The sequence below is a fragment of the Hymenobacter crusticola genome, from assembly GCF_002154225.1.
Classification (GTDB): Bacteria; Bacteroidota; Bacteroidia; order Cytophagales; family Hymenobacteraceae; genus Hymenobacter; species Hymenobacter crusticola.
This window is the reverse complement of record NZ_MTSE01000005.1, coordinates 346,029-393,633: the sequence shown is the minus strand read 5'-3', so window position 1 is coordinate 393,633 and position 47,605 is coordinate 346,029. Positions and strand designations below refer to the sequence as shown.

At 52.4% G+C, this 47,605-nt stretch carries 39 protein-coding genes (1 of these 39 running past the window's edge); 23 read left to right on the top strand and 16 right to left on the bottom strand.

The window, feature by feature from the left end; translation table 11 throughout:
* The first annotated feature begins 857 nt into the window (after window positions 1-857).
* From BXP70_RS12970 to rodA, 16 genes are all read left to right on the top strand, one after another.
* Window positions 858-1,661, top strand: a complete 804-nt coding sequence (locus BXP70_RS12970) for a polysaccharide biosynthesis/export family protein (RefSeq protein ID WP_086594498.1) — start codon at window positions 858-860, stop codon at window positions 1,659-1,661.
* A 9-nt stretch (window positions 1,662-1,670) separates the two neighbouring features.
* Window positions 1,671-4,022, top strand: coding sequence for a GumC family protein (locus BXP70_RS12965; RefSeq protein WP_086594497.1), 2,352 nt, complete (start codon window positions 1,671-1,673; stop codon window positions 4,020-4,022).
* Window positions 4,023-4,588: 566 nt separating this feature from the next.
* Window positions 4,589-5,812 carry a lipopolysaccharide biosynthesis protein gene (locus BXP70_RS12960; protein WP_143436482.1) on the top strand — a complete coding sequence of 408 codons (1,224 nt, stop codon included), beginning with the start codon at window positions 4,589-4,591 and terminating at the stop codon, window positions 5,810-5,812.
* Window positions 5,813-5,882: 70 nt separating this feature from the next.
* Window positions 5,883-7,589 (top strand): hypothetical protein, encoded by a 1,707-nt coding sequence (locus BXP70_RS12955; protein ID WP_086594495.1) that lies wholly within the window; start codon window positions 5,883-5,885, stop codon window positions 7,587-7,589.
* 147 nt (window positions 7,590-7,736) lie between these two features.
* The gene (locus BXP70_RS12950; protein ID WP_086594494.1) at window positions 7,737-8,780 is read left to right on the top strand and encodes a CgeB family protein; all 1,044 of its coding nucleotides are present in this window, start codon (window positions 7,737-7,739) and stop codon (window positions 8,778-8,780) included.
* A gap of 45 nt (window positions 8,781-8,825) precedes the next feature.
* On the top strand, window positions 8,826-10,001 hold the full coding sequence (locus tag BXP70_RS12945) for a glycosyltransferase (protein ID WP_086594493.1): 1,176 nt from the start codon (window positions 8,826-8,828) through the stop codon (window positions 9,999-10,001).
* A 285-nt stretch (window positions 10,002-10,286) separates the two neighbouring features.
* The gene (locus tag BXP70_RS12940; protein ID WP_086594492.1) at window positions 10,287-11,264 is read left to right on the top strand and encodes a glycosyltransferase family 2 protein; all 978 of its coding nucleotides are present in this window, start codon (window positions 10,287-10,289) and stop codon (window positions 11,262-11,264) included.
* 269 nt (window positions 11,265-11,533) lie between these two features.
* Complete coding sequence (locus tag BXP70_RS12935; protein WP_086594491.1) at window positions 11,534-12,781, top strand: glycosyltransferase; 1,248 nt, start codon at window positions 11,534-11,536, stop codon at window positions 12,779-12,781.
* Between the two features lie 71 nt (window positions 12,782-12,852).
* Window positions 12,853-13,308: a VanZ family protein gene (locus tag BXP70_RS31045; RefSeq protein ID WP_086594490.1), complete on the top strand. Its 456-nt coding sequence runs from the start codon at window positions 12,853-12,855 to the stop codon at window positions 13,306-13,308.
* The gene (locus BXP70_RS12925) at window positions 13,309-13,857 is read left to right on the top strand and encodes a WcaF family extracellular polysaccharide biosynthesis acetyltransferase (RefSeq protein ID WP_086594489.1); all 549 of its coding nucleotides are present in this window, start codon (window positions 13,309-13,311) and stop codon (window positions 13,855-13,857) included.
* 71 nt (window positions 13,858-13,928) lie between these two features.
* Entirely contained in the window at window positions 13,929-15,173 is a 1,245-nt protein-coding gene (locus BXP70_RS12920; protein WP_086594524.1) for a WcaI family glycosyltransferase, read from the top strand.
* Between the two features lie 283 nt (window positions 15,174-15,456).
* A complete protein-coding gene (locus BXP70_RS12915) occupies window positions 15,457-16,482 on the top strand; it encodes a rod shape-determining protein (RefSeq protein WP_086594488.1) in 1,026 nt (341 codons plus the stop codon).
* Window positions 16,483-16,582: 100 nt separating this feature from the next.
* Window positions 16,583-17,488, top strand: a complete 906-nt coding sequence (gene mreC, locus BXP70_RS12910) for a rod shape-determining protein MreC (protein WP_086594487.1) — start codon at window positions 16,583-16,585, stop codon at window positions 17,486-17,488.
* The gene (locus tag BXP70_RS12905; protein ID WP_086594486.1) at window positions 17,485-18,012 is read left to right on the top strand and encodes a hypothetical protein; all 528 of its coding nucleotides are present in this window, start codon (window positions 17,485-17,487) and stop codon (window positions 18,010-18,012) included. Before mreC ends, BXP70_RS12905 begins: the two co-directional genes overlap by 4 nt.
* A 133-nt stretch (window positions 18,013-18,145) precedes the next feature.
* Window positions 18,146-19,978 carry a penicillin-binding protein 2 gene (mrdA, locus tag BXP70_RS12900; RefSeq protein ID WP_086594485.1) on the top strand — a complete coding sequence of 611 codons (1,833 nt, stop codon included), beginning with the start codon at window positions 18,146-18,148 and terminating at the stop codon, window positions 19,976-19,978.
* 151 nt (window positions 19,979-20,129) lie between these two features.
* Window positions 20,130-21,422 carry a rod shape-determining protein RodA gene (rodA, locus tag BXP70_RS12895; protein ID WP_086594484.1) on the top strand — a complete coding sequence of 431 codons (1,293 nt, stop codon included), beginning with the start codon at window positions 20,130-20,132 and terminating at the stop codon, window positions 21,420-21,422.
* On the opposite strand, the gene BXP70_RS12890 is transcribed toward rodA, so the two are convergent.
* Entirely contained in the window at window positions 21,419-22,480 is a 1,062-nt protein-coding gene (locus BXP70_RS12890; RefSeq protein ID WP_086594483.1) for a hypothetical protein, read from the bottom strand. The two genes, rodA and BXP70_RS12890, sit on opposite strands and share 4 nt — an antisense overlap.
* Window positions 22,481-22,510: 30 nt before the next feature.
* Window positions 22,511-23,671, bottom strand: coding sequence for a hypothetical protein (locus tag BXP70_RS12885; RefSeq protein ID WP_086594482.1), 1,161 nt, complete (start codon window positions 23,669-23,671; stop codon window positions 22,511-22,513).
* Between the two features lie 35 nt (window positions 23,672-23,706).
* On the opposite strand from BXP70_RS12885, the gene BXP70_RS12880 reads away from it, so the two are divergent.
* The 4 genes from BXP70_RS12880 (at window position 23,707) to recO (ending at window position 28,100) form a co-directional block, all read left to right on the top strand.
* A complete protein-coding gene (locus tag BXP70_RS12880) occupies window positions 23,707-24,030 on the top strand; it encodes a 2Fe-2S iron-sulfur cluster-binding protein (protein WP_086594481.1) in 324 nt (107 codons plus the stop codon).
* A 168-nt stretch (window positions 24,031-24,198) separates the two neighbouring features.
* Window positions 24,199-24,822 (top strand): thymidine kinase, encoded by a 624-nt coding sequence (locus tag BXP70_RS12875; RefSeq protein ID WP_086594480.1) that lies wholly within the window; start codon window positions 24,199-24,201, stop codon window positions 24,820-24,822.
* 53 nt (window positions 24,823-24,875) lie between these two features.
* Window positions 24,876-27,269 carry a type IX secretion system anionic LPS delivery protein PorZ gene (porZ, locus tag BXP70_RS12870; RefSeq protein ID WP_086594479.1) on the top strand — a complete coding sequence of 798 codons (2,394 nt, stop codon included), beginning with the start codon at window positions 24,876-24,878 and terminating at the stop codon, window positions 27,267-27,269.
* Between the two features lie 111 nt (window positions 27,270-27,380).
* Window positions 27,381-28,100, top strand: a complete 720-nt coding sequence (gene recO / locus BXP70_RS12865; RefSeq protein ID WP_086594478.1) for a DNA repair protein RecO — start codon at window positions 27,381-27,383, stop codon at window positions 28,098-28,100.
* A 69-nt stretch (window positions 28,101-28,169) separates the two neighbouring features.
* On the opposite strand, the gene BXP70_RS12860 is transcribed toward recO, so the two are convergent.
* The 4 genes from BXP70_RS12860 to BXP70_RS12845 form a co-directional block, all read right to left on the bottom strand.
* Entirely contained in the window at window positions 28,170-28,589 is a 420-nt protein-coding gene (locus BXP70_RS12860; RefSeq protein ID WP_086594523.1) for an FKBP-type peptidyl-prolyl cis-trans isomerase, read from the bottom strand.
* 74 nt (window positions 28,590-28,663) lie between these two features.
* Complete coding sequence (locus BXP70_RS12855; RefSeq protein WP_218779782.1) at window positions 28,664-29,218, bottom strand: FKBP-type peptidyl-prolyl cis-trans isomerase; 555 nt, start codon at window positions 29,216-29,218, stop codon at window positions 28,664-28,666.
* A gap of 68 nt (window positions 29,219-29,286) precedes the next feature.
* Window positions 29,287-30,249: an FKBP-type peptidyl-prolyl cis-trans isomerase gene (locus BXP70_RS12850; protein WP_086594477.1), complete on the bottom strand. Its 963-nt coding sequence runs from the start codon at window positions 30,247-30,249 to the stop codon at window positions 29,287-29,289.
* A gap of 37 nt (window positions 30,250-30,286) precedes the next feature.
* Window positions 30,287-31,330 carry a DHH family phosphoesterase gene (locus BXP70_RS12845; RefSeq protein ID WP_086594476.1) on the bottom strand — a complete coding sequence of 348 codons (1,044 nt, stop codon included), beginning with the start codon at window positions 31,328-31,330 and terminating at the stop codon, window positions 30,287-30,289.
* 260 nt (window positions 31,331-31,590) lie between these two features.
* On the opposite strand from BXP70_RS12845, the gene BXP70_RS12840 reads away from it, so the two are divergent.
* Window positions 31,591-32,010, top strand: a complete 420-nt coding sequence (locus BXP70_RS12840) for a nucleoside-diphosphate kinase (protein WP_086594475.1) — start codon at window positions 31,591-31,593, stop codon at window positions 32,008-32,010.
* 143 nt (window positions 32,011-32,153) lie between these two features.
* Here BXP70_RS12840 and BXP70_RS12835 read toward each other — a convergent pair whose 3' ends face one another.
* The 9 genes from BXP70_RS12835 to BXP70_RS12795 form a co-directional block, all read right to left on the bottom strand.
* A complete protein-coding gene (locus BXP70_RS12835) occupies window positions 32,154-33,449 on the bottom strand; it encodes an NCS2 family permease (RefSeq protein WP_086594474.1) in 1,296 nt (431 codons plus the stop codon).
* A gap of 69 nt (window positions 33,450-33,518) precedes the next feature.
* Complete coding sequence (locus BXP70_RS12830; RefSeq protein ID WP_086594473.1) at window positions 33,519-36,812, bottom strand: TonB-dependent receptor; 3,294 nt, start codon at window positions 36,810-36,812, stop codon at window positions 33,519-33,521.
* Window positions 36,813-36,907: 95 nt separating this feature from the next.
* Window positions 36,908-37,993, bottom strand: coding sequence for a purine nucleoside permease (locus BXP70_RS12825; RefSeq protein ID WP_086594472.1), 1,086 nt, complete (start codon window positions 37,991-37,993; stop codon window positions 36,908-36,910).
* A 43-nt stretch (window positions 37,994-38,036) separates the two neighbouring features.
* Window positions 38,037-39,578 carry an adenosine kinase gene (locus tag BXP70_RS12820; RefSeq protein ID WP_179197679.1) on the bottom strand — a complete coding sequence of 514 codons (1,542 nt, stop codon included), beginning with the start codon at window positions 39,576-39,578 and terminating at the stop codon, window positions 38,037-38,039.
* A 570-nt stretch (window positions 39,579-40,148) separates the two neighbouring features.
* Complete coding sequence (locus BXP70_RS12815; RefSeq protein ID WP_086594470.1) at window positions 40,149-41,435, bottom strand: nucleoside permease; 1,287 nt, start codon at window positions 41,433-41,435, stop codon at window positions 40,149-40,151.
* A 306-nt stretch (window positions 41,436-41,741) separates the two neighbouring features.
* Window positions 41,742-42,347: a superoxide dismutase gene (locus tag BXP70_RS12810; RefSeq protein WP_086594469.1), complete on the bottom strand. Its 606-nt coding sequence runs from the start codon at window positions 42,345-42,347 to the stop codon at window positions 41,742-41,744.
* A gap of 134 nt (window positions 42,348-42,481) precedes the next feature.
* The gene (locus BXP70_RS12805; protein WP_086594468.1) at window positions 42,482-42,928 is read right to left on the bottom strand and encodes a nucleoside deaminase; all 447 of its coding nucleotides are present in this window, start codon (window positions 42,926-42,928) and stop codon (window positions 42,482-42,484) included.
* 90 nt (window positions 42,929-43,018) lie between these two features.
* Window positions 43,019-43,588: a hypothetical protein gene (locus BXP70_RS12800; RefSeq protein ID WP_143436481.1), complete on the bottom strand. Its 570-nt coding sequence runs from the start codon at window positions 43,586-43,588 to the stop codon at window positions 43,019-43,021.
* A 194-nt stretch (window positions 43,589-43,782) separates the two neighbouring features.
* Entirely contained in the window at window positions 43,783-44,250 is a 468-nt protein-coding gene (locus BXP70_RS12795; RefSeq protein WP_086594466.1) for a hypothetical protein, read from the bottom strand.
* Window positions 44,251-44,488: 238 nt separating this feature from the next.
* On the opposite strand from BXP70_RS12795, the gene aspS reads away from it, so the two are divergent.
* On the top strand, window positions 44,489-46,255 hold the full coding sequence (aspS, locus tag BXP70_RS12790) for an aspartate--tRNA ligase (protein ID WP_086594465.1): 1,767 nt from the start codon (window positions 44,489-44,491) through the stop codon (window positions 46,253-46,255).
* A gap of 59 nt (window positions 46,256-46,314) precedes the next feature.
* On the opposite strand, the gene BXP70_RS12785 is transcribed toward aspS, so the two are convergent.
* Entirely contained in the window at window positions 46,315-46,821 is a 507-nt protein-coding gene (locus BXP70_RS12785; RefSeq protein ID WP_086594464.1) for a DUF2314 domain-containing protein, read from the bottom strand.
* A gap of 175 nt (window positions 46,822-46,996) precedes the next feature.
* Here BXP70_RS12785 and BXP70_RS12780 point away from each other — a divergent pair, with 175 nt between their 5' ends.
* Window positions 46,997-47,605, top strand: the start of a protein-coding gene (locus BXP70_RS12780) for a sensor histidine kinase (RefSeq protein WP_179197678.1). Its footprint extends 2,484 nt past the window's final position; 609 of the gene's 3,093 nt are visible here — the first part of the coding sequence; its start codon is at window positions 46,997-46,999; its stop codon lies beyond the right edge, outside the window.

Sequence of the window (47,605 nt, the reverse complement as noted above, 5' to 3'; positions counted from 1 at the left end):
TCAAGAATTGGTCGTTTCTGCTCGATCTGAAGATTGTGCTCTTAACTGTAAAACAAGCAGTTAAAGGCAATGAGAATGCTTTTTAAGCTTGTCTCACAGTTAGTTAAGCTAATAAAAACTGCTCGCTCGATCTTACCTTTTGTAAAGATCGAGCGAGCGGTGATGTGTTAGCCAGGTACTAGTTTTGCTCACGCCAATTAGTGAATCTAGCAGGAAAGCATATTAGATTAGAGTTGTTGTGCGCATATACTAGTACACTAATCTATTGTGCGTAGCACAGCTATAGATGTAGGAGTAGAGGAGTCGTGGAGATAGTGTAGACATAAACCGATACTTTGCTAGCCATACTGAATGTAGTAGAAGAGGGGGAACTAGCTTGTATCATCTGAAGCATCGTTGGGGGCACTTAATAACCTGTGCCGGCTATTGTTTGGCATTCACGTCTTAAAACCAACACTCATTGCCTCAAGAGTAGTTCGCACTACTCTTGAGGCAATGAGTGATCGACGCGCTAAATTCTTGGATTACGAAGAAGCAAATTACCTGGATGAAGGGGCTGTATAAGGATACAAGAACAATTAAGTATTCATAGATTCATATTTTTATTAGTTTGTCTTGTCATTAACAAGATTATATTACTTACCTTCGTATTGTTTACAGCAAAAGTTATAAGCTGTCTAACTTGCGTCTTAATTGAAAATGACACTTCGCTGACTTTTCTGAAAACTTACTGAGTGTTAGTGAAAGGCTAACAACTCTATTAGTAAGAGCAGAACCCTGGTTCAGCAACTGCTTGTTATTTCCTCCGACCTACTGGAAAACTTGAGTTCATAAGCTTATTGTAATCTTTTCTTCGCATGAGTAGCATATCTGCCCGTAGAATCCTACCGCTCCTCTTTTTATGGCTGCTAGCCTCCTGTACTCCTCGTAACTTGGTGTACTTCAGCAACTTGAAAGATAATGATCGTTATCAGACCCCACCTGAAGCACCCGTAGAGTTGCGTTTGCAACCAAACGATTTGGTAAGCATCAAAGTGAGCAGCTTAAACCCAGAATCTAATGCCCTCTTCAACCGAGGAGTGTTGTCTGCCCCAGGCGCCGCAGCAACTACGCTCAGCACCGAATCTACTCCGACCGAAGGCTACTTGCTAGATCAGAATGGTAACGTTGATTTTCCAGTGCTAGGCAAAGTAAAGCTAGCTGGACTAACCAACACGGAGGCGACCACTAAGATGACTAGCTTGCTACAGCAATACGTTAAATCACCTATTATCACTATTCGGCTCCTGAATTTTAAAGTCACTGTTATCGGAGAGGTAAACCGGCCTTCAACCTTCCTGGTGCCTACGCAGCGCATCACGGTATTGGAAGCACTCGGGTTGGCTGGTGACATGACCGCTTACGGGCGTCGCGAAAACGTACTGTTGGTACGTGAGCAGAACCAAGTGCGCACTACTACGCGTTTGGATCTGAATGACAAGGCCCTGCTGACCTCTCCCTTCTTTTATCTGCAGCAAAATGACGTAATTTATGTTGCGCCAGATAAGATCAAGCAAGTACAGGCTAGCACAAACGCGCTGACCTTAACACTTGCTGGTATGGGTATCACGGTACTAGCCGCAGTGCTTTTCAACTTCCAGAACATCTTTGGTACTAAATAGATAAATACCATGGCATATCCCGATACGACAAGTGAGCTATTGCCTACCGAGGCAGCTTTACCCCCCCAGCCGCTCACCTGGGCCACGTATCGTCGCTACTGGTACCTTTTTGCCCTTGGTTTACTAGTAGCGCTAACGGGCGCGTGGTTGTATTTGCGCTATACTGTGCCGCAGTACAGCATCAATATGACAATCCTTATCAAGGACAAGAAAGACGAGCCGCAGCAGCAACGCAACGAGCGCTTCAACAACTTGAATGAGGAGAACGCCAGCAAGAATATCGACAACGAGATTCTGCTACTGAAGTCAAATAGCTTAATGCAGCGGGTTTTTGCGAACCTCGATATGCAGGCGGCTTACTACATTAAAGGGCGTGTAGGTAAGCAAGAGCTGTATGGTGAGAATCTGCCTTGCCGCCTGCTTATCAGTCGCCTAGATTCTAGTGCCTATAACAAGCAAGTGCTGCTGCAAGTAATTGACGCAACGCATTTCACCTTGGGGGAGGCTAATAAGACAGCACAGACGTATGCTTTTGGGCAGCTGTTGCACACGCCTTATGGAGAGTTCACTGTGGTGAGCAAGCCAGCCAACCTAGCGGCTTTTCGGCAACATCCTTTACTAATTCGCTTCCAAGATCGGCGTGAACTAGCAGGTTCTTACGCCAAGAAGCTCGGTGTATCAACGATCAACAAACAAGCTAGCTTACTTACGCTCAACGTAACAGATGCAGTGCCTGAGCGCGGTGAAGCTGTGCTCAACAAGTTAGTAGAAGTTTATAACCAGGAAGCTGTAGAAGACAAAAATCAACTGGCTAACAATACTATCCGCTTCATTGATGACCGTTTGAAGTATCTGGAATCGGATCTTACTTCGGTAGAGAAGAATGTGGAGAAGTTCAGTCGGGAGAACAATGTAGTCAACATTACTTCGCAAGTTCAACAGTCCTTGCAGGAAGCAAGCGGCTACAACAAACAGCTTTCTGATTTCAACATTCAGCTAGATGTATTATCCTCGATTGAGCAGTATATCAATCAACCCACTGAGCCTAATCAGTTGATCCCAGGCACGTTGAGTGTGCAAGATCCTACGTTGTCAGGGTTGATCACGAAGTTCAATGAGTTGCAGCTAGAGCGCGAACGAATGCTACGTACTGTGCAGGCTGATAACCCACTGGTACTAACTATGACGGATCAGCTGACCAATTTGCGGGGTAGCATTTTGGAAAATCTGCGCACACTCAAAAATAACTTGGTTATCACGCGGCGTAGCCTGCAGGCAAAATCAGGACAGTTTGGTTCGCGTTTACAGCAAATGCCTACCATTGAGCGTGGTTTGCAGGAAATTAGCCGGCAGCAGGATTTAAAGAAAGACCTGTATCTGTATCTGCTTCAGAAGCGAGAAGAAGCTGCGCTAGCTTTGGCTGGTGCCGTATCGAATGCTCGGATAATCGACGCTGCACAAGCTGGCGATGCACCGGTGAGCCCGCAGAAAACGGCCGTTGTTTTCATCGCACTAATGCTGGGGCTAGGTTTACCGTTTGCCTTTGTTTATGTGAAGAACATGTTCAACGACAAAGTGCAAAGCTTACAGGAAGTAGCGTGGGCCACTGGCGTACCCGTATTAGGAGAGTTGGCGCATAATCGCACACGCGAAACAGTTGTTATCTCGCCCAACACGCGTAGTCCGCTAGCGGAGATGGTGCGCCTATTGCGTACGAATTACCAACTAGCCACCTCTGGCGCTGCCAATCAAGTGATCTTGGTAACCTCTAGCCGGAGCGGTGACGGTAAAACGTTCGTAAGTCTGAACCTAGCAGCAAGCTTGCTATTGGCAGGTAAGAAGGTGATTATCGTAAACCTAGATCTGCGTAAACCTGGTTCACTAGCGGAAGCTGGTGAGCTTTCGGGACCAGGTTTGAGCGAATACGTGACCGACGAATCAGTGCGGATAAATGACCTTGTGCAGTCAAGCTCAACCGTTGAAGGGCTGTATGTGGTAGGATCAGGTGAATTACCAGCTAACCCAGCTGAGTTGCTGCTGAGCCCCCGCGTAGGGCAATTGCTCAACGTGCTCAAGGAAAGCTTCGACCATATCATCCTCGATTCAGCTCCTATCGGACAAGTAGCCGATGCATATAGTGTAGCTCCTTACGTGGATGCTACTTTGTATGTGGTGCGCTACAACGTCACGCAGAAAGCGCAACTACAGTTTATTAACAAACTGCGCACGGAACACACATTCAACCAGCTAATGGTGGTATTGAATGACGCACGTCCCAATAACTTATCTGCTTATGGCTACGGCCAAGGCTACGGTTACCCAGAGGCTAGCAAAACTAAAAAGAGCAAAAAATTAGTTTAATACCTCAAGGCACTATGGAGTAGTTCAATTCGAATTGAACTACTCCATAGTGCCTTTTCAGTGATTAGAATATGCTATCCTGCTCGTTTGGTGGCGTAAAAGCTTCGCCTAAACAAGTAGTATCTTTGCATTATTATTTATTGGTTATATAAACTACACTCAACTATTATCTCACTAAATCTGCTTGAATGTGCAGCTCCAAAAGCAATTCTTGTTGGAGTTAAAGTAAGCGAAGTATGTCAACTGCAGCGCGCGTAATTTCTGGGAGTGCAGCATCCTGGGCGCAGATCGGGGTTACGATGATATCCCAAATGGCTTTAGTTCCTCTGTATTTATCACATTGGAATGTTGTCACCTACGGTATATGGCTTGCCATCTTATCGCTCACTAACTTGATGATCACGTTAGATTTTGGGCACCAAGAATTTCTAGCGTATGAATTTCTACGAATAGGTAGAGATAATCCTTCAGAGCTAAGTAAGTTTTTGTGGTCAGGTGCTAGCGCGGGTATTCTCATTAGCCTAGGGCAAATACTGCTTCTAATTATTTTTCTGCTGAGTGGTGTGTTGCCTTATCTGCTTGGCCAATCACAGCATGCTGGCTTAATAGATCCAGAGTTGATTCGGGCTGCCGGGATTATCGTATTACTGCAAAGTGTCTCGTGGCTGCTGTGCAATAGTATATCGGGTCTGCTGTTTCGGGTGCTAGCTCCCTTTGGCTATTTCCCACGCATGGCGTGGTGGAATCTGCTGACTACGGTGCTTAGTGCTGTAGCGCCTGTAGTAGCTGTCGTAATGGGAGCCGGATTACTAACTGCTGGCATCGTTATGACCGCTACGTCGTTACTTGTCGCTGTGCCAATGTATCTCGACTTGCTGCGGTTGCTGCGTAAAGAAGGTATTCCGTATAGCAAACCATCTTTAAAAGTTGGCTACAAGAACTTTGTGCGCTCACTAGCTATTTCGGGTAAAGGCTTGTTGGAGAATGCACGGCAGCAAGGCGCCCGCCTGGTGTTGGCTCCGCTATCGGGGGCAGCAGGCTTAGCGGCTTTCTCAACGATGCGCACTGGCGCAAATGTAGCCTTGCAAGGGCTTAATACGGTAATCAACCCGTTGATGCCGGAGTTGATGCGTTTTCTGCACCAGCGCGACCAAGACCGGAGCGAAGCAGCTTTTGGAACCTTATGGTTTGTGCTGGTGGCTCTGATGGCGCCCGCCATGGTCGTATTGCAAGCCGTGATGGAGCCGCTATACACGCTATGGACGCGCGGACGCGTAACGTTCAACCCGCTGTTGTTTGCCACTCTCTCACTGAGTGTACTTGTATATGCTGTGGCGCAACCTGCCATTGCCGTTGTGAAAGGCAACAACCTTTTAAAGGCTCAACTAACACTATCGGCCGTAGCGGCTGTAGTAGTAGTAGGTGGTATTGCGGCACTAGTTCCCTTTATGAATATCCTAGGAGCAGGTATTGCCTTGCTAGTGGCCGAAGTAGCCGCTATGGTTGGCTACCGGGTAGTAGCGCAGCGCTGGTTGCAAAGCAATGGTTTGCTGTGGCCAAAGCACCAGTTTAACATTGCTATGGCTTCCGTCTGGATAGCCGCCGCCGCGATGGGCGCTATGGTTGTGTTACCACAAGCTAAATGGCTGATCCTGTTAGGGTCTTCGGTGTTGCTAGCTGGCAACATGTGGCGCTATTGGCATGTGTTGCCTGACCTAGCTACGCAACATGCCCGACGAATTGCGAGCAGCTTGCCTGGCATGAAAAAGCTGTATGCACCAACCAAATAAGTATTTGTATCAGTAACAAAGTAGGCTAGCGAAATTTAAACTAGCGCGCATACCACTCACTACTTCTCCAATGCCTAACGTGTGGTCATCTAACCTTCGCAGTGCACTCACGCAGCCGGCAGCTCTTTCTTACAAAGCGCTTGCGTATCCTGATAAGCCAGATACAAACAGTTTCCTATTCAACTTCGTGCGTAGCTCGTGGTTGGCGCTGTTCGCGGCTTGTGTGTTTCAAATTGTCTTCTTCTCAAGCGTTGCTAATCTGTTCGCCCTAGGGTGCATTATCATTGCTTGGGCGCTGCTAAGCGCGCAGTTTTTGCGCCCCGACCGGCTTAATACCTATCCGCTATCAAGCTTTTTACTGCTTGGCTTCACGGCCACCCAGTTTTACTTTCCTTTGCTATTCACAACGCTAGAAGGAAAGCCTGTTACCTTCAATCTAGAGCTTCCTTATCATGTATTTGGACACTCTATTTTGTCGCTGATCGTACTGCTACTGGCGCATGCCTGCTATCGGGGCATCGTAAAAATGCCACTGAGCAATCCCAATAGCATACTAGGGAAGATTGGCTTGTTTACGCCGCCCTTCGACTTGCAGCTTTGGCTTATGGGGTTGATAGGGCTAGGGGCCACCGTATATGCCTATTTTATCTCGCCTTCGGTCGGGTGGGAGGTAACGGGTGCTGCCTCTGATAAGGCTATTCAGGGCTTGATACCATTCTCTTATGCGCCTTTTTTCATCCCATTCAGGCGTATGTATGGGAGCATGAAGGACCCAGACAAGCGTTTAGTGCCCATGCTGGTGGCATTCACGGTACTTCTATTTGTTGTTAGTATTGGCCGCAACAGTCGGGGTGCATTTATGATAGGTTTTACCTCCGTTGGTTTCGGCTTTGGATTTGCGTTGTTGCTCGGAATCTTCAAAACGCGGCTATTCACCTTGCGTAATGCAGCGCTTGCTGGCTTAGCTTTCCTAATGGTTACAGGGCCTATTGCCGACATTGGTACGGCTATGGTTATCGTACGAGGACAACGCAGCAAGATTTCTAATGCTGAATTGATTGAACTGACCTGGCAGGCCTACCAAGATAAAGACGCCATTCGGGCTCGGCGCCAAAACGACAATACGACAGCCGATGAATGGGACGAGCGTTATTTGGATAACATCTTTACGGCACGCTTCTCCAACCTGAAGTTTAATGATGCGAGCTTAGTGCAGTCAACTAAAATTGGCGACCAAGACAAGGATATGTTGACGTACTCGATTAACTATATCCTTGGGGCCTTACCAGATCCTTTTTTGAAGGCCTTGGATATTGACGCGGACAAGGAGAACGTGTACGGGGTTTCGATCGGTGACTACTTGTACGCGGAGGCTGGCGGACCTATTGAGGCGCTAGGTGGGTTCCGGACCGGACACTTTGCGGGTACTGGTATGGCTGCCTTTGGCTGGTGGTACTTAGCCATCCTGGGGTTCGGTATGATACCCGTTTACTTCTTATTTGACCTGTTTGTAGCCTACGTCCCTATTTCTAGCAAAGTACCCGGCACGGGTACTCCCTTACGCTTCAGCTTGTGTGGCTTGCTGGTACTCACAGGCATTTTTCAGTTTCTGCCAGCTGAGTCAGTCGTAACGACAGCTACTTTTTTGCTACGCGGCTGGGTACAAATGATCTTGCTATATGTCGTGCTTTTCCAAGCAACGCGTCTTATTAGTAAGGTATTTCAAGGGTCTAAAAGCATGAACCCTGCAGACTACGCTAGGTTGACTAGGCGCTAAAAAGAATACAAGCTTGCCTATATTGCCGCAGCTAATGGGTTGCTACTGCCCACTTCGCTCAAGTAGACATGGCTTGCTGGAAGCGTTGTCGCTCCCCAAAATCGCCCAATAACATTTGCTTCACTTCAGATTATACATAACTGCTCAATGGCTAAAATCCTTTACCTAGGTGACAACCACCCGGCTGCTACTTCCTCGCACCGGGCAAAAGCTCTTGAACGGTTAGGGCACAGCGTTGATATCCAAGATGTCCACAAGGTAGTAGCTGCTCAGCTAGACTCTCCGCTGCTTCACGCCATCCACTATCGGACTGGTTTTCGGCTCTTACAAGGAAAGATCACGAAGTGGCTAACGGCACTGCTCCAGAAGAACTCGGCATACGACGTCGTGTGGGTTGATAGTGGGGAGCTGCTGAGTCCGGCAAGCTTAGACGTGCTAAAGGGCCTAAGGTGTCCTATTGTGCTCTACAACCTAGATGACCCAACCGGCAAGCGTGACGGCCGGCGCTTTGATGTGCTACTGAAAGCACTGCCCATGTACGATCTGGTTGCCGTAGTGCGGAAGGAAAGTGAAGAGGAGTGCCGCCAGTTGCATGCAAAGCGGGTATTGCGTGTTCTGCGTAGCTACGATGAAGTAGCTCATAAGCCTTTTGATAGCATCGATGATATCCCCGCTTCTTTCCGCAGTGAAGTAGTTTTCATTGGCACGTGGATGCGCCACGAGAAGCGGGATGATTTCATGATGGAACTCCTACGCCAAGGTGTACCCTTGAGCATTTGGGGCAGCAGATGGTCGAAGTCACCGCACTGGGAGACGCTCAAATCCTCTTACCGCGGTGGCAACCTTAGCGGTCGGGAATATGTAGCTGCTATTCAGGGCTCCAAGATCTGTTTGGGGCTACTATCCAAAGGCAACCGCGACCTGCACACCCAACGGTCGTTGGAGGTTCCTTTTGCTGGCGGTTTGTTTTGCGCCGAGCGAACTTCCGAGCACCAAGAAATTTACGAGGAAGGCAAGGAGGCCGTCTTCTGGGCCGATGCTGCTGAGTGCGCTACTATTTGTAAGAAACTGCTCAGCGACGACGCCCTTCGGGAAAGTATTCGCCTAGCAGGTATGCGTAAAGTGCGGGCAATCGGCGTAGGAAACGAAGACATCTGCCGGAAGATCTTGGCGGAAGTGAACATCCGCTAAGGCAGCGCTGCGCATCTACATTCATCTGGCTTCGCTGCGTCGTTTATGCATCTCGTTTTTTTTACGCACCCCGATTTCATGGGCGACCAGCGAATGCCTGCTTTCGCCAGCATGCCGCGCTTCGCGCGTATGTTGGCAGAGGGCATGCGGGCCCGCGGTCATCAGGTAGAAATGTGGGCGCCTAGATCCCGGTTGTTCGAATTGCCCGTGACGGGAGGTCCGAAAAAGTGGCTAGGTTACGTCGATCAGTACCTCGTATTTCCCATGGAGGTACGACAGCGTTTGAAGCACTGCCCTCCGGATACACTCTTTGTCTTTGCTGATAACGCGCTAGGGCCCTGGGTGCCCTTGGTGGCCGATCGGCCGCACGTGATGCACTGCCACGATTTCATGGCCCAGCGCTCAGCCTTAGGTCAAATCCCGGAAAATCCAACGGGTTGGTCGGGCCGGCAATACCAGCGTATGATTCGGGCGGGGTACTCCAAAGGCAAGCACTTTATTTCTGTTTCGCGCAAAACCCGGGAAGAACTGCATACTTTCTTGCCTGCTCCTCCATTGACGTCAGAAGTGGTATACAACGGGTTAAGCGAAGCCTTAACTCCATACGACTGCACGAAAGCCCGTACGATGGTGGGCAAAGCAACCGGTGTCGAGTTGAGCCACGGGTACTTATTACACGTGGGGGGCAATCAGTGGTACAAGAACCGACTAGGTGTTATTGAGCTGTATAACGCTTGGCGCTCTAGCAGTTCTATTGCTGTGCCCTTGTTGCTTATTGGGGGGCCGCTAACTCCAGAGCTGAACAGCGTGAGAGACATCTCGCCATTTAAAGAAGACATTCACGTTGTAAGTGGCCTTGACGACGAACTTGTGCACCTAGCTTACGCGGGGGCAACCGTCTTCCTCTTTCCCTCTATTGCAGAAGGCTTTGGCTGGCCAATTGCGGAGGCTATGGCCTCGGGCTGTTTGGTTATTACTACTGGTGAGGCGCCTATGACGGAGGTGGCGGGAGAAGCTGGTTTCTTGATTCCTCGTCGTCCGCACGACGAAGCCCAAGCCGTAGCCTGGGCAGCAGCAGCAGCTAAAACCATTGACAAAGTAGTGCACCTTCCACCTGCAGAACGCAGTGCTGCTATTGCTGCAGGTATTACGAACGTAGCTAGGTTTAACTCTGAGAACGCGCTGAACAGGATAGAAGAGATCTATAAAACTATTCAATAACTACGCTTAGTCAGGTAAAAGCAGTAGAACGATACCGAGTCCTACAGGTAGTCTGCTTTTCATTACTTGAAGTGTAGTAAGCAGCAGTGATGTAGCAGCATAGTAGCTTGTTTCTTATGGCTCCCTGAAAGAGGCTGCAAACCAAAATTTTGTGCTTTTAATAGAAGGTTATAAATGAAGCAATAAGTTTCTATAGCAGCAGGTAGCTACGAAGTGTCCTGAAAGCAGTAAATTAGTGTTACTTAAAAGTATAACTTTTTTGATAACATTCGAGTAGAATAGGGTATGCTGGATCAAAGTGCTATTAAAGTTACCATCCTGTTGGCCACTTATAATGGTGCTAAATATATTGAGGAACAACTTGATAGTATTCTTCAGCAAACCCATACTAACTGGGAATTGCTAATTAGAGATGATACGTCCTCAGATGCTACTCTGCGCATCATAGCTACTTATCAGGCACGCTTTCCGGATAGAATATTTATTATCAACGATGACCTAGGTAATCTTGGTAGTACGTTGAATTTCAATGCGCTCTTGCGATTGGCTCGTAAGAAAGACGCGGCATACATCATGTTGTGCGATCAAGACGATTTTTGGTTGCCCGACAAAATAGCGTATAGCCTTGCTAAAATGCGTAGCCTTGAACATAAGTATGGTAAGAATTTCTCCTTACTTATTCATACAAATTTTCACTACGTTAATACTGAACTGAAAATTATAAAAGCGAGCCGGAATTTTCAGGCAACGAAGATTCCACAGTTGAATCTGTGTCACCTACTGGCTCAAAACCCTGTTTATGGATGCACTACCATCTTGAATAGCAAGCTTTTGAACGTGATTGGAGATATACCACCTAGGGCAGAAAACCATGACTATTGGATTGCAATGGTTGCAAGTGCCTTGGGTAAAATATATTATGCAGACAAAAAAACTATTCTTTACCGGCAGCACGGAAAAAATATATCAGGTAGCTACGATGATAGCTCCTTGCGCAATCGATTTAAAAGAATTATTGTGCAGCGCAGGAGCATTCGGGATGTGGAGAAGAAAATAGTGATGGTTGAGGTGTTTAAAAATAAATACTTGAGTTTGCTAACTGCAGGGCAAATTGAGATGATTGACGATTTCGTTGATTTTTTAAAAAACAAGCGTTTATCATCCTTCTTGAAAAGCCTAGAAAACGGCGTACGGCGACAAACTCTTATGCAAACGATATTATTTTATATAAGTGCTTATTTAGCAGGAAGTAAAAGCAAGTAAGATGTCGAAGTAATTATATGGATGTACTGGGTACATACCTAGGCGCTTACACTAATTCTGCAAGGATTTTATAACGAATCATATTGTAGATGTAATGTAGGAAAGATAGTATTTGACAATTCTTATGTACTTTTATGCCCTGTCAGGCTGCGATCAATCTCAGCAACTAGCAATAGCTATCAATCATATTGCTAGACCTCTTAGCAAACCGATGCTTATAGGAGGGCCGGATACGCTACATTGATGGAACATATTGCAGACAGAAATTCATGAATGTACTCCATGTTATTGCAGGAATGGACCCCAAAATGGGCGGGGTGTGCCAAGCAGTACGGACGATAGTCGCTGGCCTAGCTGAGTTGGGAGTGCACAGTGAGGTGGTAAGCTTAGATGCCCCAGACGCCTCTTTCATTGCCCATGATTCTTTCCCAATACATGCACTCGGTCCGGCGAAAGGTCCTTGGGGATACAGCGAAAAACTGATGCCATGGCTTCTGGATAACTTCAGGCGCTTTGATTGCATTATTGCACATGGGCTTTGGCTATATCCTACCTACGCCGTAGAAAAGGCTTTGCGACGCTACAAAAGTCAGCAACCGGGGGCGGCGCCTACACTGTATGTGATGCCTCACGGTATGCTCGATCCTTACTTCCAGCGAGCTGCCGGGCGGCGGCTGAAAGCAATGCGAAACTGGGCCTATTGGAAACTAATAGAGGGACGCGTTATCAATAATGCCGATGGCGTGCTGTTTACGTGCGAAGCAGAGCGTCTGCTGGCTCGCGAGCCATTCCGGCCCTATCAGCCCAAGCGGGAAGTTGTGGTTGGGCTAGGGGTCGAGGAACCGCCGGTTTATACGCCAAGTATGCGCGAGGCCTTTCTGAAGCATTGTCCTCAGTTGGAAGACCAGCCTTATCTACTCTTCTTAAGCCGGATTCACGAAAAGAAGGGAGTAGACTTGCTGCTGGATGCTTACTTAAAAACTAGTGTTCAAGTTCACGGCGTAGAAGCAAAAGCGCCGGTAGCTGCTGGCGTTGCTAGCGTCGCTACCTTGCCCGAACAGCCCCGTTTGATAGTAGCCGGCCCAGGCCTAGAAACCAGCTATGGTCAGCAAATGCAACAGGTAGCTTCTAAAACAAAGGAGGCACAAGCCGCCATTCTCTTTCCGGGCATGCTCTCGGGGCTAGCCAAATGGGGAGCCTTTTATCATTGCGAAGCATTCGTACTACCTAGCCACCAGGAAAACTTCGGTATCGCGGTGGTAGAGGCATTGGCTTGCAGTAAGCCCGTCATTATTTCGAATCAGGTGAACATATGGCGAGAGATTGAAGGGGCTGGTGGCGGTATCGTCACGGATGATACTCCGACGGGGGTAGAGGAGGGGCTGCGGCAATGGCAGCAAATGACGCAAGCCCAAAAGCTAGCTATGGGCCAAAAAGCTCATGATTGCTTTGTTCGTAATTTTGCCACGGGCCCTGCCGCGACACATTTACTGGAAGCAATATCATATAAGAAGTAGCAGTACAACAGGACAGGGGAAAGTTGCAAAAGTGCCACAACTTATGTCCTAGCTACTGTAATAAATCTGCCATGAGAGTAGTAAAGTGGGTTTGGTTTGTGCTTTATGTCGCGGCGTTATCTTACATCGTGTTTTTTGCAAGAAGAAGGAATGTTCTAATCTGGCACGATGATTTGGTGAATTTAATTCCAGTAAAGTCGACGGTTGAATCTTTTCAGTCGGGTGTTACGGGCTATTGGAATTTTTTTTCCAACCTCTTTGGCAACGTGTTATTATTTGTGCCTTTGCCTTTCTTTTTAATCCGGCTGTTTAGGTTCAATAGCACGTACGCTATTATTCTTGCGGGAATATCTATCAGTGTACTTATCGAGCTAGCGCAGTTTTCGTGGCAGATTGGCGTACCTGATATCGACGATGTATTACTCAATACGCTTGGCGTAATGCTAGGTTTATTCCTGTATAAACGCTTGTTGAGTAACAGCTATAAAAATTCATTCCGCTCTGATTCCTTACATTCGGTTACATAGATGCAGACAGACCTTTCACAGTTTGAAACAGGTAATTATAAAGCAGGTCCTAAGCTGAAAGTATTAATTTGGTATTTTCTGAATTATTACATCTTAGATAGCGCCTTGCCTTGGCCCTATAAATTAAAGCAAGTTTTGCTGCGCCTTTTTGGTGCTAAAGTGGGAAAAGGCTTGGTGATTAAACCGAATGTGCGAATCAAAAACCCTTGGCGGCTTACAATCGGAGATAACTGCTGGATTGGGGAGTCTGTCTGGATTGATAACTTGGAAGACGTTATAATTGGTAGCAATGTAAGTATCTCGCAAGGAGCTATGCTTCTAACGGGTAATCATGACTATACCGCAGTTAGTTTTCCTTATCGATTGGGAAAGATCAAGCTAGCCGATGGGGTTTGGATAGGCGCGCATGCTGTTGTATGCCCAGGAATAATATGCGAGTCGCATTCTATTCTGACCGTCAATTCGGTTGCTTCAAAGAACTTAGAAGCCTGGGGCATTTATGCAGGAAATCCCGCTACATACGTGCGAAAGCGAGTTATTAATAAATAACTTTAATCGTATTTAACACTACCGTCTATTTCTGGGTGATACGAATGCTCAGGAATAAAATGTCTTTGAAAATGAAAAAGCGGGTATTGCTAATAGGCTATAACTTCTATCCTGAACCTACCGGGATAGGAAAATATAGCGGGGAAATGATTAAATGGCTTGCTGAAAAAGGGTATGATTGTACTGTTATAACCACTTACCCCTACTATCCTTACTGGAAAGTACAAGAACCCTATTATAAGAATAGATTCGGATATACAACTGAACAAACTAATTTTCCTTCGGGCGGCAGCATCAAACTATACAGGTGCCCTATGTATGTGCCCGCTGAACCTTCGGGCGTAAAGCGTATATTATTAGATTTTTCTTTTTTAGTCTCTAGTTTTTTTAAACTGATTCAACTACTACCTGCAAAAAAATATGATTTTGTAGTAACAGTTGTTCCGTCTTTCCAATTTGGAATATTAGGTGCTTTGTATAAAAAATTCCGCGGGGCAAAATTCATGTACCATATACAGGACATGCAAATTGAGGCAGCTCGGGATTTACAAATGATCAAGTCCGAGAAAGTAATTAATGCTCTGCTAGGATTTGAGAAATACATATTCGATAAAGCAGATTACGTTAGCAGTATATCAGAGGGGATGGTGGCTAGGATTCAGGAAAAAGCCAAGAAGGATATCTTTTTGTTGCCGAACTGGGCGGATGTTAATCTATTTCACCCACTTGAAGATAAAGCAGCTATAAAAGTAGATTTTGGTTTTGCGCCAACGGATAAAATTGTGCTGTATTCAGGCGCTATTGGGGAAAAGCAGGGCCTCGAAGCTATTCTGTACGCTGCCAAAGAGTTTCAACAGCAGCCGACTGTTAAGTTCATCATCTGCGGTTCGGGGCCTTATAAAGAGAAGCTGCAAAACTTAGCTAATGAGCTGAAGCTTACCAATCTCACGTTCCTGCCGTTGCAGCCATTCGAGAAGTTCAACCAGTTCCTGAACCTAGCTGACATTCACTTGGTAATTCAAAAAGCCACGGCGAGTGACCTAGTAATGCCGTCCAAGCTCACTACGATTCTTTCAGTTGGAGGCCTCGCATTGATTACGGCAAACCCTGGTTCCGGTCTGCATTCGCTGGTGCAGAAGTATAACATGGGCGTATTGGTAGCGGCTGAGAATCAGCAAGCACTAAATGAAGGCTTGCGTACCGCATTGGCGCAAGACACCAGCGAACAGCGCGAGAATGCCCGCGCCTACGCGGAGCGCTACCTTTCCATCGACAAGATCATGGAGTCGTTTGAGGACCTAATGCGACAGGCATAGGTACTACGTAGTAGCCTTGGCTGTAGAGCTAGGTACTAACGGCGGCTTGGCCTGGGTATTGCCGTGAGCTGGTGGCGGCACCTAGCATGCTAATCTGCTAGGAGTTAGCAGAAAATACGCGGAGCGACCACAGGACTTTTCTATTAAGTTTTATAATATACCGTTTATTGATTGCAGAGTAGGTTCGAGGAAAGAACAGCGGTGCTTCAACTAAACTTGCTTACTTTTGCGCCCACTTTGCCAGGGCGCAAATCGCCCATTCTCTTTTAATTGCCGCTACCTAATGGGCTTCTTCAACTTCCTCACGAGCGACATTGCTATTGACCTAGGCACGGCCAATACGCTCATCATTCACAACGACAAAATTGTAGTGGATGAGCCCAGTATCATCGCCAAAGACCGAACGACTAATAAAGTAATTGCCGTGGGCCGGCAAGCGCAGCAAATGCACGAGAAGACCCACGATAACATTAAAACGATCCGTCCCCTGAAAGATGGGGTAATTGCTGACTTTCACGCGGCTGAGGAAATGATCAAGGGTTTGATCAAGATGATTGACACGCGTCGTCGCTTGTTTCAGCCTTCGCACCGCATGGTAATCTGTATTCCTTCGGGAATCACGGAAGTGGAAAAGCGTGCTGTGCGTGACTCCGCCGAACATGCTGGCGCCAAAGAAGTATGGATGATTCAGGAGCCAATGGCCGCGGCTATCGGCATCGGCATTGACGTAGAGCAGCCCGTCGGCTCGATGATCATCGACATTGGGGGGGGCACCACTGAAATCGCGGTTATCGCTCTTTCGGGTATCGTTTGTGACCAGTCCATCAAAACAGCTGGTGACGTGTTCAACCAAGATATCCTGGACTACATGCGTCGGCAGCATAATCTGCTGATTGGGGAGCGTTCGGCCGAGAAAATTAAGATTGAGGTTGGTGCCGCGCTTACGGAGCTAGATAACCCACCTGCCGACTACGAAATCCGAGGCCGTGACCTCATGACGGGTATCCCGAAGGTTATTAAAGTAACGTCCTCTGAAATTGCCATTGCTCTCGATAAATCAGTAGCAAAAATCGAGGAGGCCGTACTGAAAGCCCTGGAAATCAGCCCACCCGAGCTGTCGGCTGATATCTACGATAATGGTATTCACCTGACGGGGGGCGGTGCGCTTCTTCGGGGGCTCGACAAGCGTTTGGCTGCTAAAACCAAGCTGACCATTCACATTGCCGAAGACCCGTTGCGGGCGGTAGTACGCGGCACGGGGGCTACTATCAAGAACCTAGATGGTTTCCGCGGAGTACTTTTAACGTAATTTCTGTCGTTAAATGGCTGGATGGTTAAGTGGGTGGTCGCCTGAAGTGTTGACTATGCCCATTTAGTTGTCCAGCCATTTAATAATTTAACCTACCGCCTTGCGCAATCTTTTCGCCTTCCTTTTCCGCTACCGGGGCATTCTGGTGTTCGGGCTGCTGGAGGTGTTTAGTTTGTATCTGCTAATCAAAAATAGCTCTTACCAGCGAGCGGCCTTTTTCAACTCCGCCAACGCCTACGCCGGGCGAGTGCTGGAAGCACGCACCCGCATCTACGACTATTTCAGGTTAGTAGAGGTGAACCGAGGCTTGGTCGTCGAAAACGCGGCATTGCGCCAACAGCTCTATCGCTCGGACCTAGAGGGGCGACAACCCGATAGCTTGGGCGTGACGCCCCCCTTGCGCCCCGGTCGCCGCGATTCAGTGTTGCTTGGCTTACGCCAGCTGCCCGTGTCGGACCCCGAATACTTACTAATCCCGGGCCGTGTGCTCAATAATGAACTGCACCGCGTAGATAACTACATCACGCTGAATGCGGGTTCCAACGAAGGCGTGCAACCAGGTATGGGCGTGTTGGCGGCGGCCGGAGTGGTGGGTCGGGTAAAAGCCGTGAGCGAGCACTACGCTACGGCTACATCGGTGCTACACTCCAAAACCGCCATTTCAGCACGTATTCAGCGTGACGGTACTTTCGGAAGCATTAAGTGGTTAGGGGATGATCCTACGCACGCGTTACTGGACCAAATCCCGCGGCAGAATTTGTTGATACGTGGCGATACCATTGTCACGTCTGGCTACAATGCAGTCTTTCCAGAAGGAATCCTGATCGGTACTATTGATTCGTTTGTGAAAGAACCCGACAAAAACTTTTGGACGGTGCGGGTGAAGCTAGCGGTTGATTTCTCTAACCTGACGTACGTGTACGTGGTGAGCAACCGACATAAGCCCGAACGCGACACAGTAGAACTACGCGCCGGCAAAAAGCCTACAGCAGAAGACCAGCCATGAGGGGAGTAGGGACCATCATTGTGCAGTTGCTACGCTTCGCTTTGTACGTGGGCGTACATGTGTTATTCGTTAGCAAGCTGGTGCTCTTCGACCTAGGATGGTGTTTCTTCTACCTAGGTTTCTTGCTGTTCTTGCCTATCAGCACGCCTATTGTGCTGCAACTCGTGTTGAGCTTTGTGCTCGGGTGGTCCATTGATATTTTCTATGATACGGGCGGTGTGCACGCGGCAGCGGCGGTGCTGCTAGGATACTTACGCCCCTGGGTGCTGCGCTTGCTTACCCCGCGTGACGGCTACGACGCCTCCGACTCCGTGAATATTCACCAAATGGGTTGGCAGTGGTTTACTGTGTACCTTAGTTTGCTGGTTGTGCTACACCATGCTATTTTCTTTTTGCTAGAGCTAGGTAGCTTCCGGGTGCTTGGGCTCACGTTAGGTAAAATTGTGGTTAGCACGTTATTCACGAGCCTCACGCTGCTGATTATTCAGCTGCTCTTCTTCCCAACCAAACGAAGCAAGCGATAAGCAGCAGCATGAGACCGTTAGTACTTTGAAAAGGAGAAACTTGTGCCCAATCATTACTTAGCAGCTAGGTACCTGTTATCTTTGCAAATCCGGCCAAGGAGTCGGCAGTAGTTTACCTTCTGTTTTATTCGCTTTGCAATACCTCGAAGGACGCAAATACGTCGTACAGGCCATCTTTCTGGTGGTGGCCATGGTGTTTGGTGCACGTCTTTTCTACATTCAGGTGCTCGATGGCAGCTACAAGTTAGCCGCTGACCGCAACACCTTGCAGCGCATTGTTCAGACGCCCTACCGCGGTCTGATTTACGACCGCAACCATAAGCTGCTGGTGCAGAATACACCCGTGTATGACTTAATGGTAGTGCCCCGGGAGGTAAAGCGCCTCGATACCGCTCGCTTTTGCCAAGTAATGCAAATGACGGTGGAGGAAGTACGCGAAGGCTTGAAAACGGCCAAGACCTTCTCGCGGGTGAAAGCTTCGCCCTTGGTGCAGAACCTGAGTACGCCGGAGCTAGCAGCCATCCAAGATAACTTGATTGATTTTCCGGGCTTTAGTATTCAGGCCCGGATGGCACGAGCCTACGAAACGCAAAACCTAGCACATACCCTAGGTTACGTTGGCACCATTACGCCGGCGCTGATGGAAAATCCGAAGTACGCCAAGTACCAACCCAACGAGTTTCTGGGCCGTAGCGGCTTGGAGTCGTTCTATGAGCAGCAACTGATGGGACGGCGCGGTGTGAAGTACCGCATGGTCAACGTGCGGGGCATCGAAAAGGGCGCTTTTCGGGGCGGCGAGTTCGATACGCTTTCGGTGGCAGGGCAGGACCTACACACCAGCATCGACATTGATCTACAGCAGTACGGGGAAATGCTGATGGCTGGCAAACGGGGCTCGGTGGTCGCCCTCGATCCTAAAACCGGCGAGATACTAGCCGCCGTTTCGGCTCCCGCCTACGACCCAGCTGTGCTGACCGGAAAAGGCATGGGCAACCGCTACATGGACCTGTTGAATCAGAAGGAGCGGCCTCTATATAATCGCCCCCTAGGGGCCCCGCAGCCACCGGGCTCGGTATTCAAACTCGTAAATGAGCTGGTGGCCTTGCAAATGGGTACGGTGTCGCCGGCTACGGGTTTCCCTTGCAATTGGAGCCTAGTGCGGTGTACGCACCGCCACGAGTACCCAAGCAATGTGAGCATTGCCATCAAGAACAGCTGTAATCCATACTTCTACCAAGTAATGCGGACGGCAGTGATGCGTGGTCGTTCGCGCAACGCCCGGGAAGATGTACGCCTAGGTCTGGCCGAATGGCGTCGCCAAGTGATGTCCTTCGGCCTAGGCGATAAGCTAGGGGTAGATATGGGTTCCGAAACCAAGGGGCGCATTCCCAAACCTGAGTTTTACGACAAGCTATACGGCCACCATGGCTGGAACTTCCGCACCATTTACTCCCTTTCTATTGGACAAGGTGAGATGGGGGTAACCACGATGCAGATGGCGAATGTGCTGGCTACTATTGCCAACCGGGGGTACTACTACACGCCGCATTTTGTGCGCGGCATTGGTAATGGGGGGCCGCTGCCCGAATATCAGCAGCGTCACCACACGACCGTAGCGCCCCAGCATTTCGAGGAAATCATTCCGGGTATGCAGCAAGTCGTGGATGGCCGTGGAGGTACGGGCAACTATGCGAGCTTAGCTCAGTTTGGTATTTCGATGGCGGGCAAAACGGGTACCGTACAAAACCCCCACGGGGCTGACCACGCCACCTTCGCCGCTTTTGCGCCGGTCGAAGACCCTAAGATTGCCATTGCCGTGTTTATCGAAAATGCTGGCTTCGGCGGTAACTCGGCCGCGCCCCTCGCGTCGCTGATGATCGAGAAATACCTGCGCGGCAAGGTGGTGCGCAAGAAGTGGGAGGAGTGGCTGCCCGGCAGCGCCGACCGTTTCGTGAAGCACCACTAATCGTTGGCTGACGTCTGCGTGCGGCGGCGCATGCCAGAAGGTAACCGCCGCTTTGTTCTAGTGCTCTTTTGCTACCGCTCATGCGAAGAGCTAGGTAAAGCAAGTAAGCTTACCTAGCTCTTGCCAACCAACCAGCCACAGCTCACCCTCAATGCCTTCCTCACCAGCGCGTTACAGCCGTAGTATCGATTGGATTACCGTCGGGATTTATTTCCTGATGGTGTTCCTCGGTTGGCTGAACGTGTATGCCGCTAGTTACTCTCCCGACGCGCCTTCCAATGCATTTAGCCTGAGTTTTAGTGAGTTGATGCAATTCAACTGGTTTAAGCAAATCCTATGGATTGGGACGGCAGTGGTGCTCATTGTGGTTTTAGTCGTTATCGACTACAAGGCCTACGACACCTTCGCCTTTGGCCTCTACGGAGGCATGATACTGCTGCTGCTCATTACCTTGGTGATTGCCCGGCCGATTGCGGGGTCCCGCTCGTGGCTGGAACTAGGTCCGGTGCGGTTGCAACCCGCCGAATTTGCGAAGTTTACGACGGCCTTGGCGGTGTCACGCTTTATGGCGAGCACCAACTTGCGGCACCAAAGCTGGCGCGACCACCTCGTGCTCGCCGGCCTGACGCTGCTGCCGCCGCTACTCATTATTGCCTCCAACGAAACCGGACAAGCATTAGTGTTTGGCGCCTTCTTGCTGGCCTATTTCCGGGAGGGCATGTCGCCCCTTATTCTGATTGTACTAGCTGCCGCGGGTGCTATCCTCATTCTGGCGCTGCTCATCCCGAAGCTGTGGCTGGTGGGCGCATTCACGGTGATGCTAGGGGTCGTCTTCTTGTTTAATTCGCGGGTAATGCGCCATCATTTGCCCCTAGCCCTTAGTGTGTGGGGCATCGTGGTGGGAATGGTGTTCGGGGTTGATTTCTTCTTCAACAACGTTTTGCAGCCCCACCAGCGCAAGCGGATTGAGGTTCTGATCAATCCTTCGGCCGACCCGCTAGGTGTGGGCTGGAACGTTACGCAGTCCAAAATTGCCATTGGCTCGGGAGGCTTGGTCGGGAAGGGCTTCTTGGAAGGCACCCAAACCAAGTTCGACTTCGTGCCCGAACAGAGCACCGACTTCATCTTCTGCACCGTGGGCGAGGAGTGGGGCTGGGTCGGCAGCTCGGTTGTTATCGTTTTGTTTATGACGCTGCTGGCCCGCGTCCTGTACGTCGCTGAGCGCCAGAAATCCGTGTTTGGCCGCACGTATGGGTACTGCGTGGCCAGCATTATCTTCTTCCACTTCGCCGTTAATATCGGCATGACGATCGGGCTAGCACCCGTCGTGGGAATTCCGTTGCCTTTCTTTAGCTACGGGGGGTCTTCGCTGTGGTCGTTTACAACGCTGCTGTTTATTCTGCTTGCTATTGATGCTTACCGTAAGCAGGATCTGGTGCGCTAGCCCCTGTTTTCCGGGTTAGTTCGTGGTGGGCTTTGGAGCCAGCGGAAGGAGGGATGCCGGGTTAAAATCAAGCTGAAGGCCACGGCAAAGACCGGCGAAAAAAGATAGCCCATACGCGCCAGCTCGCTTGACAGAAGCATGTGAACTACGACCACAAGACCTAGCCCCGCACTTGCCCAGCCCAGGGGTTGCAGCCAAGAACGAATCTGAGCCCAACTACCTCGCGCTCCGAGCAACAGTACCAAGCTGAAAAAGCCGAAAATGCTGAAAATCTCTCCTACTCCTTTGAGCGAGAAGAGGCGGTGAAGAGAGTACGATACGTTTTCAAAGTGGCTGAAAGCATTCTGCACACTAGCTTGTGCCTCCGCTCCGGCTTGCTGATCGACCCAATGGCGAACGGCGTAAGCAAGTAGGCCTGACGCCACAAGCCACAAAAGTTGCCAGGGCCAGCGTACAGCTCGTTGGCTAAACAGCAACAACCAAGGCGCCAGAAAAACGAACGACTCTTTAGCATGCGGACCTAGCAAGATACAAGCCACCAAGGCAAGGCTCGAACCGCTCCGGGCGGCGTAAAAAGCTAGGGCAAATACCAGCATATATAAGCTGTCGACCAGAGGCAAGCCCGCTAGGTAGACAGCCCAGCGACTCGTCAGTACGGCGACCATGCCTAGCAGGGCCGCCGTTGGTGTGGCGCCGTAGAGTAGACATGTCTGAAAGATCACCACGCCCGTTGCTGCTAGCAATAAGGTGTTTACCAGGTAAAAAGCTAGGCGCAACGCCCAGTCGCTCGTTGCGCGCTGGGGCCAAATATGGGCATAGATGCGTTCTAGCGGCCACGCTACGGCAGCGGCAGCGGCCGGTACCAGTACGCGGTAACGTCGCGTGACGCTATTTCCTCTAAACTCGCCTCGTGCCACACCCAAGTAGCTGCGCGTGTCGAGTGAGTGCGAGAAGTCATAGTGCACGTACATGGTGTAGGCACTACCGGCTACCGTACCCACCGCAAACAGATACACGAGCAGCAGTTGGCGCCAGCGTAGCCAAAAGCTAGGAGGCAAAGCGGCGAGAGGAGAAAACACGCTAGCAGCTTAAGCGAACTTGCGTTCAATAAGCTTCAACAGCTTATTCACATGCTCTTCCTTCCGGACCCAGCCGTATTTCTGCGCTAGCTCATCGGCGACGTAGCGTCGGGCCGTATCGGCGTCGGGGAGGCTATCGAGTTGCTGAATGGCCGCGTGGTATTCCATGTTTTCGCCGTTGAATAGCTCATTAATAAAGCTGAAGCGCTGGTTAATGGAAATAGCCTCGCGCAGTGACTCAACTTTGGGAGCCTTCTCGGCTAAAGTGGTACCGTTGGGCCGCTCCGGCCGCAGGGTTTCGCTGAGCGAAGTACCCGTTGGCCGCTCGGCCCGTAGCTTCTCATGGAGCGGAACCGCGCCACCTGTCGCCGCTTCCACCAGCGGACGTCGTGGTGCTTCAGTTGGGGGGCTAGGTTTATGTTCGACGACTACGGGGCTAGCAGCAGGTTGGGGCGCTAGCTCGACAGGTTCTGCCGCAGCGCGTGGCACTGGCTTGTTTTCGGGCTTGGCCGGTTCGGGTGCGACCGGGCTAGCTTCCAGCAAGTCGGCCTCGGTGAGCGGCAGCAGCGTGTCAAGTTCCTGCATCAGCTTCGCAAACGCGTCGTTGGGCAGCGGATTGCTTTCCTGGTATTGCTGAAAGCCCGTGAGTAGAATACGCCGCTCCAGTGGCTTGTCCGGCGTTAACGTATCCAAGAAGCCTTGATACAGTGCTTTTTCTACGTCCAAGTAGCGCAATGCATCGCGCAGCTGCTCCACGCTGGCGTAGGGCTGCGCATTGAGCAGTTTCAAATCAAAGGTGGTAGTTGGGTCGAGAACGACGGCGAAGGTATCAGCAACGGCGCGGGCGAGTAACGGCTCGAAGGCCGTACGCGTGAGTTTGATGCGGCGCGACAGTACATTCATGAATTGCGTGAGGGCCTGGCGGACATCAGGAGCTTCAAAGTCGAAGTAAGGGCTGCGCAGGCGCGCCATTTCGGCTGTCCATTGAGCTAGCAGTTGCTGCACAACAAACAGATTGATTTGTCGGATGGGCGTAAAGCGCAGAATGGCCGGTCCATCGAGCGTAGCCGTGGGTGGCATGGCGGGGGCGGCAAAGTGTTGCTGGCAAAGGTGGTCGGCAAGGCGACGGCCGTACTGTTCGCGCTTTGCCTGGCTATATTTATTGTTCATTTGGAAGCCTGATTCAACTGGCAATTTAGAGAAAGATGCCCACTCTACTGATAGAAAACCTGCCTGGCGGCACCGTATCTGTGGCTAAGGATAGTACGCTTTTAAAGGCCTTGCAAGCTTCCGGCCACGACTGGCTGCACGCCTGCGGTGGGAAGGGGCGCTGCACCACCTGCCGCCTAGAAGTAATAGAAGGCCTAGCTCACTTAACGCCGCCAACCGATGCCGAATTGCGCTACCAAGCTGCCGGGCGCCTTTTAGCGCACGAGCGTCTTACGTGCCAAACGCGCCTGCTTGAGGGCACAGTACGTGGCCGCGTACCACGTGCCACCCAGCTGCCGCACGTGCAGTATAGTAGCTAGGAGAAGACTGCTTGACTACCTGAACGATAGGTAGCGAACGAGGTCTGCTAGGGCGAAAAGACGGCGGCTTCCAACCATAAAGTTGTAATTTCGATTGTTAGGATTGAGGAAAAACGGCCTACTCGCCGCATCATTACTCAATTACTTCATCACTCAGTTACTCGCATTGTGTTTATAGAACCTCGCGTCGGCACGAGCCGCGACCTCCCCCGCCGGGGCTGGATTGAAGTAGTCTGTGGCTCCATGTTTTCCGGCAAAACGGAGGAGCTGATTCGTCGCCTCAACCGCGCTAAAATTGCGCGGCAGCGGGTTGAGATTTTCAAGCCGGCGCTGGACAAACGTTACCACGAGCTCGATGTCGTGTCGCACAACGCCAATAGCATCCGCTCCACGCCGGTGGCTTTGGCGCAGGAAATTCTGTTGCTCGCTAGTGGATGCGACGTGGTGGGCATCGACGAAGCACAATTCTTTGACGAATCCCTGGTGGAGGTGTGCTCGCAGCTGGCCAACCGAGGCACGCGCGTAATTGTAGCCGGCCTAGATATGGATTACACCGGGAAACCCTTCGGGCCAATGCCCGCGCTCATGGCCGTGGCCGAGTTTGTGACGAAGGTGCACGCCGTCTGTGTGTGCTGTGGTGAGCTAGCCGCCTATTCATTCCGCATTGCTGCCTCCGAAGACAAAATCTTACTTGGGGAAACCGATTCGTACGAAGCGCGCTGCCGGCCGTGTTTTCTGGAAGGAATGAAGGAGAAAAATCCGGAGTCGGTTCGGGCGGCGGCTAAGCACTAAATACAGCGGCAGACCGTTATCTTCCGTCGTTCTTTCGCTGTTATCCTCTGCCAATGAATTATTTGCTACTCGCTTGCCGCCGGTTGAACTGGCTTGTTATTATTTTACTGATCCTGAGTGCTTATACGGCTAGTGGCCAAAGTACAGTGGGCTACGGCGACTGGCAGCTCTACCTGCCCAACAACCGGGCGAAGGTGGTAACGGATGCTGGCGACCGGGTATATGTGGTCGCCGAAGGTGCGTTCTTTTACTACGATAAAAACCTGAATACAACCCGCTTGCTGACGCGTCGTGACGGCTTAAGTGATGTAGGCGTGAACACGGCAGCCTACGACTCGGTAAGCCAACAGACCATAATTGCCTATAAAAGCGGCAACATCGACGTATTGCGCGCCGATGGCTCGGTGCAAAACGTGACCGACGTATTGCGCAAGCAGATCTCAGGCGACAAGACCATCAATAACATTTATTTCAGCGGTAAATCGGCGTATCTCTCTTGCAGCTTTGGCCTGCTGCTGTTCGATATGACTAAGCTGGAGGTGCGTGAAAGCTATGGCAACATTGGTCCAAACGGAGCTAGCGTGCAGGTGTACGCAACGACCGTGGCAAACGGCCAACTGTTTGCCGCCACTTCCGTGGGCATCATGCACGGTTCGCTCACCGATAACTTGCTTGATTATAACCGCTGGACGATTGACCAGCTAGGGGGTAAGGGAAATGGCGACTTCTACCAAACCATAGCCACGTATAATGGCCAAGTATATGCGGGCATAAAGCAGTCGGTGCTGTTCGTGTATAAGGGGAGCACAACCGGCTGGACTGATGTGCCCGGAACGTACAATGACGCTTTCCGTCATTTGCGGCCAATTGGCTCGCAACTATATGTAGTTTCAAGTGCTGGCATTGGTACAGTGAATAAGGCCGGGCAGTACGCACCTCTGATTAAAAGCCAAAGCCAAGTGCCAAGCCCTCAAGATGCACTACGTGCCAAAGGTGGCAAACTGTTTATTGCCGACAACACCCGAGGCTTATTAACGACGAGTGATGGTGGACAAACATTAGAAAGCTTCGTGACCAATGCACCTGCCAATGCTCTAGGGTTTAGCTTGTTGGCCGATCGGGCTACAAATGCGGTGGATGTGTTCAGCGGAGGCTATCAAACCAGCTACTTGCAGAGCGAAAACTACCTAGGTTTTTACGAGTACCGGGATGGGCAATGGACGAACTTCAACAAGACTACCTTTCCAGACATAAGTCAATATCCCAATCCTAAAGACTTAACACGTGGGACCCGCACACCCGACGGAACGCTCTACGTTGGGAGTTATGGTAACGGGATGCTACAATGGAAAGGTCCTGGAGAATTCAAACTGTTCGGACCTTCGAATAGCCCCCTCAAAACAGCTGATGTAAAATATAACGATCCAAACTACACGCGTGTAACTGATTTAACGACTGATGCTGATGGAAATGTGTGGGTAGTTAATCGTTACCCAGAACGTCCAGGTACTTCGGGCGTGCACGTTTTTAAACCTTCCGACGAAACCTGGCGGACTCTGCCCTACTTTGCCGGGTCGGACAACCTAGACCGTATCGTCCTTGATGATTACAACGGCCTTTGGGCGTCGCGGGCGCGGCTAGGGCTTGCTGGCGCTGTAAACGGGGTCGTAGCGTATGATGAAGCTACAGGCACCACGCGCACCTTCTCCGACACCGATGGTGGCTTGCCAGGCCGTGAGGTCTATGCCATCGTAAAAGACCGCAAAGGCGCTATTTGGGTTGGTACTTCTTCCGCTGGTGCCGCCTCCGGCTTGGCCGGTGCAGTAGCCGTATTTAGTGATCCTAGTCAAGCGTTTTTGTCTGGTAACGATACCGGCTTCCAAGTGCCCATCGTGCGGCGTGGCGAAACGAGCGGCTTTCCGCTCTTACGGGGTGAAACGGTGCTGTGTATTGCCGTGGATGGCGGCAACCGCAAGTGGTTCGGGACGGAACGGGGGCTCTGGCTTTTTAACGAAGACGCCGACGAAGCGCTATTGCACTTCACGACCGACGACTCGCCGCTGCCCTCCAACCGCATCGTGGATATAGCCGTGAATGATAAAACGGGCGAAGTGTTCGTGCTCACGGATGCTGGCCTAGCTTCATACCGCGGCGATGCCACGGTCACTGATGCCAAACCCAGTTGCGCCAGTGTATTTCCGAATCCCGTGCGCACCAACTTCACTGGCCAAGTTGGCATCTCGGGCCTCGCGAACAATGCCGTTGTAAAAATTACAGATATTACCGGCGCCCTCGTTTACCAGACGCGCGCCAACGGTGGCACTGTAACTTGGAACCTAGCTGACTACAGCGGGCGCAAGGTGCAGTCGGGAGTGTACTTGGTCCTGACCTCCGACGCCGATGGCAACCAAGGGTGCATCAGCAAGATTGCCGTAGTGCAACAATAAAGAAAGGAATTGACTACTTGAGTAACTGAACCAGGGAGTACGTTGTGGTTGAACGATATTACGCAACTGCTCCGTTATTCAGTTACTCTTTACTTAGTTTCCTGCCGAAGTATGCTAATCAAAACCCGTGGTATCGTGCTGAACTATATGCGGTACCGCGAAACATCTATTATTGCGCGCGTTTACACGGAGCACCTAGGCCTGCAAACGTACATCGTTAATGGAGTGCGCAAAGCGAAGCCGCCGGGCCGCATTGCGCTGTTTCAGCCCTTCACGCTGCTCGACCTAGTCGCGTATACGTCGCGGCAGGGCGGTATTACGCGCCTGTCGGAGTACCGCTGTGAGCATCAGTTTCGTTCGTTGCCGTACGACGTGCGCAAGAGCAGCGTGGTGCTATTCTTGTCGGAAATGGTGAGCCGAACGGTGCTGGAGGAAGAGCAGAACGAACCGCTGTTCAGCTTCCTGCACGACTCTATCCTCGCTTTCGATGCCCAGGAAGCGGGCTTCGAAAATTTCGCACTGACCTTCTTGCTTCAGCTAGCGTCCTACCTAGGTTTTGGGGCTGAAGCAGGTAGCGAAATCACAACGCAAGTTGCGTTTGCTACTGAAACGACCAACGCAGCGCGTGGCATAGGCCCCGCAGCGTTGCGCTTCCAAGAGTTCGACGGCTACTTCGACGAACTGATGCAACACCCGGCTCACGTTACCATTCCTAATGGGCGTGTCCGGCGTGAGTTGCTAGAAGTACTGATTCGCTACTATCAGCTGCACGTGGAAAAGCTAGGTGATATTCGTTCCTTAGATGTGCTGTCGGAGGTACTAGCGGAGTAAAGCTCACAGCAACACTGATTAACACAAAAAAGGCCTTCCCGCTGAGGAAGGCCTTTTTTGTGTTAAAGCTTATTTTATTTTCACTACCTCTAGCTCAAATTCCAAGTCGGTATCGGGCGGGATAATGTAGCGTCTGTCATCATCTGGGTCGCGGTTGCCTTTGTGACCATAAGCCAAGGCTGCCGGAATCCAAGCGTGAGCACGGGTACCAGCGGGGAGAAGCAGCGCTAGCTCGTCCCACCCCCGGATAACCTCACCACGACCCGCTCGGAAGCGGATAGGCGCCCCATCGGCAACGGAAGCATCAAAGATGCGCCCGTTGGGCAGATAGCCCGTATAGCGCATGGTGAGCCGGTCGCCGGGCTGGGCTAGGTTACCCGTACCTTTTTGCCGGATGACGTACCGCACGCCGCTAGCTGTGCGCAAGGTGTCTGCCGACTGCGCTAGAGCCGCTGTACCCACCACAAGCCCAAAGAATAGCAGGAGCATATACCTACCGAAGTTGGCTGCGCAGCGCTTCATATTCCAGCTGATTGGTGCAAAGCTTGGCGTGGTTATGTAGTCTACTTGATGTCGGCTAGCTCCACGTCGAAACGCAACGGCGCGTTCGGAGGAATAGCGTTGCCAGCACCAGTCGACCCGTACCCTAGGGCAGAAGGAATCAGCAGAATGGCTTTTTGTCCCTTGTTCATTGAAGCAAACCCTTCGTGCCAGCCGTAGATCACGTTGGTAACATTTAGGGTAAAGTAATACGGGGTAAGAGCGCCCGTCGTAGCATTTACCTGCGAGGCGTCAAAAAGCTTGTTGTCGGGAATTGTATAGCCCTTGTAGTAGGTCGTGAGGGCCTGGCCTGGCTGAGCGACGGCACCAGTTCCTGCCTTCTTCGTTACAATGTAAACACCCGAGGGGCGGCGTACCACATTTTTGAAGCTGCTGTCGGCAATGTACTTGGTGATGGTAAGCGAGTCGGCAACGAAGATAGCGCGCATCTGAGCCTTCTGTTCGCGGTCGATGGCATCGTAGTCGACTTCATCCTTTTTGCAGGAGGCAAGTAAAGGCACTGCGGCGAAAGCTAGCGCCGTCAAACGAAGCAAGGAAGAAGAAAAAAGGTGTGTCATAGTACCTTTGAAGTTAAGAAAAAAGCCCCGCCAGCTGAATTCCCGACGAGGCTTATTTCCACTTAATTCTATTTGATGTCAACTAGTTCCACGTCAAAGCGGAGCGGTGCGTCGGCCGGAATATCAGCCCCTGCGCCGCGCTGCCCGTAGGCCAGCGAAGACGGAATGAGGAGCGTTGCCTTGCTGCCTTTGCTGAGTAGTGCAATGCCTTTGTCCCAACCTGGAATCACTTGTCCTACCCCTAGGGCGAAGGAGATTGGCTTGCCACCGTTGCCTTTGGCCGAAGAGTCAAACTCCTTGCCGTCGAGCAGTGTGCCACGATATTGCACGGATACCGTTTGGCCTTGCTTAGGCTTCGCGCCCGCGCCGGGCTGCGTCACTACGTAGTAGATACCCGACGTGTCGCGCTGCGCCGTGAGGTTGTTTTTCTTGATGTAGTCTTGCAGAACAACGTCATCTTTCTTCAGCTGATCTTTGGCGTGCGCCATCATCTTCTGCTGCGCATCCACCATCGACTTCTGCTGGTCGGCCATGGCTTCCTCGCGGGTCTGCACTTTGTCGACTTTCACGTACATGGTCATGGTAGGACCAGCCTTTTTCATGAATGGCGGCACTGGCGACTTAAACGACTTGGCAAAGATGCTGTCCACATTGAAACGGAACACGCCACTATCGCCGGGCTGAAGCAGCGAAATGGCTTCTTCTAAGCCACCCTTGGTTTTTACTTCTTGCAGCTCAATGCGCATCGGAATGCCCATCTGCTGCTTGCGCGAGTTGAACAAGACGGAGTCTTTGCCGGTGCGGTACTCCACATTCAGAGCCATCACTTTGCCCGTCCGCTCTTTGTAGGTAGCGTCGCCCTCGGGGGCTACTTCGCGGGCGTCGTACTTGCCTTTGCCTGTGCTCTTGAAGACTTTGTATTCAAAGCCCGATTTGGCCTTCTTGAATTCGCCACCGCCCTTGTTGCAGGAGGCTAGGCCTAAAACGCCGGCTGCCAGAGCCAGACTCAGAAAATTGCGTGAAAAGAGCATGAAATAGAAAAAGGATGATAAGGGAATTGGAGGCAAGTTACGCCGTCGGCGGCGCAACTGCCAAGGGAGCCGTTACAAGGCGAGTTTGGTACGCAGGCAGTAGATCTAAGAAGCGCTGCACCGTCACATTCAGCGGATCGTAGCTGATGCCACCAGAGGCATTGTGGTGGCCACCACCGTTGAAATGCTTGCGCGCAAACTCGTTCACGGAGAAGTCGCCCACCGAGCGGAAGGAAATCTTGACGGCCGAGCCGCGGTCGATTAGAATAGCGGCGAACACCACCCCTTCGATGCTGAGCGCGAAGTTCACCAAGCCTTCGGTATCACCGGTTTTCGACTGATACTGGCGCAGTTCATCCTGCGTAATGGCGATGTAGGCGGTGTTGTATTCGGGCAGCACCGTGAGCTTATCCTTCAGCACGAAACCTAGGAAGCGCAGACGCATCTCGGAGTGTGAGTCATAGATGCGGCGGTGCACCGAGCTTAGGTCAATGCCGGCGTCGAGCAACTCGGCAATGATCAGGTGCACGTTGCGCGAGGTGCTGGGGTGGCGAAACGAGCCCGTGTCGGTCATGATGCCGGCGTACAGACACTCGCCAATGCCCACGTCGATGAGGCGCTGGTCACCTAGGTCACGGATGACCTCAAATACCAGCTCCGCGGTGGCGGCAGCTTTGGGGTTGGAGAAATCTAGGTCGGCAAACTGCTCCGGCTCTAGGTGGTGGTCGATGAGCACCTTCGTCCCACGCGCGGCACGGATATACTCGCCCATTTCGTTGATGCGACCTAGGCAGCTGAAGTCGAGGCAAAAAATTACCTCGGCACGGCTGATAAGGTCGCGCACTTGCGCGTCGTTTTGCTGTGATTCGTAGATGACAACCTCGCTGTTACCCGGCATCCATTCCAGGAAGCTAGGGTAGTCAGAAGGCGTTACTACGGTCACGTGGTGCCCTTTTTTGCGGAGATAACCCGCCATGGCCAACGACGAGCCCAAGGCGTCAGCGTCGGGCTTGTGGTGCGTGGTGATGAAGATTTGCCGGGGCTGCGCAAGCAGCTCCTTCAAGTCGTTGATAGTGGACATTGCCTACTAATAGGTGGCTGAAAGTCGGGAGTTTACGCCGGAGCAAGGCGGCAAAAATCGGAAATATTACTGGGTTCAACAAAAGAAGGTGAAATTTGGTGCGGTAAGATGCAACTGAGTCGGGAGTATGTACGTATCGCCGCGCCCTTTTTCATTGCGTACTGATCCAATTGCGCAATAAGACTACTTTTGCGCCCAAAGAAGGACAAAATCCTTTTTACCTCTCACCTCACTCAGTTACTCATTCACCCCAGACTAGCATGGCAACGAATCGCACATTCACGATGATTAAGCCCGACGCGGTACAGGAAAACCACATTGGTGGCATTCTGCACATGATCGAAGAAGGCGGCTTCCGCATCGTTTCGCTGAAAAAAGTACGCCTGACGCCCGAGCGCGCCGGCAAGTTTTACGAAGTTCACAAGGAGCGTCCTTTCTACAACGACTTGGTGAAGTACATGTCGTCGGGCCCCATCGTAGCGGCTATCTTAGAGAAGGACAACGCCGTGGCTGACTTCCGCACGCTGATCGGGGCTACCAACCCAGCGCAGGCAGCTGAAGGTACCATCCGGAAGAAGTACGCCAAGAGTATTGAAGCCAACGCCGTACACGGCTCCGACTCTGACGAAAATGCGCAGATCGAAGGTGACTTCTATTTCAGCGCCGACGAGCAGTTTTAAGCTAGCCTACAGCTGAATTCAACTAAAAACCCGCTTTGCAAGCTGCAGAGCGGGTTTTTTCGTGTGCTATGTTTATACTGTTTTTATACTCAAAATAAACTTTGATTGTACTTACGGTAGGGTAAGTGCTTGATTAGCTTGTCTCAGAGCAGCAAGCTAATCAGAGAAAGCGCCATAATCACGTACAGCACGCCACTTATTTCGCGCGGCCGAAATAACAGCAATCGGATGAGGCCCCAGGAAAGAAAACCGCAGGCCATGCCAGTAGCAATAGAGAAGCTAAGAGGCATCATCAGGATGGTGAAGAGCGCCGGAATATACTCCTCAAACTTGCTGAAATCAAGGTGGCGGATTTGACTGATCATGAGCAAGCCGACAATGACCAGGGAAGGCGCCGTAGCGTAAGCCGGCACTATGCTGATAAGCGGTATGACAATCAGCGAGCCTAAGAAGAGCAGACTTGTAACCAACGCTGTGAGCCCCGTACGACCACCCGCTGCAATGCCCGTGGCCGATTCGATATAGGCAGTGCTAGGCGAAGTGCCAAGTAAACTACTGACGATGGCCGCCACCGCATCGATGTTCAGCATGCGACTGAGGCGTTCAATCTTGCCGTTTTCTTGTACCAATCCGGCCTCGCTGGCGCAAGCGACCAAGGTGCCTAGTGAGTCGAACATATTGATGTAGAACAGTGCAAACACGGGTCCCAGCAGGCTCCAACGCAAAGCACCTAGCACATCAAGTTTAAACGCTACGGGCGCTACCCGCACGCCGGAAGTAAAAACGCCCTCAGGCGGTGCTACCAAACCGGCCAAAGCGGCGACAAGCGTAGCTAGCACAATACCCAGTAGAATCGCACCCTTCACGTTGCGAATCAGCAAAGCTAGGGTCACGAAAAGCCCGCCTACGCTGATAACTACTGACGGCGTAAAGTTGCCAAGCATCACCAGCGTGTTGGGATTGGCTACCACTACGCCCATGTTGCGCAGGCCAATGAACAGCAAAAACATGCCGATGCCCACCGGAATAGCTGTGACGATGGAAGGCGGAATGGCTTCTACCAGCTTTTCGCGGGCCCCAATCAGGCTGAGTACCAGAAAAAGTACGCCGGCCCAAAACCCAATGCCTAATGCCACCGGCCACGGAATATGATTGGTGAGCACGAGCGTGTACGTAAAGAAAGCAGTCATCCCTAGCCCCGGCGCCACGGCTATCGGTACGTTGGCACCTAGGCCCATCAACGCCGTCGACAAGGCCGTGACCAGGCACGTCACGGCGATGAGGGCCTGCTTATCCAGGCCGGCGGCACCGAGGGTAGTGGGTACCACAAACACGATGTAGGCCATCGTGAGATACGTCGTGAGGCCGGCCACCACTTCGGTCCGGATCGTCGTCTGGTGGTGTTGAAGCCGAAACAGCTTTTCGAGTTGGGTTTGCATCAGGGCAGAAAGCTAGCCTAAAAATTAAAAAGGCCGTCGTGCGCAGCACGACGGCCTTTTGCCGGAATCTTAGTTGAAAATGTAGCGGATACCGAGCTGCGCCGTCCAGACGTCGCTGGCTACCGAGGGCGTTTGGCTGAGGGTCGCCGAGTTCTGGTAGGTAGTAGTAAGCAGGGTTTGGTTGGCACCCGTACCTAGGGTTGCCATGCGGTACTGCGGCACGCCAGCGGTGGTAGTGCCAGCCGCTATCAGCGGCGAGCGGTTGATGTAGAACTCGCCTACACCCCAGTTATGGTTTAGCAGGTTGCCCACGTTGAACACGTCGGCGCGGAATTGCAGGGTGTTGCGCTTCTTGCCTACGTTCACAAAGAACTCTTGTACCAAGCTCAAATCAGCGCGGGCTACCCAAGGCATCAGCACGCCGTTACGCTCCGTGTACTGGCCCCGGTGATCCTTCAGATACTTGTCTTGGTTGATGTACGCATCGAAGGCCGCCGCCTGCTGGGCAGCGGTGAACAGCGTGGTGATGGTGCCGTTGGCCGTGTTGGTAATGGGCAGAAAAGCTAGGTCGCTGGCCGAGTTGGGCACAAAGAGCAAGTCGTTGCCAGTGAAGCTGTCGCCGTTCTGGTCACCGCTGTAGGTGTAGCTAAAGCGACCTTGGTTGCGCGCTTCGTAGAACAGTGAGATTTGCGTCGCGCCAAAGTTGCCGTATTCTTTCCGGTACGATACCGAGCCAATTACGCGGTGGCGCAGGTCATTATCCGAGTAGGAGAGGCTAGGATAGTTGCCGCCGTTCACCGAATAAATACCGCCGTAGGTACCCGACGCCGTGGTGCCGGCCGACAGCAAGTCTTTCGCGTGCCCATAGTTGTAGGCGGCGCGCACAAATAAGCCGTTCGTGAACGGACGCTCCAGCTGCGCCGTCAGGCTGTACGAGGAGCCCTTGCTGGTATTGGTCAGGTAGTAGTTCTGGGTGATGGTCGAGTTCAGACGGTTGGCCGCGGCCGAGCCAGGGTAGCGCACCCGCGTGTCGGGCCCGGCGAAGTTGCCCAGCGCATCGGCCTGGTTGATGTTCACGTAGCGAATCGCATTGATGTTCTTATTGTAGATGAACTCCAAGGTGCCGATAATGCCCGCGAACAAGGTCTTGTCGATAGCTAGGTTGCTCTTCCACACCTGCGGGAAGCGGAAGTCCCGGTCGGTGATGTTCAGCTGGTAAGTAGGCGGCAGGGTCGGGTTGGCGGGGTAGTTGGCCGCAATATTCGGGCTGAACGGAATGGCCGTGGTGTTGGTCACGTCGGTTGTGCCGAGCAGGATACCGTTTTGGCCGATCTGGTTGCCGATCCACACGAATGCCGGACGACCGGTGAAAATGCCCGTACCGCCGCGCACTTGCAGAGTTTTGTTGTTCAGTACATCCCAGTTGAAGCCAACTCGCGGCGACCAAAGCGGCCTAGCTTTCGGCATTTCGTCGGTCCGTACTTGCAGCAGTTTGCCGTTTTCGTCCCGGAAGGTTAGCTCAGAAGCGGCTTGGTTTAGCAAGCCCGTCTTGTCGAAGAACGGCACGTCGGCCCGCACACCTAGGGTCACGCTCACGTTGGGCTTCGGCAGCCAGTTGTCTTGGAAGTACAGACCCGTATAGGTCACTTTGGTGCGCGAGGTCGGCAATGCGTTGCCGGGCAGCGCCGAGTACTGCTGCTGGTAGCGCACCAGGTTCACGGGCGAGGTGGGGGAGCCGGCCAAGGAGGCATTGGCAGCGGCGTAGAAGTCCGATAGCGAGCTATACGTGTACACGCCCACGCCATTCTGCACGAAGGTGTTGTTGTAGCTCAAGCGCTCTAGGTTGTACCCAGCCGTGAAGGTGTGGTTGCCGGCGTAGTACGAAAGGTTGTCCTGCAACTGTAGCGTCGAGTACGTCAGCAGGTTGTTGTACGTGAACGGGTCGAAGCCAAAGGAGAGATAAGTGGTGCCAGCGCTCTGAATATCCACCAGCGGAAAAGCGTTGCCCTGGTCGCGGTTCTCGTTTTGGTAAGTGTAGCCTAGGATCAGGTTGTTCGAAAGCTTCGGGGTGAAGGTCGAGTTCAGCTCCCCAATCACCGACTGGATCTTCTCCAGCTGCACGTAGTTTGAATTCTGGAACGTGAGCGAGTTCAGGTTACCGCGCCGCGCGCCACTTACGAAGCTGCCCGTGTTGATCGGTACATCCTGGCGCGAGTTCAGCATGTTGTAGCGAATGCTAGCGCGGTGCTTGTCGCTAATGTTGTAATCGAGCTTAGCGAGCAGCTTGTCGCTGCGGCGCTCTAGGTTGTAATCTTGGTAGGGACCGGTTTCGTAGCCGAAGTTGGTACGCAGGTAGTTGCTGATGTTATCTAGGTCGGAGGCTAGTACGCGGGTAGTGTTGCCAGCTACCGTTTCGCCGCCTTGGTTGGCGCGGTACTGCGTGGCGGGGTCAACGCGGCGCTCCAGCTCGCCATTTACGAAGAAGAATAGCTTATCCTTGATGATCGGGCCACCGAGGCGGAAGCCAGCCTGCTTGTTAGAGAAATTATTGACGGTGAGCTTGGTGTTCTTGGCTCGGTCGCCGACCAACTTATCGCCCTGAATATTGTAGAACACCGAACCCGAAAACTCGTTGGTGCCGCTGCGCGTCACGGCGTTCACGCCTGCGCCCACAAAGCCGCTCTGGCGCACGTCGTACGGGGCCACGTTCACCTGAATTTGCTCGATAGCGTCGAGGCTGATGGGCGAGGAGTTCGTGCGGCCACCGGGCTGCCCCGCCAGGCCAAAGCTGCTGTTCAGAATAGAACCGTCCACGGTGATGTTGTTCAGGCGGTTGTCCTGGCCGCCGAAGCTCTGCCCGTTGGCCTGGGGCGTGAGGCGCGTGAAGTCGGTGAGGGAGCGGCTCAGCGTGGGCAGCGAGTTGATGGCCTCACGCGTGATGTTGGTGGCCGCGCCCGTACGATCTGAGCTGAATACGCCGTTCTTATTACCCGTCACCACTACCTCTTGCAGGGCACTCGATTGATCGGCGAGGTTGAAGCTGAAAGTGCCCGCCATGCCGAGAGCTAGCTGAATGTTGTCGAGGACTTTGGTTTCGTAGCCAACGTAGCTGACGGTCACGGTGTAAGGCCCACCCACGCGCATGTTGGGTAGGTTGTAGCGGCCGTCGGAGTTCGTGGCCGTGCCGTACTTGGTGCCGGATGGCGTATGAACAGCAACGACGCTAGCGCCGGGCAGCGACTGACCTTTGGTGTCCTTGACGATGCCCGTCATAGAGGACGTGGTGACGCCCTGCGCCCAGCCCGCTTGGTGGGCCAGCAGGCACAGCACCAGCAGTAAAATTCGTGAGTACAAGCTTCTCATGGGTTTGGTAAATAGGTTGAAGATTCATGGAGAGCAGGGAATTTTACTGATCAGAAAAGGCGCGGAGGGGCAGCGTTGCGGAAAGGAAAGAGAGGTTAGTTGCCGGGGATTTTGTCTTTATAAGTGGCCCAATTGCTCACAAGGTTGTTCACTACCTTTTCGCCGGTCATGTAAGCCGACTCGAGCGACGGGAGGTAAGCCGAGTAGCCTTTGTCTTGGCCGTGTTCTTCATTAGCTAGGCTCTGAATGGCCGTAATGCCGGGGTGCTGCATCGTGAAGTTGCTGGCCGTGCGGAGCACCATGTAGCGCTGAAAGTCCACTTTGCCGGCTTTGGCCAAAAATTCCAACGACTGCCCCGTGCCGGTATCTTCCATGGCCGAGGTCACGAAGTTGCCCTTACCTTGGGTCCAATAGTTCACCCAATCGTTGGCCCACTCATTGGCGTACTGGCCGTGCCAGTAGGTCATGGCGGCTAGATGGTCGCCCATCATCACCTTAGGGGGTTGTTGGGCGGCGGAGTAGTTGGTATAAGCCATTCGCATCTCCCGGATCTTGTCGTTGTCGGGCAGCTTCAGGTCTTTGGTCAGGTTGTAGGCCCAGTGCACCAGGCCGGCGTTGAGGTGCATGGCGTTGTTGTACTCGCCGGCGCGGGCGGGCTCCTGGTACGGCTTGGTCTTGCTCAGCGGGATGTAGCCCGTCGTCCACTCTTTCGGCATCTCGCGCGAGTCGATTTCGTGGGCTAGGTCGCCGTCGACCAGCCACTCCGACCACACCGCCGAGCCGGTGCTACCATCGGCCGGGTCGATGCCGGCAATGCCCGCCACCATCCAGTACGCGTGCGACAAGTCGAAGCGCGGGTCCATGCCAAGCGCCATGATGGAGGCTGCTGACCTAGCCGTGCCCATGCCCGTGCAAATGCCGAGCACTTGTTTTTCGGGGCTGTAGCGCAGGTTGCGGTAGCCCTGCGGAAAAGCAATAGTCTCTTTGAGCGGTAGGCGCTCCACCCAGTATTGAAACTCGCCCGGCGTATCGCCCGTGTCTTCGCCACGCTCAAACATGGTGATAATCACGACCCGCACCGGAATGGGCTTAGCCGATGGCTTGTTCTTAGAAGCGGGAGCTTGCCTAGAAACAGTAAGTGTGGTAAAGAGGAAAAACAGAGCAGGGAAAAGTTTTCTCATGCAGGTACTGGTATGGTGTGAAGTGGTATGGGTTGGGTGGCTACTACTTGTTTTGGAGGGCTACTTCCTGGTTGATCTTCGCCACGAAAGCCTTCCATTTCTGCTGCCAAGCAGCAAGAGCTAGCTTTTTTTCGGCGGCGCTCAGGTAGCTGTATTCGATGCCGTTGAGGGCTAGCTTTTTCAAGTCGCGCAGGTCTAGCTCCCAGGCCAGCAGAATCGACCAATAGTCGGGTGTGACGCCCACGTAGTCAAAAATCTCCGGATCGTCGGGGCTGATGGAAATCTGGATGCCGTGCTTAATCCAGGCGTGCGCCGGGTGCATGCGCAAGTCGCCGATGTAATCCAGAATCTGGTTGCTAAGCGGGCTGACCTCAAGGCAGATGTCGTTCTTGCGCACCAGTTCCTCGGCCGCGGGGAAGAAGGACAGGTTGAAGCCGTGCCCAATGCGGGTGCTGTTCAGCAAAGCCGCGTCGTACAGGTTGTTGGTGTGCTGCCAGGCACTTTCCCCGTCGTGCAGGCAAAGCGGCATGTCGATGCCGTAGACGCGCGTCAGCGAGTCGCGCGTAAACCATGCCTTCCGGAAGTAGTCGGTGGTGTGGCCTGCATCTTCGTGGGCCACCAGATCGTAGGCGACCACCGAGCTAGGATAGCGCTTGCGCAGCTCAAATGCTTTTCGCAGATCCGCCGTAATAATATCCAGCGAGCGGAAACGCGTGTTGGTATAAATCAGCTTAAACGTAAAAGTCGGGTCGCGCTGAGCCCGAATACGTTGGGACGCCTGCTGAAAATACCGAATGATCGAGTCGGCGGGAAAGGAGCCGGCTGGGTGCTGCAAGTCGTACAAGCTGCCATTGAGCGACGTGCGCAACTCCACGTGCTGCACGCCATCGGCAGCCAGCGAATCGAAGGTGGCCGTGTACAAGTCTTTGAAAATTGGCTGGTAGCTCGTAAAGCCCCCTAGCCGCTGGAAGCAGCGCTCAAACTCGCGCCATACATCCACCGAATCTTGACTTTCGGCTGCGTCGAAGGTCAGCAAGTCGTGCAGCTTCTGGGGGAAATTTTGAACAGTGTCGTTCAGAATCTGAGTGGGGTAGAAGCCCGCGGGAGCTTCGCGCGGCCTAAAAAAGAAGATTTGGCCCTTAACGTACTGCTGGTTATCGGGTTGCCAGTACACGTAACATTGCGGCTCCCGCAACGCGCGCTGCACAATCCACCATGAACTGCCGCCCGCGTTCGGGTGCAAGTGATGAATGCCGCCCTTCGGCATTTTGCGCAGCAGCTGAAACAACTTCGTGGCGTACATGTGGTTCCGCGCCCGGTAGAAATTGCGCCCCGGCGGGAAATAGTGCGTGGAGTCGTAGTGCCCGAGCAACTGCTGCCGCAAATAAATGAGCTTTCGGTTCGCCTGCTGCTCTTCGGCCGATAACACGATGGCGGCGTTGAATGCCCGCGCGCTATCCGCGGCTAGTAACGCTCGGCGCTGCCTCTCATACGCGGCGGCGTTCTGGCTCGGCCGGTACGCATTATTCGGTGCACGAAGCGTAGCCGCGTTGGGCAAATGGCTGGTCGAGCAGCCAGCAACCATAAAAAGGTAGACGAACCACTTCAAAGGCGCTAGGCTTTTAACAGCCATGCCTATAAAAAAACGCTTCTCAAGGGTGCTTAAGAAAGGAGCAGCGCTAACACCAGCTTTTTTGCAACAATGACTTCCCAATGCTTACACCATCCGTTCGTTCAACCACAGCTAGACTATAATAGATAGATCCAAATTGCTCTAGCCCACGGATAAAATAAAGCAACTGCTAGCAAGCTATACGGTGCCTTTCTTCCGAAATAAATAGACTGAGAAGAACATCCAACCTAGCTTAGCAATACCTAGCTCCAAGAATGAGAAGGCAACCTAGCAACGGATTAGGATAAATACAAAGATTATGTACACTTTACCGAAATAGCTTAGCAGTACAAGGGGTATTTGAATAAAAGTATAGGTTAATGTGAAAAAGACCTATGCTCTAGAAGGGTATAAGAATGAAAAATAGTATCAAAGAAAGCAAAGTGCCTTTCAAGCAAGAGGGGCGGCAGCTGCAAAAAGAAGAGGCGACCAGTATACTGGTCGCCTCTTCTTTTTGCTTATTGAACAAGATCAACTGAGCTATTATGCTTCTCCAGTGGCCAGCACAGGCTCGGTTTGAGCGGCATTGACAGAATCCGGATCGTGCTTATGTCTGAAAAGCAGAACGAATAGTACAGCAATGACCAGCGCGTAAGCTGCAAAAGCTAGCCAGATGCTATGCCAATCCTTGCTCTGGTCGGCGGGATTGGTGAAGTACTCCTGAATCACCCAGCCGCTGACCGAGCTACCTAGCACCGCGCCAAAGCCATTGGTCATCATCATAAACAAGCCTTGCGCGCTAGCACGGATGGATGAGGTCGTTTGTGTTTCGACGAACAAGGAGCCGGAAATGTTGAAGAAGTCGAACGCCATGCCATACACGATGCACGACAGGATGATCATCCACAGGCCCGTGCCAGGGTTGCCGTAGGCTAACAGGCCAAAACGTAACACCCACGCGACCATGCTGAATAGCATCACCTGCTTGATACCGAAGCGTCGCAGAAAGAACGGAATAGCCAAGATGAACAACGTTTCAGAGATCTGTGAGATGGACATGATCATGGCCGGGTGCTGCACCGCGAAGGTGTCCTGGTAGGCCGGTATCTTGTCGAAATCGTGCAAGAAGGTGTCGCCGTAAGCATTAGTAAGCTGCAAAGCCGCCCCCAGGAGCATTGCAAACAGGAAGAAGGTCAGCATCTTCGGGTCGCGCAGCAGGGCAAACGACTTCAGACCTAGGGTATCGACCAAGGAGCGGCTAGGCGTACCCTTGGAAAGAGGCGGGCACTTGGGTAGGGTAAACGCGTAAAGCCCTAGTATAATAGCGGCAATAGCGGCGACGTAGAACTGATTACCTGATTTCTCGAAACCTAGCAAACTCACCGTCCACATGGCCGCAATGAAGCCGATGGTGCCCCACACCCTGATCGGTGGATAATCCTTGACTACGTCGAGGCCCTCGCGCTTCAAGACCGAATACGAGACGGCAATAGACAACGATAGCGTAGGCATGTAGAACACCATGTTCAGCAGCATCACCAAGAACATCGTTTCGGGCGAGGCCACTGAGGGAACGATGGCCAGCATCACGCCGCCCAGCAAGTGCAGAATACCGTAAAGCTTTTCGGCGTTGATGTACTTATCGGCCAGGATGCCCATGAGCGACGGCATCACGATAGACGCCAACCCCATGGTGGAAAAGATGAGTCCGAACTTCGCCCCCGACCATTGCTTGGTCTGGAACCAGTACGCCCCAATAGTTATCAGCCACGAACCCCAAATAAAAAACTGTAAGAAGCTCAGGATGGTAAGACGCAGCTTGGTGTTCATGCAGAGGCAGTTTGGAATGAAGAAGAATTCGGATCCTAAAGATACTAAGGATTCTTGTTGAAGAAGGGGCAGCACGGGGCTATGCCTGCCAGTGAAAACGGGCAGGAAGGACAGAGCACCGCCGCTACCCTAGCCAGTAAGCTACTTGCTGCCGGCAACCTAGCCCTTGCAAACCGCCCACCTCAACGCTAAACTTACCCAAGCAACCTAACAATAGCTAGGTAGCCGCCAGCGACAATGCTAACGGCCACAAAAAAGGCTTCTCCCTTTCGGAAGAAGCCTTTTGAAAAACTAGCGCGGGGAAGCTTAGATAGCGGCAAAGCGCTTGTTTACTTCATCCCAGTTGATGGCGTTGTAGAACGCAGCGATGTAGTCGGGGCGCTTGTTTTGGTACTTCAGGTAGTACGCGTGCTCCCATACGTCGAGGCCTAGTACGGGCACGCCTTTGCAGCCGGAGTCAGGCATCAGTGGGTTGTCCTGGTTTGGAGTCGAGCAGATTTGCAGCGAGCCATCGGGCTGCTTGCAGAGCCATGCCCAGCCCGAGCCGAAGCGCGTGGTAGCGGCCTTGGTGAACTCTTCCTTGAACTTTTCATAGCTGCCGAAAGCCTTCGTGATGGCTTCGCCAATAGCGCCGGTTGGTTCGCCGCCACCATTCGGACCTAGGATGGTCCAGAACAGGGAGTGATTCCAGTGGCCGCCGCCATTGTTGCGCACTGCCGCGGGGGCTTTGGCGATGTTGTGCAGGATTTCTTCCAGCGACTGGTTTTCCATTTCCGTACCCTGAATCGCGTTGTTCAGGTTGGTCACGTACGCCTGGTGGTGCTTCGTGTGGTGGATTTCCATGGTTTGCGCATCGATGTAAGGCTCGATGGCGTCGTAGGCGTAAGGCAGCTGGGGCAGTTCGAAAGCCATAGTCAGAGGGTTAAGTGGATTAGTGAGATGGTAACGTGGTGAGTTAGGAAATAACAAACGTAGGAGCGAATGGGTTATGCCCGCCGCTCGGTTAGCCTGCTACGCCGCTCCTCATTTCGCCGCTAAAAGTAGAGTTATTTCCGTTTTTGGGCGAAAAACTGTTGCATCAATTCCGCGCCCTCAGCCGCCAGGATGCCCGTCGCCAGCTCGGTGCGCGGGTGCAATAGGTTGCCGTGCCGTCGAAAGCCGCGTTTTTCCTCGTGCGCGCCATATACCACGCGCTGCACTTGGGCCCACGCGCTAGCGCCCGCGCACATCACGCACGGCTCGATGGTCACATACAGCGTGCAGTCGGAGAGGTATTTATTGCCGACGTGGTTGGCGGCCGCCGTGAGGGCTAGCATTTCCGCGTGGGCCGTCACGTCGCGCAGCTTCTCGGTTTGGTTGTAGGCGCGGGCAATAATCTGCCGCTCCAGCACGACCACAGCGCCAATCGGAATTTCATCCTCTGCCAACGCGTAGCGCGCTTGCTTCAGCGCCTCTCGCATGTAGTGCTCGTCGCTGTATAAAGAAAGAGTCATAAATGATAGCGTGACTGAGCAATTGAGTGGCGGAGTGACTACAACAAAGTCGTTCGACGACCCACTCAGTCACTCCGTTACTCAGTTACTCTATTTCATGGAAATGCTCGCCATGACGGCTCGGGCGGTCGGCTGCCACTGCGGTAGCTCTTCGGCGGGCGCGTTGAAGGTGAATACGTAGAGCTGGTCGCCCTGAATGGTGTACTGCAGGAACTGATAGCGACGAATAGGCGCTAGGTTGGCATTGCGCCGTGTGTCGTTCAGGGTTGAGGTGAACTCCAGCGTCACGAAGTCGCGCTTGTTGATGGTGCGAATATCTTCGGTAAGAAACTCCACTTTTGAATACGTATTCTGAATGCTCGCCTTGTAAATCTTGAGCAGCAAAGCATAGTCACGGTCGGTGAAGGTGCTTGGCTTCTGGGCTACGCTCACATCTACGCGGCCGTTGGGGTTCGAAAAAACGGCCAGCGGCTTGCGCGGCGCGGGGTACTTGGCGGCAATGCCATCGTCGGGCAAGGGCGCGAAGCCCTCCGGAACACCTAGGGTGATGTTTTTGCCAACCGGCGTTTTCTTCAGCTTCGGTGCCGGCATATGAAAGGCAACAAGCGTGAATAAGGCCAACAACGGTACGAAGCGTAAAAGGGAAACGGGGATTTTCATATAACAAAGTAAATAGAACCGGCTGTAGGAACGCGCCACGGCGCATTCTCGCGTGCACAACCTAGCTTGAAAAACAACCACGATAGTCGCTTCTGCTTCCCGTCAAACGCTGAATGCGCTGTGGCTCGTTCCTACAAAAAAACCTTCGCGACCTAGGTCACAAAGGTTTTTTTAGAAGAGTGGGAAGCTAGCTGCTAGCGGCGCTTTTTGCTCGCTGCTGCCTTCGACGGATACTTCACGCGCACCTGCTTCCAGTACACATAGTTACCGGTTTTGGCCTCGACTAAGTACGTGCCAGCCGGAATCCGACCTAGGTCGACGGGCTGGCCCGTGTTATTTAGCGGATCGAGGGCCGTAGTGTACACGGGCACGTTCTTGTAGTTGGTCATCACCAGCGTACCGGGTTTGGTAAACTGCTGCGTGAAGCTCAGCATAATGGTTTGGGAGCTAGGATCGGGGTACACGTCGATGCCCGAAAGCGTTTCAACGCGCTTGATAGGACCATCGAGCACTACGGGCTCGGCACCGCTCGATTTCGACTTGACAACGGCACCCGTAGCAGCAGATTTAGATTTGGTTTTAACCTTCGTCGGGGTTTGCGCGTGGGCTGCCGAAATAGTGAGCAAGGCAGCGGCGCAACTGAAAAGAATAGTGCGTTTCATGTAAAAACTAAGGAGGAGATTAAAACAGAATGTCACTTGAAAAGGCACACTCCGTACCAAAATGCATGGAGCTTACGCAAAAAACCGCGTTATGCCTTCACAAAGTGAATTTTAATAGATGAAAGTTCTAATCTGACCTGGCTAAAATCCGGGCGCGTCGGCCGGTCGACTTATTTTTCCTGCCTACCTTCGCTTTCCGAAATTTAGTATCGAATCACCTCTTAACCATCTGCGGTCCATGCTCCGAACGCATACCTGCGGCGAACTCCGCCTCGATAACGCTGGCCAAACTGTCACACTTACAGGCTGGGTGCAGCGCACCCGCGACAAAGGCGGCATCTTTTGGGTTGACCTGCGCGACCGGTACGGCATCACCCAGCTAACGCTAGAAGAAGGCGTGGAAGCCGACGAGCTGCGCGAGCTAGCCCGCACCCTAGGTCGGGAATTTGTGGTGCAAGTTACTGGTAAAGTGGCCGAGCGCTACTCCAAAAACGAGAAGATTCCGACGGGCGCCATCGAGATTCGGGTGCAACAGCTGGAGGTGCTCAACCCCGCTAAGCTGCCGCCCTTCCTCATCGAAGACGAAACCGACGGCGGCGACGACCTGCGGATGAAGTACCGCTACCTCGACCTGCGCCGCACCCCCGTGCGCCAGAACTTGATGCTGCGCCACCGCATGGCCCAAGCCGTGCGCCGCTACCTCGATGGTGAAGAGTTTATTGAAGTAGAAACGCCCGTGCTCATCAAGAGCACGCCCGAAGGCGCCCGCGACTTTGTGGTGCCCTCGCGCATGAACCCCGGCGAGTTCTACGCCCTGCCGCAGTCGCCCCAAACCTTCAAGCAACTGCTGATGGTGTCGGGCTTCGACCGCTACTTCCAGATCGTGAAGTGCTTTCGCGACGAAGACCTGCGCGCCGACCGCCAGCCGGAGTTCACCCAGATTGACTGCGAAATGGCCTTTGTGGAGCAGGAAGACATCCTGAATACTTTCGAAGGCTTGGTCAAGTACCTGTTCAAGGAAGTGAAAGGCCTTGAAATCAGCGAGCTGCCGCGCATGACGTACGCCGATGCGATGCGCTTCTACGGCAACGACAAGCCCGACACGCGCTTCGAAATGAAGTTCGTGGAGCTGAGCGACATCGTGAAAGGCCAGAACTTCCCGGTGTTCGATAAGGCGGAGCTGGTGGTCGGCATCAACGCCATCAACTGCGCCGTGTACACCCGCAAGCAGCTCGACGAGCTGACGGAGTTCGTGAAGCGCCCGCAGCTAGGTGCTACCGGCCTCGTATACGCCCGCGTCGAAGCGGGTGGCACCGTGAAGTCGTCGGTTGATAAGTTCTACTCGCAGGAAGAATTGCAGAAGTGGAAAGAAGCCTTCAACGCGAACGAAGGTGACCTGCTGCTCATCTTGGCCGGCGACGCCAACAAGACGCGCAAAGCCCTGAGTGAGCTGCGCCTGGAAATGGGCCAGCGCCTAGGTCTGCGCGACAAAGACACGTTCTCCCCGCTGTGGGTCGTAGACTTCCCGTTGCTTGAGTACATCGAGGAAGAAGGCCGCTACTTCGCCATGCACCACCCCTTCACTTCGCCCAAGCCCGAGGACCTAGCGTTGCTCGATAACCCCAACACCATCGGTGAAGTGCGGGCCAACGCTTACGACATGGTTATCAACGGTGTGGAAGTCGGCGGCGGCTCCATCCGTATCCATGATCGTGGGGTGCAGGCGCGCATGTTCTCGCTGCTAGGTTTCTCTGATGAAGAAGCAAAAGCGCAGTTCGGCTTCTTGCTCGACGCCTTCGAGTACGGCGCTCCGCCCCACGGTGGCATCGCCTTCGGCTTCGACCGCCTATGCTCGCTCTTCGGCGGTGCCGACAGCATCCGCGACTTCATCGCCTTCCCGAAGAACAACTCTGGCCGCGACGTGATGATCGACTCGCCCGCCCAGATTTCAGAAGCGCAGCTGAAGGAGCTGAGCATCAAGACGGCGGTAGTTCCGACGAAGTAGCAGCTACTTTACCATTTAAACAAAAGCGGCACCTGATGGATCAGGTGCCGCTTTTAGTTTTATTCTATTTCCCAACCAGTACTTTCATCAAACTCAGTTCTTTCAGCTGGTGTCATGCGTTCCCGGAGTAATTTGATCGTATAGCCACCAATGAGTTTCTTGCCTCTGGTATAGTTCCAATCGGTCACTAAGCTGGTATCTACTTTAACTTTTTGACCTTCCTTAACCTGCTTAGTAAACTCAGGAACGTTATCTACAACGCCATACAACTGACTATTCTCGACAGTTAAATTGCTTAGCCAGATGTGCTCTACTTGTTCTCCATCGTCGTAGTGCACCTTAACGGCGAAGTTGGAATTTGCAGAATCTTGTTGCTGCATAGCTGATAGAAACTGGGAGAAACTGGCTTTGCCTCGCTTAATAGCTAGGGTCATTTCTGGATCATTTGATTCGATGGAATACACACCTTTTTCTCTTTCTGCAGGCTTGGTACTAGAAGGATCGCAGCTTATGCAAGCGAACAAAATTAGAGAACAGTATAAACAGGAGAAGTCTTTCTTGATCATTATAAGGAAGTGAGTATGGTATGCGAAATTTACTATGTATTGCTTGATATAATAGATGACAATTATTGATTCCAGAAGAGCAGAAAGCCCTCCAATAAATAGTGCAGCACAAGCAGTGATTTTTCCTAGTTTTGGCTAGCTGAATTTTGATGGCCCGGCTAGCTGCTGCATGCGCATGAAACGAAGTATCGTTCTGTGGCTTTGGGTGATGTACCTGGGGATAGGATCTGCACCTAGGGTGTGGGCCATGCCGCCAGCAGGGCATGCGCCTACCCTATTATTCGATACCTTCACAACCGCCAACGGCCTGTCGCAGAATAGCGTGTCGACTATGTTACAAGACCAGCGCGGCTTTCTGTGGCTAGGTACCCAGGATGGCTTGAACCGATTTGAGGGAACGGGTGTTCACGTGTTTCGCAACGACCCACAGCGCCCAGGAAGCTTAAGTAGTAACTACGTTCTTTCCCTGACGCAAGACCAGAAGGGCAAAATATGGATTGGGACTGGCGGCGGTGGGCTTTGCCAATACAACCCGCTAACTGGCCGGTTTCGCGTCTTTCAATCTAAGCCTAACGAGCGGGGTAGCATTACCGATAACTTTGTTCGAGTGGTGTTCTGTGACCGGGAAGGCCGCATCTGGGTCGGGACGGAAGACGGGCTGCACCAAGTAGGAAATGATGGTGAGCCTGTGCAGCGCTTTCAACACGCACCCACGGAAGAGGCGGGCGTCCGGCACAATTCTATTCGAGCAATTGCGCAAACCGTGGATGGCGCGTTGTGGGTC

What these genes read in the sequence shown, in the direction of transcription:
- porZ (WP_086594479.1), top strand. Translation starts at nt 24,876, where the DNA reads ATGAATTATTTGCTACTCGCTTGCCGCCGGTTGAACTGGCTTGTTATT.
- BXP70_RS12850 (WP_086594477.1), bottom strand. Translation starts at nt 30,249, where the DNA reads ATGCTCTTTTCACGCAATTTTCTGAGTCTGGCTCTGGCAGCCGGCGTT.
- BXP70_RS12955 (WP_086594495.1), top strand. Translation starts at nt 5,883, where the DNA reads ATGCCTAACGTGTGGTCATCTAACCTTCGCAGTGCACTCACGCAGCCG.
- BXP70_RS12795 (WP_086594466.1), bottom strand. Translation starts at nt 44,250, where the DNA reads ATGAAACGCACTATTCTTTTCAGTTGCGCCGCTGCCTTGCTCACTATT.
- BXP70_RS12920 (WP_086594524.1), top strand. Translation starts at nt 13,929, where the DNA reads ATGAAAAAGCGGGTATTGCTAATAGGCTATAACTTCTATCCTGAACCT.
- BXP70_RS12970 (WP_086594498.1), top strand. Translation starts at nt 858, where the DNA reads ATGAGTAGCATATCTGCCCGTAGAATCCTACCGCTCCTCTTTTTATGG.
- BXP70_RS12915 (WP_086594488.1), top strand. Translation starts at nt 15,457, where the DNA reads ATGGGCTTCTTCAACTTCCTCACGAGCGACATTGCTATTGACCTAGGC.
- BXP70_RS12825 (WP_086594472.1), bottom strand. Translation starts at nt 37,993, where the DNA reads ATGAGAAAACTTTTCCCTGCTCTGTTTTTCCTCTTTACCACACTTACT.
- BXP70_RS12815 (WP_086594470.1), bottom strand. Translation starts at nt 41,435, where the DNA reads ATGAACACCAAGCTGCGTCTTACCATCCTGAGCTTCTTACAGTTTTTT.
- BXP70_RS12905 (WP_086594486.1), top strand. Translation starts at nt 17,485, where the DNA reads ATGAGGGGAGTAGGGACCATCATTGTGCAGTTGCTACGCTTCGCTTTG.
- BXP70_RS12800 (WP_143436481.1), bottom strand. Translation starts at nt 43,588, where the DNA reads ATGAAAATCCCCGTTTCCCTTTTACGCTTCGTACCGTTGTTGGCCTTA.
- BXP70_RS12805 (WP_086594468.1), bottom strand. Translation starts at nt 42,928, where the DNA reads ATGACTCTTTCTTTATACAGCGACGAGCACTACATGCGAGAGGCGCTG.
- BXP70_RS12820 (WP_179197679.1), bottom strand. Translation starts at nt 39,578, where the DNA reads ATGGTTGCTGGCTGCTCGACCAGCCATTTGCCCAACGCGGCTACGCTT.
- BXP70_RS12935 (WP_086594491.1), top strand. Translation starts at nt 11,534, where the DNA reads ATGAATGTACTCCATGTTATTGCAGGAATGGACCCCAAAATGGGCGGG.
- BXP70_RS12810 (WP_086594469.1), bottom strand. Translation starts at nt 42,347, where the DNA reads ATGGCTTTCGAACTGCCCCAGCTGCCTTACGCCTACGACGCCATCGAG.
- rodA (WP_086594484.1), top strand. Translation starts at nt 20,130, where the DNA reads ATGCCTTCCTCACCAGCGCGTTACAGCCGTAGTATCGATTGGATTACC.
- aspS (WP_086594465.1), top strand. Translation starts at nt 44,489, where the DNA reads ATGCTCCGAACGCATACCTGCGGCGAACTCCGCCTCGATAACGCTGGC.
- BXP70_RS12945 (WP_086594493.1), top strand. Translation starts at nt 8,826, where the DNA reads ATGCATCTCGTTTTTTTTACGCACCCCGATTTCATGGGCGACCAGCGA.
- BXP70_RS12885 (WP_086594482.1), bottom strand. Translation starts at nt 23,671, where the DNA reads ATGAACAATAAATATAGCCAGGCAAAGCGCGAACAGTACGGCCGTCGC.
- BXP70_RS12925 (WP_086594489.1), top strand. Translation starts at nt 13,309, where the DNA reads ATGCAGACAGACCTTTCACAGTTTGAAACAGGTAATTATAAAGCAGGT.
- BXP70_RS12845 (WP_086594476.1), bottom strand. Translation starts at nt 31,330, where the DNA reads ATGTCCACTATCAACGACTTGAAGGAGCTGCTTGCGCAGCCCCGGCAA.
- BXP70_RS12835 (WP_086594474.1), bottom strand. Translation starts at nt 33,449, where the DNA reads ATGCAAACCCAACTCGAAAAGCTGTTTCGGCTTCAACACCACCAGACG.
- BXP70_RS12860 (WP_086594523.1), bottom strand. Translation starts at nt 28,589, where the DNA reads ATGCTCCTGCTATTCTTTGGGCTTGTGGTGGGTACAGCGGCTCTAGCG.
- BXP70_RS12855 (WP_218779782.1), bottom strand. Translation starts at nt 29,218, where the DNA reads ATGACACACCTTTTTTCTTCTTCCTTGCTTCGTTTGACGGCGCTAGCT.
- BXP70_RS12840 (WP_086594475.1), top strand. Translation starts at nt 31,591, where the DNA reads ATGGCAACGAATCGCACATTCACGATGATTAAGCCCGACGCGGTACAG.
- BXP70_RS31045 (WP_086594490.1), top strand. Translation starts at nt 12,853, where the DNA reads ATGAGAGTAGTAAAGTGGGTTTGGTTTGTGCTTTATGTCGCGGCGTTA.
- BXP70_RS12940 (WP_086594492.1), top strand. Translation starts at nt 10,287, where the DNA reads ATGCTGGATCAAAGTGCTATTAAAGTTACCATCCTGTTGGCCACTTAT.
- BXP70_RS12880 (WP_086594481.1), top strand. Translation starts at nt 23,707, where the DNA reads ATGCCCACTCTACTGATAGAAAACCTGCCTGGCGGCACCGTATCTGTG.
- BXP70_RS12950 (WP_086594494.1), top strand. Translation starts at nt 7,737, where the DNA reads ATGGCTAAAATCCTTTACCTAGGTGACAACCACCCGGCTGCTACTTCC.
- BXP70_RS12785 (WP_086594464.1), bottom strand. Translation starts at nt 46,821, where the DNA reads ATGATCAAGAAAGACTTCTCCTGTTTATACTGTTCTCTAATTTTGTTC.
- BXP70_RS12965 (WP_086594497.1), top strand. Translation starts at nt 1,671, where the DNA reads ATGGCATATCCCGATACGACAAGTGAGCTATTGCCTACCGAGGCAGCT.
- BXP70_RS12830 (WP_086594473.1), bottom strand. Translation starts at nt 36,812, where the DNA reads ATGAGAAGCTTGTACTCACGAATTTTACTGCTGGTGCTGTGCCTGCTG.
- recO (WP_086594478.1), top strand. Translation starts at nt 27,381, where the DNA reads ATGCTAATCAAAACCCGTGGTATCGTGCTGAACTATATGCGGTACCGC.